Raw genomic sequence first — 55,990 nt, forward strand, 5'->3', positions numbered from 1 at the left:
ACAGAACACGCCGGCGATCATGGCCACCGAGGCCGAGTACGGCGAGATGTGGGCCCAGGACGTCGCCGCGATGTACGGCTATGCGGGCGTGTCCGCGTCGGCGGCGACGCTGACTCCTTTCACCCCACCGCCGCAGAGCATCAACACCGCCGGGTTGGGCGCCCAAGCCGCGGCGCTCGCCCGGGCCACCGCCACGTCGGTCACGGCCAACACACAGCTGCTGCTTTCGCAGTTCACCTCCGCTGTGCCCGCGGCACTGCAGGGGCTCGCCTCGCCCGTGTCCTCCACGCCGGCGGCAGGACTCGGGATCCTGCAGACCCTGGGCCTCGCAGGCCCGCTGAGCGGAATCACGGGACCCCTGCAGGCCCTCGGCATCACAACGCCAGCGAGCCTCTTGGAACCGGCCAGTACGGGTATCGCGTCCGCCGAGTTGACCACGGCGTCGGGGGCGTGGTCGTCGGCGTCCCAAGGCGACAAAGAGATCTTGGACAACGGGGACAAAATTGCCGACGACACCCAGAAGATTACCGGCCTCGAGGATCGAATAATCAGCAAGTTGAGCCAGTCGGGCTTGGGGGGCCCGGCCGCCCCGGCAGCGAGCCTGGGTCAGGCATCCTCCGTCGGGGCGCTGTCGGTGCCGTCGGGCTGGACCGCGGCGGCGCCGGAGATGAGACTTTCCGCAGTGACGCTGCCGGACACCGCCATCGAAGCCGCCCCGGAGGCCTTCGCCGCGATGCCGGGAAGCAGCATGTTCGGCCAGATGGTCCTGGCGAGCATGGCCGGCCGGGCAATGACGGGCGCATTGAGCCCGGGTGGGCGTGAGCGCATCAGGGCAACCACCGGAAAATGCCCGCCGTCCACGCCACCGCCGCCCACATCGCCGGGCGAATCCCGCCCGGGAATCGCCGTCGAGATCCGCGAATTCACCGAACTGTTGAGCAAACTCGGTGCGCTGCGCGACTCGGGGCTGCTGACCCACGAGGAGTTCGACTTGCAGAAGCAACGCCTTCTGGCCCGCTAGGACCCAAGCCACTCAACGAGGCCAACGGCGTGCGTGCTCTCGTCGAGGGTTGCCGTCCCGGGAGCCTCGGCTTCCTCTGCGCTGCAACATGTTTCGTCGACCAACCGGCGGAGCCGCTCAGCGACCCCGCACAGCTGAACACATTGCCGTTCATCTACCCCTTCGAGCTGCCTTTCTCCGAGCCGCGACCCGGAGGAGCCGGGGTCCGGCTGACCACGTACAGGGCCTGCCCCGGGATCCGCAGGATGGGTATCCGCCGCGGCGACCCGAACCCGGCCTCGCGCAGCCAGTCGTGCAACCGCGCCGGGGTGTGCACCTGGGACCCGGAGCTGAGGTAGACGAACAGCCCCAGGAAGTTCGCCTGGGCCGCCGCGCGGCGGCTCGGCTCGGCGAACGCGTCCATCACGGCCAGCAGCCCGCCGGGCGCCAGCGCCTCGCGGATCCTGCCGAAGAGGCGGACGGTCTGGTCGGCGGTCAGGTGGTGGAGGAGGTTGAAGCACAGCACCGCGTCGTACCCGCTGCCCAGGTCGTCGGTCGTCGCGTCCCCGTCGCGGTGCACCACCCGGCCGGCCATGCCGGCCCCGGCGATGATCTCGCGGCCTATCGCCGCGCTGCCCGGCAGGTCGAGCACCGTCGCGGTCAGCCCCGGATGGCGGCGGCACAGCTGCGCCGAATACCAGCCGTGGCCGCCGCCGATATCCAACAGGGATCGCGAATCCTTGGGCAGCCGAAGCTTTTTGGCCACCTCGTCGGCGCTGAGCCGGGCGAGTTCCAGCTGCCCGCAGACGTACCGCCGCCAGTACGGGTCGCCGGCGGCGGCCTCGTGGTGCTTGACGGGTTGTCCGCTGCGGGTGACCTCGTCGAGCCTCGACCACCAGTCCCAGTAGTCGGCGGTGCCGGCCACGAACTGGGCGACCGACAGCGTGGACTCGGGGTCCAGCCAGCGCCGCGACGAGCGGCTGAGCCGGTAACGCCCGGCCCGCGACGTCACATGGCCGCCCGACCGCAGGCAGTCGAGCAGGAGCCGGGTCGGCACCGGATCCAGACCGAGGTCGGCGGCGAGATCCTCGGGCGTCGACGGCTGCCGCGCCAGGCGGGCGGTGATGCCGGTACGCACCGCGGCGACGAGGATTCCCGACAGGGCCGTCCCGCCCCAGGCCTCGGCCGCTGCGGTGGGAACGAGGCCGGCCCGCAGCGCGAGCCACTCGGCGGGGTTGGCGCCCGTCAGGGAAAGCCTCATATCGAACAGCCCTCCTTTTACATTTCCGGACTCATTACGATTTCACTCGTTCACAGCTTCTGCCGCAGCGGGGGCAGACGTGACGGAAAGCCGACAACCACGGTCCACACGCGAAAGACGCTGTCGGTCCTGAGCCACGCGCGAGCGCTCATCGTCGCCGGCCATGCGGGGCCGTCGATTGCGATCGCGGCCTTGACCACACTGCTCGCGGCGCAGGCGACAGCCCAGGGCGTGTGGCTCACGGCGCTCGCGATGTTGTTCGGCCAGCTCTCAATCGGCTGGTCCAACGATGCCATGGACGGCGCCCGCGACGCCGCGGCGGGCCGGACGGACAAGCCGGTCGCCACCGGTGCCATCGGCGCGCGGGCGGTGTGGCTCGCCGCCGTTGCCGGGCTCCTGGCCGCGCTGGCGACGGCGCTGGCCATCGGCGTGCTGACGGCGGTCATCCTGGCGGTGATCGTGGGCGCGGGGTGGGCCTACAACCTCGGCCTGAAGTCGACGCCGGCGTCCGGCCTGATGTTCATCCTCGGGTTCGGCCCGATCCCCGCCTACGCGACGAGCACGTTGCCGGCTCACCCCGTGCCGACGTGGTACGCGACCGCGGCCGCGGCCCTGGTCGGCCTCGGTGGCCACTTCGCCAACGTCCTGCCGGATCTGGCCGTCGACCGCGCCACCGGCGTCAACGGGCTGCCGCAGCAGGTGGCCGCCCGCTGGGGCGCCAGGGCAGTGCGGGTAGTCGCGCTGGTGTTGCTGCTGTCGGCGTCCGTGTTGCTGTTACTCGCATCGAGCCGGGTGTGGGTCGCGGCGGCCGGGCTGGGCGCGGCCGTCGTCCTCACGGTCGTCGGAGCACTGGGCACCGGCCGGGTGCCGTTCGCGGCGGCCTTCGGCATCGCCGCCGTCGACGTCGTGGTGTTGGCCGCGGGCGGGTATGCGCAGGGAGGCTAGATGAGTGACCCGCAGTGCGGGCCCTTATTTGTATTTCTCGAACCAGGGATTGCCTAACCCTCGGTTCAATACATCTTCGATGTACGCGTCAGCCTCGTCGAATGAGCCGAAATGTTTCTCCACTTCGCCTAGGATCGCTTGTCGGTCCTCTTCTTTGGTCGCACTTGCAGATCGCACCGAGTCGAATGCGTCGAAGAAGTTGTTGACTATGACCCGCTTATCCGTGCGATAGCCAGGCGCGGCGCAAAACTGAATGTCAGCGCTCGTCTTCGCCGCGCAGAGCAACTCCCAAAGACACCAAGTCCTGTCGAACAGCGGTTCGGTAGTAACAGGGAATGCGATCGCACCGATCGATTCGATCACCGTGTACATGTCTGGGGCGACCTGAATGTCGGAGTGCTGGTTGTAGCAGCAGATGTCAAGCCAGACGAACTCTTCCTTCACACCGGCAACGCCGCTTCCAATCGCATTCAGCATTCCGAAAGGCTCCTGCCCAGACCCCTCCAGGTACAAGTAAGAACTCCACGAATGAGACACGAACCTGCCAGGAAGACCACGAGCATCGTCAGGCACCAATGCATAAAGTGGGCCGCGGACCGGAGCCGTCTTGTGCAGAATCCAATTAGCCATGAAGTCGCGCGTCGTGAAGCGAACCTCCTCGGGGACCGGCCGCCACGGTGGCACTTCATCGTCGTAAAAACTAGCTCGTTTTTGGAATTCCGATCGTTGTCGCTCATACTCGATCCCCTCGCGGTGCGCGCTGTTTGCGTCCCACAAGAGCGAGCGGACCAGTTCGATGAGCCAAGACAGGCGGACTCCCCGCTCATACAGCGGGACGGATGCCTCGTCCCACACCGTGCCATCGACAGGACGGAGCAGGCTCACGGATATGCGGGGTGCTCAGGCGCCACGCGCGCGCCTATTCATATTCACAATTAATGACCTTAATGTTCCGCAGCTCCGTGTACATGATCTGTGCCACTCGTGCGCACCTTGCTGTTCACGATGGGTGTGCCGGACAACCGTGCAGCGGACCGTGCGAACTGCCGTGGCGAAATATGGCCCTGCCACATCGACCCGGTTACTTTCCCGCAGTCTTTGACGTGGCTTGCACACCTGATGCTTTCAGGCCGCGGGACGCGCGTGAGTTCCGTCAAGAAGACATCGGCTGCCTGACCAAGCCCGTGCGTCCGAAGGACTGGATCGCCACTATCCGCAGCCGCTAAGCCTTCCTTACTCACCTCGACGCCGACGAGCAGCGCTGGGCCCAATGCAACGAGCGAGACCTTCACGAGGTGGAGACGGCACTCGCGTCTTTTACAGCGCACACCTGAGATCGCGAATCACGAAGCAGAAGAACAACTTCCGACGAAATGACCAGCCACGGACGAGTCCGAACCGGGGCGAAATATCGAGTCGCCTGTCGAACCTGCGACCTCTGGGTTATGAGCTCGCACCGAGGGTTTTCGGCGTTCGCTGAGTATCAAAAGCGCAGGTCAGCCCGAGTCAAGGGTCTCATTCGGTGCGCGCTGTCGCACTGATTCGAGCCAGTTCCGCGGTGTTTAGTTACCAAATCTGTTCCCTATCTTGCGGTCATGGGCGTTGTCCACCCTCTGCGCCCCGCCGGCCATCACCCACCCGCCAATGCTTTGCGATATGGACCCCGATTCAGCAAGACCACACGATCTGCTGAGCGCCCGAGGCTTTAGGACCGATAACTCCACTCACCGTAGGGCGATAACATCCCCGAATGGGAGTAGATCTGCCTGCCGGCTCCACGGAATTGCAGCGGGTAGAGCTGGCCCTCGCGGCTGCGCTATTCCGGTCTTTGGGTGATCCATCCCGGCTCGCCATCGTGCAGCACCTGAGCGCCGGGCCAGCGCGGGTAACCGACATGGTCGAAGCCGTCGGGCTGGCGCGATCGACTGTGTCCACACACCTTGGGTGCCTCAAAGACTGCGGTCTGGGGGATTCCGACCCGATCGGCTGTGCCTCGTTGTTTCGGCTCACCCACGTCGCCGCCGAATCCGCCCACCACCTGCTCGGCGAGCACCGAGCCCGGACCACGCTGATCGGGATCGTGCTGACCGCCCTGGCGCTGGTACTGATGCCGCTGCTGGGCTACAGCAAACACAGGCTCGCCGCCCGACTAAGCCCGGCGGCCACCGCCGGGGAGGGCACCCCAAAACTATTTGTGCGCGCCCCAGTCCGCCGCGGTCCCGATCGGCCTGGCGACCGGCGCCGGCTGGCCCGGTGGGTGGGTGGCTCGACCCGGTGACGGGTCTCGGAGTTGGCGCCGTCGCCGCGTGGGAAGGCGTCGAATCCTGGCGCGGTGAGGACTGCTGCTGACCCAGCGTCCCGACGCAGACGCGCGCAAGCCCTTAACGACGGGCGGCTACGGCGAACCGCCGGGTCGCATCATGCCGCCGCGTCCCCCCATGCACCCGGGCCCCATCGCGCCGCCCATCATGCCTCGCATCATGGCGGGCATTCCGTCTTGGACGAATCCGGTCACCTCGGCGGCATGAGCACGGATGGCGTCGGTTATCGCGGGATCAGCAGACGTTTCCTCCGCGATGACGCCTGTCGGAGTCAGGGTCAACTGGCGCCGGTAGCCGCCGGCACTGCGGAATAGCGTCGGCAGGCTTCGGCTCATACACATGACTTCGGTTCCCTGATCTAGATGCGAGTACATGCTCGACACATGCGCGTGCAGTTGCGCCGCCAAATCGGGCGAGCCTGACTGAGTGGTGGTGCGCACCCCGCCGGGGATTTCCTCAACGGTGCGTGTGATTTCGGTGTGACGGTTGAACATGTCCATGTAGAGACTCATGTCCGCCGGACTGGCCCCCATCATGCCGCCGTCTGCAAGGCGGATTCGCAGCGCGGGGAAGCCAACGAAGCGAGCTGCATATGCGGCGGCCCCCGCGGCCACGCTCGCACCGAGCGCCGCTAATACCGCCCGCCGAGTGAAGTTGCCCATGTGATGACCTCCCGAACATTTCGATTTAGTCGCAAAACCTTCACGGCAAACGTGTTTGGCGCGACTACAGCCATCGACGGTGATATTCGTCGTGATCCGTTCCCCAATAGGGGTACATCGCAAGTACATTGACAGACGACTGGCACGAACCCAGCCGTTTCCGATGTACCACCCGTCGGTCCGTCATCTTGCTAGCCACTACGTCGCATGATCCGTTACCCGTCTACCTGCTTAGCGGCCAAATCGGCGGAGCCGTAGCGAGTTTGACACCACGCTGACCGAGGAGAATCCCATCGCGGCGCCGGCCACCACCGGGTTCAGCATGCCGAGCGCGGCAAGGGGGATCGCGGCGGTGTTATAGCCGAAGGCCCAGCCGAGGTTCTGGTAGATCGTGCGCAGGGTCTGCCGCGAGAGCCCGATCGCGGACACGACACCGTCGAGCCGGTCGGACATCAGTGTGATGTCGGAGGCTTCGATGGCCACGTCGGTACCTGTGCCGATCGCGATGCCCAAATTGGCCTGCACCAGTGCCGGGGCGTCGTTGACGCCGTCGCCGACCATGGCGACCACCTTGCCCTCGTCTTGGAGCCGGCGAACCTCGGTGACCTTGTCCTCTGGCAACACCTCGGCCAGCACTCGGTCGATGCCGACCTGCTTGGCGATAGCGTTCGCCGTGCGGGCGTTGTCGCCGGTGATCATCGCGACCTGCAGCCCCATGGCATGGAGTCGTCGGACCACGTCGACGGCGTCGTCCTTGATCGTGTCGGCCACCGCGAGCACACCGACAACCTGGCCGTCTTGGCCCACGAACACCGCGGTGCGGCCCTGCTCTTCGAGCTCGGCGGCCGCCGCAGCTAGATGGTCGGGCAGCTGCAGATTCTGTTCCTCGACCAGCTTGCGCCGCCCCACGACGACCGGCTTGCCGTCGACCTCGGCCCGCACTCCGTGCCCCGCGATATTGGTGAATGCCGTGGCGTCCGGTATCTCTAGCGCGCGTTCACGCGCACCGGCGACGATCGCCGCCCCGATGGGATGTTCGGAGCCTGCCTCGACCGCGGCGGCGATCCGCAGCACCAGATCGGGCTGGCGCCGCTTACCGGGTACCACATCAGTGACGCGCATTTGGGCACGCGTGAGGGTGCCGGTCTTGTCGAACACCACCGTGTCGATCTTCTTCGACGCTTCCAGGACGTCGCCGCCTTTGACCAGGATCCCGAGGTCGGCGCCGCGGCCTGTGCCGACCATAATCGCGGTGGGAGTGGCCAGGCCCAGTGCACACGGGCAAGCGATGATCAGCACCGCGACCGCCGCGGTCATACCCGCGACCGGGTTGGCGGCCAGCAGCGTCCACCCCGCAAACGTCGCGATAGCAACGCCGATGACGGCCGGGACAAAAACCGACGAGACTCGATCGGCCAGTCGCTGCACCGGGGCCTTGCCGCCCTGCGCCTGCTCGACCAGGCGCACAATGTGTGCCAGCGCGGTGTCCGCGCCGACCGCAGTGGCGCGCACAGTCAGCAGCCCGTCAGTGTTGACCGTCGCCCCGGCAACGTGGTCACCCACTGTTTTCTCGACCGGGACGGACTCTCCGGTGAGCATGGACTCGTCGACCGCCGCGCGGCCGTCGACGACCTCGCCGTCGACCGGGATCTTCTCCCCCGGGCGCACCCGCACCAGATCTCCGACTCGGACCTGTTCGATGGGCACGAGGAGCTCCGCGCCGTCGACGAGCAACGTGGCTTCCTTGGCGCCCATCTCCAGCAGCTTGCTGATGGCCTCGCGTGCCTTGCCCTGGGCTCGGGCCTCGAAATAATGGCCCAGCACCACGAACGCGATGATCAGCGCCGAGGTGTCGAAGAACAACGGGCCCCCGGCGAACAATTGATAGGTGGAGTAGATGAACGCGGTCAGCGTGCCCAGCGCGACCAGCGTGTCCATGTTCGAACTCGACATCCGCGCCTGCTGTACCGCTCCCTTGAGGAACGGCCACCCGGCCACGAATTGCACCGGCACCGTCGCCACGAAGGCAAGCCACCCGGCCCACGGATAGGCGCCGAGAAACATTGTCGACGCCATCGCCACCAGCCCTAACGGGAAGGCCAACCACACCCGCCGCAGCCACTTGCGCCGCTCGCGCCTGCTCTGCTCGTCGGGCGACAAACCGCTCGCGGTGACCGGTCCCGACCCGCAGCCGCCGCAACTTTCCAGCTCGGGCAGACGGTCCTGCGCGCGATTGCGAAGCCCAAACAGCGCCAGCCCGAACCCGCTGACAATCCTGCGCGCCCCACCGGTCCTGGACAGATTAGCCGAGTGCGGCGCCCGCGCGGGCACCAACTCCGTCGCGATGTGCTCGGCTTCGGCCACCGCCGACAGCACAGCCGCGACATCGCGCTGTTCGGGCGAATACCAGATCACCACCGATGCCGTTCGCGGATAGGCTTGCACGGCCTGCACACCGGCAACCTTGCCGACCGCCTCCTCGATCGCGACGGCACGAACCGCATCGACACGAAACCCGGTGACGTGCACCCGCATCCGCCCCGACGCGTTGGATACAACTTTCAGCACGTCGTCGGCACGGCTCAGAACACCGGTGGTCATTTCTCGTCGCCCGACCCCGCCACCGATGCAACGTCCTCTCTGGCGCGCTCCCTCGCCTCAGCCATCACGTCGGCCACCGTCAACCGGGCCTGCTCAGCGCTCTCCCCGGCCTTACGCTCGGCCTCGCGAGCGACCCGTATGCCCCAGGCGGTGGCGATGACCGTGGCCTTGCGCCACGGAGCTTTGATCAAAGCCCCATAGGCCGCGGCCCCCACCACGCCGGTTACCACCGTTGGCATCGCCTTGGCCACAAATGCATGCAACACCATCGTCTTTGACACTCCGTTCGTATCGTTGGTTCGTATCGTTGCCCCGTGAGCGGTGACATGTCTTAGCTATCGGCCAGCATCGAGAATCTGGTGCTCGCTGGTCATCCCGGACTTCCGGCCGTCACCGGCTCCTTCTCAATAGGTTCGCCGACCGCGGCACCGGCCAGTCGTGCCTCCGGACCGGTCAGCGCCGGCGTGAACTTGACGGCATCGATCAGCTCCTCAATCGCCGCTTGCCCACGACCATCCAGCACCGCCGAGGAAAAGCACGTCTCCAAGTGGTTGTGCAACATGACCCGGTTCGACCGCTCCAGTGAGGACTGAACCGCCGAGATCTGCTTCATCACGTCCACGCAGTACGCGTCGGACTCCACCATCCGGATGATCCCGTCGAGGTGACCCCGAACCGTCTTGAGCCGATTCAGCGCCGCGCGCTTCTTCGCCGTCAATTCCTCGCTCATTACTCGCTCCAAACTCGCACCGACGCGGACCTCGGCCAGCATACCCCACCCCACCTCGGGTGGGGTAGCGTGGCGTCGTCATCGTATGTAGGGCACCGACGGAAGGAACCGCTAAGTGAACAACAGCCAGGGACATGGGCGATCGCGAACCGACGTCTGGTTGCCGGCGGCCCTGCTGGGTGTGGCAGGTCTGGGCTGGTGGTGGTCAGTGGTCAGCGCCAAGGCCATGCGAGGCGACGGAATGTCGATGGACACTCAGTCCACAATGTCGTTGGCCGCGTTCCTCATCGCGTGGGCCGCCATGATGGCGGCGATGATGCTCCCCACGGTCCTGCCCGTCGTTCGCCGGTACGCCCACGCCGCCGCCGGCAACGCCGTTCCGGCGATCATCTTCACCGCCGGATACCTGGCATTGTGGAGCGCGGTGGGCATTCCCGCCTATCTGGCGTCGAGCCGCTTCGACCCGCTAGTCCACACATGCCCTTGGGTCGGCCGGTTCGCTGGCGCAGTGGCGGTGGTCGCGGGGCTCCATCAGCTCACGCCGATAAAGGTGATGTGTCTGCGGCAGTGCCGCCGGTCGATGTCCTTGTCCCACGGGCCGGTCGACCACCCGGACGGCGCGGCACGCGCATTTCTCGCCGGAAGCCGCTATGGGATCTATTGTCTCGGTTCCTGTTGGATGCTGATGATACTGCTGATCGCCTTCGGCACAATGCAATTGGCGTGGATGCTGGCACTCTCGGTTGTGATCTGGCTGGAAAAGACAACCCCGTTCGGCGATCAGCTGAGACACCTGACGGCGGCCATTCTCGTAGTGCTTGGTGTCGCGCTACTGGTGCACCCAGCGTTCGTCATCCACCTCATCTCGTGAGGAAGGTAGCGATCGGAGGACGGTGTGTGGCTTCAGCGGCGACCCTTAGCACACCGAACTCGGCAATCTCCCAGTCCTACGTTGCCGCACTCGGAACGGCATGAAAATGGCCCGCGGAGAAGTCTCCGGGGGCCATTTCCGCTGGTAGGCGGTTCCGCTGGTAGCGGGGACAGTGTCTGATTCCAGGACATAGTTGGCAGCTGTCTCGCGACATAGTTGACACCTCTGCAAGGCTTCTTGCCCAGTTCGGCCCTGGCCACCGCGGGTGCCCACTCTCCGTGAGAAGCCTTATGCCCGTACATAATCACCGGCACGGTTGCGGAACAGCCAATCACCGCTGCAGTCCAGCTTGTCGAGCACGCTGCCGGCAACATTGATCGTGCGCACCGAATTATTCGACTTCGGCGGCCCGAGCTTCACGCCGCCGTCGACGACCTTCCAGGCACGCACGATGCGCACTGTTCCTTGATCGAGATCGACATCGCCGGGCCGCAGTGCGGTCGCCTTGCTCCAGCGGGCGCCCGAGGCCACCAGGAACTCCACGAACGGGCGCCAGTACCCCGTCACCGCGTTTAGGAGTGTCGCGAACTCCGCCTCAGTGAGGAAGACCGTTTCCCTTCGCTGCCAGCGCGGCAACCGAAGTCCACGGCACGGATTGGTGCCCAGGTGCCCTGCAGCCACCGCAGCGTTCAACGCGCCGGAAAGCAAGCGTTGTTTTGCCGTCCTTACGGGTACGCAGCCGGAGGGTCGCCATGCACAATACGCCCGATGTTGACGGGAGTGTTGACGAGAAATCTACGCAAGCCATCTGAGCTGCGGTTTCCTGGTGGAGCTAAGGGGACTCGAACCCCTGACCCCCACACTGCCAGTGTGGTGCGCTACCAGCTGCGCCATAGCCCCGCGTCGTGCTCATCGAAGTTACACCACTGCGAACACGCGTTCAAAGTCGCTGCTCAGCCCGTTCTGCGCCCGGCTACGAGGTCGACAGCGCCGCTTCCGGCCGTGTTTCGGGCGCCAGCACCCAGCCGACGGCGGCGACCAGCAGAACCACCCCGCTGATCCCGAAGCCCCAGGCGAAGCTCAGCCGCTCGGCGACCCAGCCGACCATCACCGAACCGACGATGGCGCCCAGATCGGTCACCATCTGCACCGCCGCCACCGGAATGCCGGCGCGTGCCTCACTGCCCAGGATGTCGGCGACCGCGGCCTGCAGCGGAGACATGAAGATGCCCGTCGTCGCGCCGGACACGGCCGCCACCGCCATGAACGCCGGCAGCGACGACGCCGCCCCCAGCAAGGCGGTCGCCACGCCGGAGGCCGCCAGGCCGACGATCAACAACGTGCGCCGCCCCATCCGGTCCGACAGGTATCCGCTGGGGACGACGGCCAGGGCGTTGCCGGCCGCGAACGCCGCGAGCGCCACCGCGATGACGCCGATGCTTTCGCCCATGACATCGGAGAGAAACAGCGGCACCAGCGCGATGCGCAGCCCGAACGCCGCCCAGCCGGTCGCGAAATTGGACAACAGCGCCGACCAGTACGCGCGCGACCGCAGGGCCTGCCGCATCGTCACCGTCGACCGCGTCGGCGGCGGGGGCGCGGCCAGCTCCGAATGCCGCAAGCCGTAGAACAGCACCACCGACACCCCCAGCATCGCGACGCCGTAGACGATGAACGGCGCGGTCAGCCCCCAACCCGCCGTCAGACCGCCGATCGCAGGCCCACCGACCGCGCCCACCATGAACGACGTGGTGAACAGCCCCGCGATCCGGCCGCGCGCGTCGGCCGGGCTGATGTGGATCATCAGCCCCAGCGCCGAGACGTAGAACATCGTCGACCCGATGCCGCTGACGGCGCGAAAGACCAGCAGCTGCCAGTAGGCCTGCGAATACGCGCATGCGATGGTCGACAACGCCACGATCAGCAAACCGCCGATATAAATCCGCCGCTCGCCCAGCCGCTGCACCAGCGCGCCGCTCACCGGCGCGAAACACAACCGGCTCAACGAAAAGACGGTGACCACGAAAGTCACCGCCTTGATGCTGACCCCGAACGTCCGGGCAAAAGCGGGCATCGCCGGCGAAATGACACCGTAGCCCAGCGCGACCATGACATTTGCCCAGCTGAGGATCCACACCTCGCGCGGTAACCGAACGGATCGGGATTCACGAACCCCCGGGCGGGGACGCCGCAGCGAAATGGTCACCCGATGACTTTATTGACCACCTCGCGCGCCGCTTCCTGCACCTCGCCAAGATGCTCGGGCCCGTTGAAGGATTCGGCGTAGATCTTGTACACATCCTCGGTGCCCGAGGGCCGGGCGGCAAACCACGCGTTGGCCGTCGTCACCTTGAGCCCACCCAGCGGCGCGCCGTTGCCCGGCGCCGCGGTCAGCTTCGCGGTGATCGGCTCCCCCGCCAACTCGGTCGCGGTGACCTGCTCGGCTGACAGCTTGGACAGCCGGGCCTTCTGGTCGCGGTCGGCCGGCGCGTCCACGCGGGCGTAAAACGGGGTGCCGTACTCGGCGGTCAGCTCCCGGTAGCGCTGCGACGGGCTCAGACCGGTGACGGCCAGGATCTCGGAGGCCAGCAGCGCCAGGATGATGCCGTCCTTGTCGGTGGTCCACACCGAGCCGTCGCGGCGCAGGAACGACGCCCCCGCCGACTCCTCGCCGCCGAAGCCGATGGTGCCGCCGATCAGTCCGTCGACGAACCACTTGAAACCGACCGGCACCTCGACCAGCTTGCGGCCGATGCCGGCCACCACCCGGTCGATGATCGACGAGCTGACCGCGGTCTTGCCCACGGCGATCCCGTCGGGCCACGACGGCCGGTGGGTGTAGAGGTAGTCGATGGCCGCCGCGAGGTAGTGGTTCGGATTCATCAGGCCCGCATCGGGAGTGACGATGCCGTGGCGGTCGGAGTCCGCGTCGTTGCCCGTGGCGATCTGGTAGGAGCCCGGGTTGGCGGCCACAACGGCGAGGAGCCCGGCCATCGCGTCGGGTGAGCTGCAGTCCATCCGGATCTTGCCGTCGTGGTCGAGCGTCATGAACCGCCATGTCGCGTCGACCAGCGGATTGACGACGGTCAGTTCGAGGTTGTGCCGCTCGGCGATGGCGGCCCAGTAGTCCACGCTGGCCCCGCCGAGCGGGTCGGCGCCGATCCGGATCTCGGCCTTGCGGATGACGTCGACGTCCACCACGTTGGGGAGGTCGTCGACGTAGGCGTCCAGGTAGTCGTGGCGCTGGGCGCCGCGCAGTGCGCGGGCCAGCGGAACTCGCTTGACGGCCTCGCCGCTGAGCAGAATCTCGTTGGCGCGGTTGGCGATTGCGTTGGTGGCATCGGTGTCGGCGGGGCCGCCGTTGGGCGGGTTGTACTTGAAACCGCCGTCGTAGGGCGGGTTGTGCGACGGCGTCACCACGATCCCGTCGGCCAGCGCTTCGGTGCGGCCGCGGTTGTAGCCGAGGATGGCGTGGCTGATCGCCGGCGTGGGCGTGTAGCGGTCAGCCGAGTCGATCATGGCGACGACGTCGTTGGCGGCCAGCACTTCCAGGGCCGACCCCCACGCCGGTTCCGAAAGCCCATGCGTGTCGCGGCCGATGAACAGCGGCCCCGTCGTGCCGTGGGCGGCGCGGTACTCGACGATCGCCTGGGTGATGGCCACGATGTGGGCCTCGTTGAACGCGCCGGTCAGCGCCGAGCCGCGGTGGCCCGACGTGCCGAACACCACCTGCTGGACGGGGTCGTTCGGATCAGGCTGAATCGAATAGTAGGCCGTCACCAGGTGAGGCAGGTCGACTAGATCTTCGGGCTGGGCCGGCTGACCGGCGCGCGGGTGGGCCACCATGGCTGTCAATTCTGCCTGTAGACCGAACGTCTGACGTCTCGAGCACGGTTGCGACTTCTCAGGTACTTCCTGGATTCATCCGCTGGTAAGCCTCACCCTTAGGCTGCTAGCGACCGCCCGCACATCGGAGGGAATGACGCGTGGCACTTGACTACCGCGAACTGGCGGCGATTTTCGCCGGTGGTGCGCTCGGCACCTCGTGCCGCGTCGCGCTCGACGCGGCCGTGGTCCGCGACCCGCACCACTGGCCGTTGCCGACGTTCGTGGCCAACATCGTCGGCGCGTTCCTGGTCGGGTACTTCACCACCCGGTTGCTGGAGCGGTTGCCGCTGTCGAGCTATCGGCGGCCGCTGCTCGGCACCGGATTCTGCGGCGGGCTGACCACGTTCTCGAGCATGCAGGTCGAGAACGTCAAGATGCTCGAACACGGCCACTGGCTCCTGGCGATTTCCTACACCTCGACCAGCATCGTGCTGGGCCTGCTCGCGGTGCACCTGGGCACCGTCGTGGTCCGCCGGGCGCGGGTGCGCGAATGACGGCCACGACGATCCTGGTCTGGCTCGGTGTCCCGCTTCTCGGCGGCGTGGGCTCGGTGCTCCGCTTCCTGGTCGACCGCGAGGTGATTCGTCGCGCCACCCGGCCGCTTCCGTTGGGCACACTGGCCGTGAACGTCAGCGGGGCCGCGCTGCTCGGCTTTTTCGGCGGCCTGGTCCTCAGCAAGGAGGCGGCCCTGCTTGCCGGCACCGCCTTCGTGGGCGCCTACACCACTTTCTCCACCTGGATGCTGGAAACGCAGCGACTCGGCGAGGAGCGCCAGCTGCGCGCGGCGCTCGCCAACATCGTCGTGAGCGTCGCGCTGGGCACGACCGCGGCGCTCGTCGGGCAGCGGATCGGGGCCCACATCTAGCCAGGCTTGTCGGTGGCCCTCGCTACCATCGAACCTATGTTCGAAACTTTGTCGACGGTCGATCCGCTTGCCGGTGAATCCGCACTGGTCGAGCGCATCGCCGAGCTGGAGAGGATCAAGTCCGCCGCGGCCGCCGGCCAGGCGAGGGCGACGGCCCATCTGTACGCGTCCCGCCTCCGGACAGAAGCGGCCGCGGGCGTGGGGTGGCCACCGAGGTGGCGCTCGCGCGGCGGGACGCACCCGTGCGGGGCGGTCGCCATCTCGGTTTCGCCAAGGCATTGGTGCACGAGATGCCACACACGCTCGCGGCGCTGGCGTCGGGGGCGCTGTCCGAGTGGCGCGCCACCCTGATCGTGCGCGAGAGCGCATGCCTGGACGTCGAGGACCGCCGGACGCTGGATGCCGAGCTGTGTGCCGATCCGGACCGTCTGGAGGGAATGGGTGACGCGCGGGTGGCGGCGGCGGCCAAGGCCATCGCCTACCGCCTCGACCCGCACTCTGTCGTCGAGCGCGCAGCCAAGGCGGAAGAGGAGCGCACGGTGACCATTCGGCCGGCACCCGACACCATGACCTACCTGACGGCGTTGTTGCCGATGGCACAAGGGGTTTCGGTCTATGCGGCGCTGCGCCGCGAGGCCGACACGCGGTTCGATGGCCGCTCACGCGGCCAAGTCATGGCCGACACCTTGGTGGAGCGGGTCACCGGGCGCGCCGCGGCCGTTCCCACTCCGGTCGCGGTGAACCTGGTCCTCACGGACGAGACGCTGCTCGGTGGCGACAACGCGCCTGCCGATGTCGGGGGCTACGGTCCGATCCCGGCGGCCGTCGCGCGCGGACTGGTCTTCGGCGCGGCCAGCGACAAGGAGTCGCGCGCGACGCTGCGCAGGCTCTACGCGCATCCGCGGTCCGGGGCGCTGGTGGCCATGGAGTCACGTTCCAGACTTTTCCCGCGCGGCCTGGCCGCGTTCATCGAACTGCGCGATCAACGCTGCCGCACCCCCTATTGCGACGCGCCGATCCGGCACCGCGACCATGCCCGGCCGTGGGCCGAAGGGGGCAGCACCACCGCGGCCAACGGGCACGGGTCATGCGAGGGCTGCAACTACGCCAAGGAGGCCCGCGGCTGGAGCGTCAGCACGGAAGTCGACGAAAATGGTTCGCACACAGCGCGATTCATCACACCGACCGGCAAGGGCTACCGGTCGGCCGCTCCGCCGCGTGCGCCGACGATCGACGTGCGTGAGCTCGAGGTGCGGATCGGCGTCGCGATCGCGCGACATGCCGCTTAGATCGGCGAACCACCTTGGCCCGCGAGCCTTTCCACGTCGATGACTTCGCCGCGGTTGATGCTCACCCAGTCGCGGCCGTCCAGGTAAGGGCGCAGGCTTCGGCCGATGAGCTCGGCGTCGGCCGGCGCCTTGGGCCGCTGGAGTTCATACACGTGGGGCAGCTCGGCCATGCCGCTCACCACGCTCCACAGCTTCAGCGCGTCTGGCCCGGTCGGCGGGTCGACCAGGACGGGCCCGAACAGGCACTGCCCCGACAGGAAGAGCGTCGGCACACCGAATCCCCCGGCGTCGACGACGCGCTGGTGGTCGGCGCGGACGTCGTCGTGGGTGGTCGCGTCGGCCAGCGCCGCGTCCAAAACCGCCTCGTCGACGCCGATCTCGCCCAGCAGCCGCCGCGCCACCGCGGGATCGTGCGGCTTGCCGCCCAGCGTGTGCAGTTCGCGTCCGGTGGCCGCGTACCAGGCGTCCAGCTGCGACATGCCGGTGCGGCGCAGCAGCGCACCGATGCGCATCAACGACCAGCCGTAGGACCACTCCCGCTCCCACGGGTGCTTCTTGCCCTCTCCGCGGTTGATCTCCTCGAGGCTGAAGAAGCGCCAGTTGACCGTGATGCCCAGTTGCTCGCGGACGTCGCGGATCCACAACGAGGTCTGGTATGCGAAGGGGCACATCGGATCGAAGTGGAAGTCCACGGTGACGCTCATCGCCACTCCTAGTAGTGGTAGGTGTCCGAGGGCGCGGGAGAATGCACGCGCTCTTCGTCGTCGAACTCCGACGATTCGATGCCGTAGGCGCGGGCCAGCTCGAGGATCTTGGTGGCCCGGGCGATGCGCGGCAGGTCGGAGCCGTTGCGTATCTCGCCGCCGTCGCGCTCGAACTCCACGAAAAACTCCTTCGCCCAGGAGATTTCGTCCTGCGACGGTGAAAGGCCCTCGTTGACCACCGCACACTGGTCCGGCGTGAGGCAGATCTTGCCCGTCATGCCGAATTCGACCGAGACCGCCGAAGCCTCGATCAGCTTCAGCGGATTCGAGCCGATGGTCGGTCCGTCGATCGCGCTGGGCAGGCTGGCCGCCTTGGAGGCGATGGTGAACCGCGACCGCGTGTACGCCAGGGTGGCGGGGTCCTCGCCGAATCCGGTGTCACGCCGGAAGTCACCGATGCCGAACGCGAGGCGGAAGGTGCCCTTGGTCGCGGCGATCTCGGTGATGCGCTCCAGGCCGCGGGCCGTTTCGACGAGCGCCACGATCGGCACGTCCGGCAGCCGCTTCGCGGTCTCGGTGACATGGTCCACCGACTCGACCATCGCCAGCATCACACCGCCAACCGACGTCTCGGCCAGCGCCGCCAAGTCGTCGGCCCACCACGGCGTGCCGAAACCGTTGACGCGCACCCAGTCCGTGTTACCGGCGCGCAGCCAGCTCACGACGTTGTCGCGGGCGCCGTGCTTGTCTTTGGGCGCCACGGCGTCCTCGATGTCGAGCACCACGATGTCGGCGCGAGAGTGCACCGCCGCCTGGAACCGGTCGCCGTGCGCGCCGTTGACCAGTAGCCAGCTCCGGGCGAGGACCGGGTCGATGCGAGAGCCGATCTCGTCGGGCTCCGTCACGCTGCTGTGAACCTGTTCGTACATCGCGGGTGTTCTGTCGCCTCTTGTGCTCTGTGGGTTGTCTTCCTGACCGTATCGATACGCCGAAACGGGATGGTTGAGGATGCCACACGGCGCGTTCAACCACATAACCGCTGCTGCGGCTGAGTTTAGGCGCCCCTTTGCCGGGTACTTGTTGCGCAGCGGTCGATAGCCCGCCCGCCCCACCACCACGGAGGTATCGGCAGTGGCCGACATGATCGTCCAGTCGCCCGACGAAGTCGTCGCGTATCTGAAGGCGCAGCACAACCTGATCGAGGACATGTTCGACGAGGTACTGCACGCCACGGATCCCCGGGCGCGCGAGACGCCGTTCGCAGCGCTGCGCCAGTTACTGGCCGTCCACGAGACCGCCGAGGAGATGATCGTGCACCCGCGGGTGCGCCAGGAGGCCGACGCCGGCGACGCGATCGTCGACGCCCGGTTGAAAGAGGAGCACGAAGCCAAGGAGTTGCTGTCGCGGATCGAGAAGCTCGACATCACCTCGGACGAGTTCCTCGCGGAAGTCACCGCGTTGCGCGAGGCGGTGCTCGACCACGCCCAGCAGGAGGAGGACGAGGAATTCCCCGTCCTGCAGCGCGAACTCGACACCGACGGCCTCAAGAGGATGGCGACGGCGGTGAAGGCGGCCGAGGCCATCGCCCCCACCCATCCGCATCCGGGCGTCGAATCGGCGAAGCTGAATTTCGCCCTCGGCCCGTTCGCGTCCATGCTCGACCGCGCCCGCGACCTGATCGGGCAAGCGCTCGGCTGAGCAGCATTTCCGTAGGCTCGGTGTCATGAGCGTCGCACCGGACACGACCGTCGTCCTCCAAGACCGGTTCCTGCGCGAGCTGCCGGAGATGGCGATCCCCTGGAAGGCCGAGACCGCCGCCGAGTTGCGGCTGCTGGCGCTCAACGAGGGGCTCGCCGCGGAGCTGGGGCTCGACGCGGGCTGGTTGCGCAGCCCCGACGGACTGCGGTTCCTGGTGGGCAACCTGCTGCCCGACAACGCGGCGCCCGTGGCCCAGGCGTACGCCGGGCATCAGTTCGGGGGGTTCGTCCCGCGGTTGGGCGACGGTCGGGCGCTACTGCTCGGCGAGCTGGTCACCGGCGACGGCGGGCTGCGCGACGTCGCCCTCAAGGGCTCCGGTGCCACCCCGTTCGCGCGCGGCGGCGACGGGCTGGCCGCGGTGGGCCCGATGCTGCGGGAGTACGTCATCAGTGAGGCGATGCACGCACTGGGTGTGCCCACCACGCGATCGCTGGCCGTCGTGGCCACCGGACGCACCGTCCGGCGCGACACCGTCCTACCCGGCGCGGTGCTCACCCGCGTCGCGGGAAGCCACCTGCGCGTCGGCAGCTTCCAGTACGCCGCGACGGCCGGCGACGAGGGCCTGCTGCGCCGCCTCGCCGACCACGCGATCGCCCGTCACCACCCGGGCGCGGCGCGGGCCGAGAATCCCCATCTCGCGTTGTTCGAAGCGGTGGTGGCCGTGCAGGCCTCGCTGATCGCGCGGTGGATGCTGATCGGGTTCGTGCACGGGGTGATGAACACCGACAACATGACGATCTCGGGCGAGACCATCGATTACGGGCCATGCGCCTTCATGGAGGCCTACGACCCCGACACCGTCTTCAGCTCGATCGACGCGTGGGGTCGCTACGCCTACGGCAACCAGCCCGTCGTCGCCGGCTGGAACCTCGCCCGCTTCGCCGAGACGCTCCTTCCCCTGTTCTCCGACAATCTCGAGGAGGCGGTGGCGCTGGCCGAGCAGTCCTTCGCGTCGGTGTTCACGCCAACCTACGACGCCGTATGGTCGTCGGGCATGCGCGCCAAGCTCGGGCTGCCTGCGCAGGCCGACGTCGCGGCGCTGAGCGACGAGTTGCTTCGCCTGCTCAAGGAGAGCCACGTGGACTACACCTCCTTCTTCCGCCGCCTCGGTGCGGCGGCGCGCGGCGACACCGAGCCCGCGCGCGGGTTGTTCGTCGACCTGGCCGGCTTCGACGGGTGGTTGGCACGCTGGCAGGCCATGAATCCCGACGCCGACGTGATGGACCGCGCGAACCCCGTCTACATTCCGCGCAACCACCTGGTCGAAGAGGCGCTGGCCGCGGCCACCGAGGGCGACCTCGCCCCGCTCGACAAGCTCCTCGCGGCGGTGAGCGCCCCCTACGACGAACGGCCCGGACTTCAGCGCTACGCCGATCCCGCGCCGGAGGACTTCGGCCCCTACCGCACGTTCTGCGGCACTTGAATTCAAATCGCCTTGCTACCAAATCTTTTCGTCAGTCCGATGATCGCGGGCGGCCGCCGTGAGCTCTTTCGCCGGCAGGATCGGATCAACCGGACGCCGGCTCACTCGTCGTGCCTCTCAGGGGACGACGGGTGGCGCCCCACAGGCCGACGCCGACGCCGAGGGCGGCGCCCCCGAGCCCGATGAGCCGCTGCGCCGGTTTCAGGTCGTGGTAGACGCTGATGCCGCCGACGAGGTCGGCCGCGTCGGCGCCGCCGGAAGCCAGAAACCAGCCGCGAGCGTCTTTTCCGCGCAGGCCCCTCGATGCGAGCAGCGCACCGATCAATGCGTCGCGGTATCCCATCGACCGCAAAAGCAGTCGCGCCGTCGGAGTCGGTTCGTCCGCGTCACCCCACAGTCTGTTGGCGCGAAGCGGATCGACGAGGAACGAGACCCCGGACGCGAGTCGGATGCAGCCCGCGAGCAGTGCGGGTCGGTCGATTGGCATGAATTGAGGCTAAAGCCAAGGCTTTCTCGACGTGTGTGTAATAAAAAATCAGCGGTGGTTGCGATTACAGTCTGGTGAAAGTGGACACTTGCGCGGGGCGCGCGCATTACTTTCTCACCTATGACGCAATCGGGGGATTCGCTCAGGCACCGGCAGGCGTACCTGAGCCACCCTGTCACACCACGCCGCAACAAGCTCGCACCGGACCCGAACGTACGCCAGGCGATCCTCGCTGCGGCTTCGAAATCCGTTCAGGAACAAGGGGTCCGGGGCCTCAGCGTCGCTGCGGTCCTCGAGCACGCCCAGCTCAGCACCCGCGCCTTCTACCGCCACTTCGAGTCGAAAGACCAGCTGGTCACGGCGGTCTTCCAGGAGATGACGCGCGACGAGGTGCTGCGGTTGCGGACCAAGATGGCGCAGGCGGCCACCCCGATCGCGGCCGTGGTCGCCTGGATCGACGGCCGGCTCGATCTGGCGTTCGACGAAACCATGCGGTCAGAGCTGCGCTGGGTCTCGCTGGAGGCCGAACCGCAGATGGTGAGCTCGCCGGACCTCGTCTCGTCGGCGTACACGGCCATCCTCGAACCGCTCATCGAGCAACTCGAACGGGGTCTCGAGACCGGCGACTTCCAAGACATCGTTCCGTTGACGGCGGCGAAGTCGATCCACGGTGTGGTGTGGGCGGGCACCCAGCGGCAGTGCGCGATGGGCCACCGCGACCGCGCCGAGGTCCGCGACCGGGCGCTGCGGTTCTGCCTGCGCGGCCTGGGCGTGACACCGACGACGATCGAGCAGGTCACCGCGCGCGCCTGAGGGAGCCCGGTGTCCGCAGCAAACCGTCAGACGCCCGGGCGCGCTTGCGCCTCAAGCCATGTCAGATTCCGACAAACTGTTCGTGACGTGGAAAGGCGTAAGCCCCAGGGGTTAACATATCGGGGATGCTCACCAAGCTGCGCGAGGTACTCAGCTACCAGCTGTCTATTGCCGAATTGCTCGGCATGGCAATCGTTTTCGGTGCGCCTGCGGGGCGCCGACCCGGTGGTGTCGTTTCCGGGATCGATCGTCTCGTGGCCGGTTCTGCTGTTTTCGAACGTGTGCATCACGTGAGGCAACCTTGGCATTTCCACCCGCCACCCGAGTTCGATTGCAAAGATGCTGAGGTGGCGCCATCGGTCCGCGAGCCCTCCTCGCAGGCCACCCGGGGGTAAAAGGAGACAGCGATGACTGTCGACGATAGTGGAGCGCCCGTCGTTCCGACGCACCATCCAGCGCCGGTGCGGCCCCGTTCGGCCTGGTCAAGGCCGCTCGGGGCCCTGCTGATGGCCGCGCCCGTCGCGCTGATCGCGTTGTTCGGCCTCGGCCTGCTGGCCGCCTACTCGCTGCGCGACAGGACCGCGTCGTCGCCCGCCCCCCAGACACTGACGGTCACCGCGACACCCAAGACGCCGAATCCCGCCGACGCACCGGACAACAGGTTCCTGGCCGCTCTGGCGTCGTACGGGATCGCGGACAACGGCACGGAATCGGTGCGGCAGCGGTTCATGGAGTTCGGCCACCACACCTGTTTCACCCTGCTGCCGCCGAAGCCGCAGCCGCTCGCCGCGACGGTGAGCACCATCTTGACCGAGGAGAACAACGACGTCGTGGCCGGGAATCCATGGTCCCCGAAATTCACCTACGACGACGCCGAGCACCTGGCGCAGGCCGCGATCGGCGCTTACTGCCCGGACGTGCCCAGGTAGTCCGCCGGCAACCCGCGGCGCCGGCGACGGCGGCGGCGGCGGCAAAGCCCAACATTGCCAACAGGATTCGCGTCGCTTGCCAGGCGGTTGCGGTCAAGGCGCGGCGCGGCGCGCCCGCCGCTTTCGGCACGGTGCCTGTGAGTTCAGCCGGGCGAAGCTTACTGTGGGCAGTGGCCGGCGGGAGAAGGACCAGACCCATGGACAACGACGACGAGTCCGTCACGACGCTCGAGGACCTGCGGGGCGACCTGGCGCAGCGATACAGGTGGACACCGAGCGCCGGTAGCTCGGTTGACAATGCGACCGTCGAGGCCGACATGGCGGCCCTCGACCGCGACGGCTACGTCGTCTGGGAGAACCTGCTGGGCACCGAGGAGTGCCGGCAGATCCGCGAAACCGTGCGGCCGTGGCTCGGGCACACCGGGCGCAACTCGTTCGAGGGCCGGCGCACCCAGCGCGTCTACAGCGTGCTGAGCAGGACGCGGGTGTGCGACCGGCTGGTCGACCATCCGCGGGTGCTGGCCGTACTCGACCGGTTGCTGATGCCCAACTATCTGCTTTCGGCGTTGCAGGCCATCAACATTCAGCCGAATGAGGCCGCGCAGCTGGCCCATCACGACGACGGTTTCTATCCGGTCCCGCGGCCGCGGGCACCGTTGGCGGCGGCAACGATCTGGGCGATCGACGACTTCACCGCCGATAACGGCGCAACGGTCCTGTTTCCCGGCAGCCACGTGTGGGGCAAGCGCCGGCCCGGCCCCGAGGACCGTGCGCTGCCCGTCGTCATGCCCGCCGGCTCATGCGTCTTCTTCGTCGGCACCCTCTGGCACGGCGGCGGCGCCAACAACAGCGGCCACGACCGCCTCGCCGTCACCGCGCAGTACTGCCAACCCTGGCTGCGACCGATGGAGGCCTTCACCCTGTCGGTGTCGCGCGACACCGCCCGCGCGGTCTCCGACGACATCCGCCGCATGCTCGGTTACAGCATCCACCCGCCGTTCGTCGGCGCCGTGGACGGTCTGCACCCCCTGCGGGTGCTCGACGTCGAGGGCCCGCCCGGCTAACAACGGTCGTTCGGTTGGCAAAGCCCGTCCGGCCGGATGTAGGTCCACGGCTGGTGGGGCCGATCCTTCAGGCAGCCCCGTTGCCAATCCCACTGCGGGTGCATCCGGAGGAAATCCTCGGCGATGAACTCCACGCCGTCGGCCCGCCCGAACCTCGCCCACAGGCTCATCGACTCGACGTCGGCGGCGGTGACGACCTTGCCGTCCACCGACCCGAACGGCGTGAACGGTACCAGCCCGCTGAACTGGCACGGGTCGACATCCGAGTACCCGCAGATGGTCCGCGAAGACGGGTGCACGTAGCCCAGGTAGGCGTCGTAGGTGTCCCCGAGCATGCGCTGGGCGACCCCGGTGTCGATGACGCCGTCGTACTCGGAGAGCAGCTGGTGCCAGCGGACGCGGCGCCCACCGGTGGGCAGCCGAATGTCGCTGAAGCCCGTCGCGCGGCACTCCAGATTGCGGATCCGCGGGTCCACCGGGGCATTGTCACCCGAGTAGTAGCCGTCCGACTTCCTCTCGAGGCTCTGGTAGAGCAGGCCCTGTTCGTAGCGGGCGATCTCACCGGTCTTCACGTCGGCGATCAACCACGAATCGGCGTATCCGCCGTTGTTGTCGGTGTTGAGGATCTCCACCCACTGGTCGATATCGCTCGCGTACTGAGCGGCCGTTCGCGCCCGCACGAACTCCGGGACGCGGGTCTCGTCATAACCCTTGGACCCCTCGTAGCCGGCGATCGTCGTCTCCGTGATGGCCAGCCCCGCACCGGTCAGCCAGAAATCGGTCATGCTGGCGACCCAACCCGGCGCGGTCTGCATGACCATCCGGTTGCCGTCCTCAGGTGTGAGGTCCAAGATCACGTTCTCGAATTGGCCCTGCCAGAAGTCGGTGAAACTGGTGTGTCCCATGACGACGGACCCGTCGAGCGTCGCGCTGCCCGCTGCGACGAAGGCGCTGCAGTGCGAACCCTGGCCGCCTGTCGGCGCCAGGGCGCTGTACCGACCGGCCCGTTTGGGCCACCAGTATGCGGTGAGTTCCATCCAGTCGTTGAGGCCCAGCACATCTTCGAATGTCGCCGGGACACCCGCCGCGGTCAGTCCGGCGGCGATGCCCTCCATCTCCGCGCGCAGTTCGTCCGGGACCTTGTCGGCGTGCAGCTCGCGCGCCATGTCCACGAAGAAGTCGTAGCCCATGCCGATGTGCTGGCGGGTCATCTCCCGATAAACACGGATGGACTCGGCGTACTCGTCGGCGACGAGGTACCCGTATTGGAATCCGCGGGCTGCCGGGGCCCCGTTGACGACGACGTGCAGCCACCCGTTGACTTCGCGGCGCGACGCCCGGCCGAGCCACGTCCGTTGTTGTTCGGACAGCCGGGTTCGCGCGCGAGTACTCGAGTCCTTCGTGTCGATGCTCATGGGTCTGACTTACCCACATCGGGCCCCGCGGAACGGGGCCGTGCCCGCCGCGTCGGTCGGGGTCGTCGTCGATGGGCTCAGCCGCAGCAGCGCAGCCCCAGCGCCCGGGCCGCCGCCGTGGCGACTTCGCCCCGCAGATCGGAGATCGGTGGACTGCCCCGAACGAGGATGGAGTTCGAGAGCAGGACCACGTACGTGTCGGAGCCGGGGTCGATCCACAGCGTGGTTCCGGTGAAACCCGTGGCGCCGAAGCTTCCCACGGGAAACACGGTGCCCCGCGGCCGCGAATAGGCCGTGTCGATGTCCCAGCCGAAGCCGAACAGGTCCTGTCCCTCGATCGAGGGGTAGTGCGGAGCGGCGGCGCGCCGGGCGGCGACGTTGGCGGCGCCGACCTGTTGGGGGGTGTGCCCGGGTTGCTGCGGAGTCGTCATCATCTCCACCGTCGCGCGGCGCAGCGGAAACCTGCTCGGGCGGTCCGCGAGACGGTCGAGCAGCGCCTGGGCGTAGACGCCGACGTCGTGCGCCGTGGAGAACACCCCGGCGTTGCCGGCCACTCCCCCCATGCGGCGCGCCGTCGGGTCGTGCACGGTGCCCCGGAGCAGGTACCCGAAATCGGGATTGTCGGCAGGGGTGGCGCTGCTCTGCTCGTCGATGGCCGTCGGTGCGACGCGCGGCAACACCGCGGTGCTCCACCCGTCGGCCGGACAGGCGACGGCCTGCGTCCCCGCGGGAGCCCAGGCGATCGCGGCCCCCCGGGTGGTGTGCGGACCGCACGCTTTGGCCGCAGGAAGGTATCGGGTGTCGTTCATGCCGAGCGGCCCGAACACGTTGCGCTGGACGAAGACGTCCTCGGATTCGCCGCTGACCTTTTCCAGCAGCGCGCCGAGCAGCATGTAATTGATGTCGGAGTAGCGGAAGGTCTCACCGGGACCCGACTGCAGCGGCATGCCGAGCGCCCGACGGATGCCCTCCGGTTTGTCGGGGCCGTCGAGTCCCCACGGGTCGGCGAGGCTGACGTCGATCCCTTCGCCCGAGGTGTTCGTGAGCAACATGCGGACCGTGACCATCGCCCGCTGCGGGTCGTTCGCCGTGTTGAAGTCCGGGAGATATTTCTGGACGGGATCGTCGAATCCGACCTTGCCCTGTTCGTAGAGCTGCATCACGGCGGTCGCCGTGGCGAGGCTCTTCGTCAGCGAGGCCATGTCGAAGACCGTGTCCTCGGTCATCGGTTCCGCCGGCGCGGGCGATCCGTCCAGCCCCGGGTCGCCCGCGAGCGTGCGTAAGCCGTACGCCTGGTGGAAGACCACCCTGCCGCCATGCCCGACGCCGACCACGGCCCCCGGCAGCCTGCCCGCCGCGACCGCATCGTTGACCAGCTTCGAGACCGTCGCGAAGGCGGGTGAGGCAGCCGCGGCCGGCGGCTCGGGGTCCGTCGGGGCGGGCGGCGCGGCCGCCGGAGGCGCCGGCTGCGCCGGGTGCGCGACCTGCCCCGTGTGGTGGCCGCGGACCGAAGTGGCGGCGATCGCCAGCAGCACCGCGGCGACGACGAGCGCCCTGCGCACCCACGGCTTGCCGAGCGCGGAGGTCACAAGCGGCATATCGCAAGGGTAGGACAGCGATAGCGTCGCTACTGACGTTGTCGGACGGGACGGAGGTGGGCGGTGCGGGTCCCCGGGTTCGCCGCAGCGGTGGGCGCGGTGCTGGCCGGTGTCCTGGTCGCGCAATGCGCCGCGCCGCCTCCGGTGGCCGCACCACCGGCGCCGCCGCCGGCCGCGGCATCGACGCCGTCCACGGTTCAGCCGGTCACCGCCGCGGAACTCGGCGCAAGCTGGCGGCCCGGTTGCCCGGTCGGACCGGATCGGCTCAGGCGGGTCGTCGTCGACCACCTCGGATTCGACGGCCTGACGCACCGCGGCGAGCTGATCGTGCACGAAGACCTGGTGGGCGAGGTCGTCGCGGTCTTCGAGCGGCTGTACCGACTGGGCTTTCCCATCGAGAAGGTCCGCACGGCCGACCACTACCCGGGCGCCGACGACGAGCTGTCCATGGAGGACGACAACACCTCGGCGTTCAACTGCCGGGGCATCCCGGGCAGCCGTCGGTGGTCCCAACACGCCTACGGACGGGCCATCGACCTCAATCCCCTGCTGAACCCCTGCGTCTACGCCGGCGGCGCCTTCGAACCGCGCAATGCCGGCGCCTACCTCGACCGCGGCCGCACCGACGGGGGCCTGCTGCACGACGGGGACCCCGCGGTTCACGCCTTCACCGACCACGGCTGGCAGTGGGGCGGCCGCTGGGCGACGCCCGTCGACTACCAGCACTTCGAGCGGCCGTGACGCAGCGCTTTGCAAGAATGGCCTGCTATGCCGCGCTCATTCGACGTGTTGACCGAATCGCCCGCCAGCGTCGAACAGATTCATGCCGCCTTCGGCCGCGAGGACTACTGGATGGCGCGCATCGCGGCCAGCGCCGCGCCCATCACGCTGGATTCGCTGACCGCCGACGCCGACGGCACGGTGACGGTGCGCTCCACCCAACACCTGAGCCGCGCGTTGCTGCCCGGGTTCATCGCCAACCTCGTCCCCGGCGAGGTGAAGGTCATGCACAGCGAGTCGTGGCGACCGGACGGCGACCGCCGGGTCAGCGGGCAGATCACCGTCTCGGCTTCCGGCGGACTGGGATCCGGGCGCGCCCAGAGTTGGCTGGCACCGGCGGGCAGCGGCTCGCAACTGCGCTCCGCCGTGCGTGTCGAGGTCAAGATCCCCTTGGTGGGGCGCAAGTTCGAGAAGACCATCGGCACGAGCCTGGCCGAGAGCATTCCGGCCTTACTGCGCTTCACCACCACGTGGATCGCCGATCACGCGTGACGTCGCTGGTCGTTGTCGCGGTGTTTGCGCTTGCTGACCAGGACGTCGTACCAGGAGGCCACCTCGGAGTGCTCCTTGAGCAAGGCACGCCGCCGGCGCTCGGTCATGCCACCCCAGACGCCGAACTCGACCCGGTTGTCGAGCGCCTCGGCGAGGCACTCGACGGCGACGGGACAGTGCCGGCAAATGGCGGTCGCGTCCCGTTGCGCCTTGCCGGTGACGAAGAGCCGGTCGGGATCGGTGGAGCGACAGAGCGCCCGTGACACCCATTCGGAACGGTCTACGGGCACGACGGCGATGAAGGCGGTGTTGACTCCCATCCGGGGCACTCCTGTGTGTGGTTGGCGGTGTCTGACCCCCCGGCAATGACTATCCCGGCGCGGTTCGGCGGTGTCTGTCGGGCGAGCGGACCTTCGGGGAATGAATCGCGTGTCCCCCGATCGGGGGAGCCGACAGCAAACCGCTGTGCGACACTCAACGGCATGTTCGGCGGTGCGTCGGCCGAGAAGGTGCGCGTGGTCGTGGGCGAAGACCACCCGCTGTTTCGCGACGGGCTGGTGCGCGCTCTGACGTCGAGCGGCGTCGTGGACGTGGTCGCCGAGGCGGCAGACGGGGTCGCGGCGCTGGCGTTGATCAAGACCCACGTGCCCGACGTCGCCCTGCTGGATTACCGGATGCCCGGGATGGACGGGGCCAAGGTGGCCGCCGCCGTGCGCCGCGACGAGCTGCCGACCAGGGTGCTGCTGCTGTCGGCGCACGACGAGTCGGCGATCGTCTTCCATGCGCTGGAAGAGGGGGCGGCGGGCTTCCTGCCCAAGGAGTCGACCAAAGCCGAGATCGTCGAGGGCGTGCTCGACTGCGCCAACGGCCGAGACGTCGTGTCGGCGGACCTCGCCGCCGGCCTCGCGGGCGAGATCCGCCGCCGTGGCGAAGCTCAGGCGCCGCTGCTGAGCCCCCGCGAGCGGGAGGTACTGAACTTCATCGCCCAGGGGCGCAGCGTCCCCGCGATCGCGGCCGAGCTGTACCTGGCGCCGTCCACGGTGAAGACCCACGTTCAGCGGCTGTACGAGAAACTGGGCGTCGGTGATCGGGCCGCGGCCGTCGCGGCGGCGATGCGACGCGGGCTGCTCGAATAGCATGGCCCGCCCGCTCGCCCGGCTCATCGACTTCGTTGCGGCCGAACCCGTGCGCCTGTCGGCCTTTCTGCGCTTACCGCTGATAGGGCTGATCGTGCTGCTGGTCTCGGTATGGGAGGTCGAGCACTGGCTGCCGCTGGCCTACGCGGTGATCCTCACCGCATACAGCATCGCCGCCCTGGTGTGGGTGTTCGTGGTGCTGCGGGGGCCGGTGCCCCCGTGGGCCGGGTGGGCGTCCACCGGCATCGACGTGCTCACCGTGGTGGCGCTGTGCGTGGTGTCGGGCGGCGCGACGGTCGCGTTGCTCCCGGTGTTCTTCCTGCTGCCGATCTCGGTGGCGTTCCAGGACCGTCCGGCGGTGGCGGCCGTCGTCGGAATCTGCACTGCGGTCGGCTATCTGGGGGTGTGGTTCGTCTACTCCAAGCGCGACGACAGGGTCGAGCTGCCGAAGGTGGTGTACACCCATTTCGGTTTGCTCCTCTGGTTGGCGGGCGCGACGACCGCCCTGTGTTACTTCCTGACGCGAGCCGCGGCGCGCGTCGCGGCGCTGCTCGACATGCGCCGCACGCTCGTCGCGGAGGCGATGCGCGCCGACGAGCGCCACGCCCGGGCGCTGGCCGAGCAACTGCACGACGGACCGCTGCAGGATCTGTTGGCGGCGCGTCTGGAGCTCGACGAAGTCCGCGAACGTCACAGCGATCCGGAATTGGACACCATCTACCGCGCGGTCGAGGACACGGCTACCCGGCTGCGCGGCACCGTCACCGCGCTGCATCCGCAGGTGCTCACCGAGGTGGGGCTGACCGCCGCGCTTCGAGAGCTGATCCGTGCCTATGAGCACGGCGGAAACTTCGCCATCGAGGCCGATCTCGAGGAGGTCGGCCAGCCACGGTCACAGTCCCTGCTCTACCGCGCGGCCCGCGAATTGCTCGCCAACGCCCGCAAGCACGCCCAGGCGAGCACCGTGCGGATGTGCCTCGCGCGGGCGGGTGACGCCCTCACGCTGACCGTCGTCGACGACGGAATCGGGTTCGATCCGGCCGTCCTGCGCCGGTGCGTGGCCGAAGGGCACATCGGGCTGGCGTCGCTGGCGGCCCGCATCGATGCGATGGGCGGCTCGATGAAGGTCACGTCGACGATCGGCGGGGGGACGCGGGCGACGGTGACCACGCCCGCCGGGGCCGAGTGAAACCCATTGAGGCACAGCAGGGTTGATTACCCGAGTTCGGGCGGGTGGCTCATTCCCAGCTGCACGACCCGCCCCCGGTCCGGCTGGCGCGGCTGTGGATCTCCATCGCCGCCAACACCTGGGCCGCCTGGACAGTCGGGGCGTAGGCGATGGCGTATTCACTGCCCGTGCCGATCGCGACAGCCATGCACGTCGTGGTGCTGCCCGCGATTTGACAGCCGGCAGGGAACTTCGCGCGGCAGTTCGCCATCGCGTGCTGCTCGGCGTCGGACTCCGTATAGGCGTTGGTGTAGAAGAACGCCTCGGTGGTCTTGTTGCTCGCCGAGCTGACGTTCACCGCTCCGGCCATCCATGTGGCGGCGGCCTGCGCAGGGGCGGTTAGCGCCAGCGCGTTCGTCAGGACGAGAGGACCGGCCGCAACCCACGGCACGATCCAGCGGATACCCGGTTTCTGAGAGTGCGTTGCCATGTCTTCTGGTCTTTCTGTCGTCGGGGAGTCGGCGGTGGTTGCGGACCACGTGCGCTGCTCCTGGCGGGACAGATCGACCGCAACGGCTGCCGGCGGTTGAGGCAGGGTGCCCGCGCGGCGTCCGGGCAGGCGCCGCGGCGGACAAACTGAACACCCGCCAGTTAATCATATTCCATACTTGCTGAATGATCTAGACCTTTTAGATAAGCCTTAGGTATTTCGGGAATCGGGGATAATTTCCCGATGCCGCCCAGCGATCCCCCACCGCCCCGCCGCGCCCCGGCCACGCCGCCGCGGTCGCACGTCACGCCCGAGGACGCGGAGCGCTACGGCGACGAAGAGCAGGTCCGCGAGGCGTCGGACGAACGGCGACTCCGCGACGAGCAACCGCCGCACCACCGCTAGCCCCGCGTCACATCCCGGCGCCGAGATCGGGGCCGTTGGTCCTTCGGCTTGCATCGCTTCGACCCTGACGCACACGCCGGCCTTCAGACGATGCTTCGGGTGGCCTGTAGCCGATCAGAAGCGAACGAAGATGTGGCAACCACCGCGCGGTGCGATCCTGGTAGGCGTCGACGGCTCGGCAGCGGCCCTGGGCGCCGTCCGCTGGGCGGCCCGTGACGCGGCGCTGCGCAAGGCGCCGCTCGCCCTCGTGCACGTCGTCGACGCCCCGCTGCCGGCGTGGTTCGAGGGCTTGCGGGGATCACGGAAACGGCCGGCGCGCGGCATGCTCGAATCGGCGATCGACGTGGCCCGGGACAGCACCGACGGGTGCGGTCCGGTGCGCGTCGAGAGCAAGGTCCTTCGTTCGGCCCTGATCCCGACGCTCGTCGACATGTCCTCCGGCGTGGACACGGTCGTGGTCGGCCGCCGGGGGCATGGCGGCGCGTCGGCTCGCGGCCTGCTGGGCTCGGTGAGTTCGGCGTTGGTCTACCACGCGCAGTGCCCGGTCGCCGTGATCCACCACCAGGACGCCCGCAGCGGCACCGGTGCCCGAGCGCCGGTGCTGGTGGGCATCGACGGCTCACCGGCATCGGAGGAGGCGACAGAGATCGCCTTCGAGCAAGCGTCCCGCCGAGGTGTCGGCCTGGTGGCTTTGCACGCCTGGATGGATCCCTGGGTTTCGGGCTCCAAGCGGCCGTTCCAAGACGGCAACTGGGACGCCCGGCTGTCCGAGGAGGAAGAGACGCTCGCCGAACGGCTCGCGGGGTGGCACGACCGCTACCCCGAGGTGGGTATCCATCGCCGCATCGAGATCGGCGATCCGGCGCGTCGGCTGCTCGAGGCCTCCGAACTGGCGCAACTGCTGGTGGTCGGCAGCCACGGCTGCGGCCGGCTCAGGGGCGTGACACTGGGGTCGGTCGGGGCGGCCGTCGCCGCCAAGGCCAAGATCCCGGTGATCGTGGCGCGTCGGCCCTGAGACCGCCCGGGCCGACGGGTTCGACCCTCAGCCGGCCTCGATGGCGGCGACGACGGCGGCCGCCTCCGGCCCACAGATGCGCTGCAGGTTTACCGTGTCACCGGCCAGCAGATCGTCGACCCGGCGCTGCAGGTCACCCGAGGAGACGTGAGCGTAGAGGTTCGCGCCCGGGCAAGACGTCTGGGCCAGGTCGCGGTGGCCCGCCAAGGTGCCGGTGGCGATGTGGAATGTTCGGGCGGCCCAGGCGAACGCGAGGGCGGCACCGTGAAGTTGGGCTTCCGAGACGGCTTCCTGGTCGAAGTCTCCTTCGCAGAGGACCAGGAAGTGGCCCGTCGGGTCGTAGTCCGTGGCGGTGTCACCCGCGATCTGCGGGGTTCGCAGTTCGTAGATGTTGCCGTCGCGGTCGACGCCGACGTGATAGGCGATGTCGACCCACCCCTTCGTGTCCTGGTGGTAGCGCTGGTCCTGACGCAAACGGCCCGGGGCATTGCGGTTGTCGCCCAGGACGACGGCCTCGTGGTGCAGGGTCATGCGGGTGATGGTGTGCGGCCTGCCGCCGGGTCGGGCGGGACGAGCGCCCCAGGCGTCCCGGCACAACATCGCGGCCGAAGCCGCGCTGAGCGGGACGCTGGACGCGGTAGTCGTCGGCTTGCCACACCCGCTCACGAGTGCCGCCGCCCCCGCGCCGCCGACCAGCTTCAGCAGCCGGCGACGGCTGAGCGGCTCGGGTCCGCCGTCGTGCCGGCAGGACGCGACTGGGTCCACGACGTTCACGATACGAAGCGCTGCGGCCTGCCGGGGCCCGGACGGCGGAAACCGATACGGTGCGTTGCATGAGTCGTGTCGACTCGAACGCCCGAAGCAGCCGGGGCTCATCGGGGGCGAAGCCGGCAACGGTGATCCTCGCCGTCGACCTCGGCAAGACGTCGTGCCGGGCGCTGGCAGACGGCCGCCGGGCCGGGGGCGCGGGCGCGCCGGGGCTCGCGGCGCCGGGCGGCGCGCGGGCCGCGCAGGCATCGATCCTGGCTGTCGCGCGACACTTCGGCCCGGTCGACGAGGTGATCGTGGGCGCCGCCGGGGCGCTCGCGGCGCCGGGCGCGGCGCGAGCGCTGGGGCAGGCGCTGCTGACGTCGCTGCGGGCGAAGCGCGTCACGGTGACCAGCGACGCCGTCATCGCGCACGCGGGCGCGCTGGGCGGGGAGCCGGGCGTGGTTCTGGTCGCGGGCACCGGCGTCGTGGCGCTCGCGATCGACGCGCACGGCGTGCTGCACACCGCCGACGGCTGGGGGCCGCTGGTGGGCGACGAGGGCGGCGGCGCGTGGATCGGTGCCGCCGGGCTGCGCGCCGCGCTGCGGGCGCACGACGGCCGCGGCCCGTCCACCGCGCTGCTCGACGCCGCGCGCGCCCGCTTCGGCGCGCCGGAGACCTGGCCCGCGCAGCTGACCGGCGCCCGCGACCTCGCGTCCTTCGCGCCCGATGTCCTGGACGCGAGCGGCGACGCCGCCGCGCAGGCGATCGTCGGCGCCGCCGCCGAGGCGCTGGCCGCGACCGCTCGCGCGGCCGGTGCCGGCCCGGTGGCGATGGTCGGCGGACTGGCGGGAGCCCAGGCGCTGCGCGCGCACCTCGACCTCATCCCGGCCGCCGGCGATGCGCTCGACGGTGCGCTGCGGCTGGGGGCGATCCACGAGCCGCACCTGATTCGCGTGCAGGCGGACCCGAAAGCTGTTGTGTTGCATGGTCTCGATGCGCTGGCCACTGAAGCGGTGCGGCCCGACCTTCACGACCTCGACACGCGGCCCATCGCCGAAGTCGTCGCGCTGCTGGTGGGCGCCGAGGCCGAAGCGCACGCCGCGGTGGTGGCGGCGGTCCCGCGGATCGCGGCGGCGGCCGAGGCGATCGCCGCGCGGCTCGAGCGCGGCGGCCGCCTGTTCCACGCCGGTTCCGGCACGCCCGGTCGGCTCGGGATGCTCGACGCCGCCGAGTGCGGACCGACGTTCGGCACCGACCTGGTGCGCGGCGTGATCGCCGGCGGAGCGGCGGCGCTGACCGAGGCCGTCGAGGGCGCGGAAGACGCGTTTGACCCCACCGGCCTCGCCGACCTGACCGCCGCCGACGCGCTCGTCGGGATCACGGCGTCGGGCCGCACGCCGTATGTGCTCGGGGCGCTCGAGCACGCCCGCAGGGTGGGCGCCCTGACCGTCGCGATCGTCAACAACCCCGGCAGCGAGGCATCCGCCGACGTGATGATCGAGCTGCTGACCGGCCCCGAGGTGCTCGCCGGCTCGACGCGGCTGGCCGCGGGCACCGCACAGAAGGTGGTGCTCAACGCGCTGTCGACCAGCGTGATGATCGCGCTTGGCAAGGCATACGGACCGTGGATGGTCGACGTGCTCGCGACCACCGCGAAGGTGCGCCGCCGGGCGGTGCGGATAGTCCGCGACGCGGCCGGCGTCGACGAGGAGACCGCGGCCGCCGCGCTCGCCGCCGCGGGCGGTCACGCCAAGACCGCGATCGTCGCGCTGCTCACCGGCGTCGACGCGACCGAGGCCACCGCCCGGCTCGACCGGGCGCGCGGACGTGTGCGCGACGCGCTCGGTCCGATGGGGGACGTGTAGCGCCTTGGTGAAGAGCCGTATTCGCGGAAACAGGCGTCAGCTGCCCATCCGGTTGAGCGACAATGACCGAGTGGCCGGCGTGAGGCTGATGGTGATGCGGGCGGTGGGATGCAGCTGCGCTACATAAGTGTCGCCGCGCTGATCGCCGAAGCCGGCGGCGATCCGTGGGCGATCAATCAGAGCCTGCAGGCGGGCAGTCCAGCCCAGGTATCGAACCTGGCGAATGCCTTCCATCAGGCCGGCCGGTGCACCGCCGAATCCGACGCCGCGTTCAACCAGGCCCGCAGCCGCTTCGATGCGGCCTGGAACCATCAGAACGGCGATCACCCGATCAACGACTCCGCGCAAGTCCAACGCACGGCGAAGTCCCTGGGTGCGCAGTCGCTGCAATTGCCGAAGATCGGTGCCGACCTGGAGAACATCGCCGCCTCGCTCGCCGAGGCGCAGAAGACCGCCGCCGGGCAGATCAGCACACTGGACGCCGCGCTGGAAAAGCTCGACGACCTGATCGGCCAAGCGGTGCGGATGGAGAAGGACCCCAGCTTGAGCGCGGCGGACAGGGCCGCGCTGGACACGTTCATCAGGTCGTGTGAAGAGGACGCCATCAGCGACACCCGAGCGGCGCTCGGCCAATTGAAGGCCATCCGCAGCAACTACTCCGGCACCCTGCAGCAGTCGTTGGCCACGCTGCGCAGCGATGGTTACGACCCCACCGCCATCGAGCCCGCGGACGCGGACGAGCCGGAACAGATTCGTATCCCACCCCGCGACACCAAGCCCGAGGACGCCAAGAGGTGGTGGGATTCGCTCAGTCAAGCCCAGCGAGATCAACTCCTCGCCCAACACCCGGCCGAGCTCGGCAACCTCAGGGGCATCGACACCGTTAGCCGGGACAAGGTCAACCAGCAGGTGATGGCCGACGACCTCGCCCGTGTGGAAACGGCTGCGTCGCAACATCATGTCTCGGTTGATCAGGTGACCCGGCATCCCGAACAATTCGGCCTGACGCCGGCTGCCATCACCCGCTACAACAACGCCACCCAGACCAAGAAGGGCCTGACGCACGATTCCGACGGCGGCAAGAACCCCGTGTTCCTGCAGACCTACGATCCCGAGGCCTTCGACGGCCGAGGCAGGGAAGCCATCGCCATCGGCAACCCCGACACCGCCGACAACACCACCGTCCTGGTCCCGGGAACCGGCAGCAGCGTGAACAAGGGATACCTCACCCACGACGACGGACTGCACGTCTACGACGAGGTCCGCAAAGCCGACCTCACCAAATCCAACTCGGTGGTGGTGTGGATGGGTTACCACGCACCCGACAGCGCACTGGACCCCCAGATCGGGCAGACCACCCTCGCCAGAGACGGCGGCGGCCTGCTCGCCGCCGATGTCAACGCGCTCGGCGTCACCCACCAAATACCAAGCTCCCACGTCACCGTGATCGGCCATTCTTACGGATCCACCACCGTTGCCGACGCCGCGGCCGCCTCAGGCATGCACGCCAACGACGTCGTTCTCGTCGGATGCCCGGGAACAGACCTCGCCCGCAACGCCGGCGACTTCCACCTACCCGAGGGCGGTCACGTCTACGTGGGCGCGGCCTCGTCGGACCCGATCACCCACCTCGGCGTCGGGCAGGGCCACCTACCCGGCACCGGGGTCACGGTCGGCCTAGGCACCGACCCGGCCGTGGAAGGCTACGGGTCCACCCGCTTCAAAGCCGAAGCCCCAGGCCTGACAATCCCTCTGAAAGATCACAGTTCCTACTTCACCCCCGGCAACGAATCCCTGTTCAGCATCGCCGACATCGCATCCGGGCACGGTGACGCCTTGGCTCACGACCACATGACCGCCGACCATCGGGGCAGCTATTGGCTGCCCGATACCTTCGATCCCGAGGCGATTCGGCGTCCTACCGGTGGTCACTACCATTGAGACTTGCACCGAAGACCTGCGAGAGGACCAAGGTCGCGATGAGGCGTTCGGCGATTACCTACCTCGTCGCGGCGATGCTCGCAATTGCACTTCAATCGTGCAGCGCCATAAGGAATGTCAGCGAAGGGGTGACCAACCCGATGACTCCGGACCAGTCCAAGGCCCAGGTGATCGACGCGGCCCGCGAGATCGCCACCACCTTGGCTCTGAAAAACGTGTCAGGCAACTTCAAACGCGAATCGTGTAACGACCAGGCCGTCGCGCCCTTTCGGGGCCGAGTCGTCCTCGACTACGAGCACGCACCCACCCTGGAAGCATCCCAAGCCGAGATCCAGCAGATGGTCACCACGCTCAAACAGCACGGCTGGCAAGCCCCGGGGGACTTCCACACCCACGCTCCCGCGCTCAGTAAGCGGGGCGCCACCGCCGTATTCGATCCCTACTCTCCAGTCCAGAATGCCGGCGGGTCCATCACCATCTACGGGGAATGCAAAGACATGACCACCAAGGAGAACACCAACCCCGAACCCATACCACCAGGTGAGTTGGCGTAAGCCGGCTCGCCGAGATGCCGGTGAGAGTAACTCGGCGCCGCAGACCAGCTGATCGTGCGGGCATGCAGACCCATCCCTGGGACATGGCACGCGAAATTGCCTACACATGTGCGTAGAGTGACTAACCTGACGTATAGCTCAGCTAATAGTCGAGCATCACGTGTCACTGATGAGGGAAGCGCCCATGACGACGACTGAGCCAAGGACCGACCCGTTGACGAAACCAGACTCTGGCCGCCGCGAGGGCGCAGCGGCGACGGGCCGGCCGCCCAAGCGCAGACTTCTGACGGGTCTGTTCACCCGGTTCTGGCTCGTCCTCACCATTGCAGCCGTCGTCGCGCTGTCCGGATTCGTCGTCTACCGCCTGCACAACATCTTCGGCGTTCACCGCGGTTCGTTCGGTGGCGGCACCTCGGGCGAGGTCCTCGACCAGTTCAACGCCAAGACGATCACGCTCGAGGTCTGGGGCTCACCGGGCAGCACGGCGACCATCAACTACCTCGACGAGAACTCCCATCCGCAGCAGGCCCTCAACGTGCCCTTGCCCTGGAGTAAAGTCCTGAGTTCGACGAAGCCCGGCATCCCGGCAAACCTGATGGCGCAAGGGGACGGCAGTTGGATCGCGTGCCAATTCGTCGTGAACAACCACGACGGGCACGGTGACGTCATCAAGGCTCCTAATCACTCACCCCCCAACGAAACGGTGAATGCCTTCGTCTACTGCCTGGACAAGTCCGCATGAGCGAGGCAGGCGAGGCCCCGCCGCGCGTCGACCAGCCGCTGATCCCGCCGTTCCTGCCGCGGATGATCCACCGGCTGGCGCTGCCGATCGTCCTGGTGTGGTTGGGCATCGTGTTCGTCACCAACACCATCTCGCCGCAGTTGGAGGTAGTCGCCAAAACTCACTCGGTGTCGATGAGTCCGACTGCCGCGGCGTCCTTTCAGTCGATGATGAAGGTCGGCTCGACGTTCAAAGAGTTCAACTCCGACAACTCGGCCATGATCTTGCTGGAGGGCGACAAGCCACTCGGGGCCGAAGCGCACCGCTACTACGACGAGATCGTCAGGCGCGCCGAGCAAGACAAGAAGCACGTTCAGCACGTGCAAGATTTCTGGAGTGATCCGCTGACGGCGGCGGGTTCCCAGAGCCACGATCAAAAGGCCGCGTACGTCCAAGTTTACCTCGCCGGCAACATGGGCAGCGGGGAGGCCAACGAGTCTGCCCTGGCCCTGCGCAAGATCGTGGACTCGGTGCCCGCACCACCGGGAATCAAGGCGTACGTCACCGGCCCGGGACCGCTGTTCGCCGATCAGTCCCGTGCGGGCGAGAAGGGCGTCATGGTCGTCACTCTCATCACTTTCTTGGTGATCGTGGTGATGCTGCTGTTCGTCTACCGCTCGGTCATCACCATGATGATCATGCTGGCGATGGTGTTCATCGAGTTGCTCGCGGCTCGGGGCGTTGTCGCGACGCTCGGTAACTACGGAGTCATGGGGCTTTCCACGTTCGCCAACAACATGCTGGTGCTGATGGCGATCGCCGCCGGGACCGATTACGCGATCTTCGTGGTCGGCCGTTACCACGAGGCGCGCGGCCTCGGCGAGACCCGCGAACAGGCGTTCTACACCATGTTCCACAGCACGGCCCATGTCGTGCTCGGGTCGGGATTGACCATCGCCGGCGCCATGTACTGCCTGAGCTTCTGCCGGCTGCCCTACTTCGAGTCGCTAGGGGTGCCGTGTGCGGTCGGCATGCTGGTCGCGGTGTTGGCGGCTTTGACGCTGGGCCCGGCGGTTCTGACCGTGGCGAGCTTTTTCAAACTGCTGGACCCGAAGCGAACGCTGCAAACGCGCGGCTGGCGTCGCATCGGCACCGCGGTCGTCCGCTGGCCCGCACCGGTTCTGGCGGTGACCATCGGGGTCGCATTGGTTGGTCTGCTCGCCCTGCCCGGTTACAAGACGGACTACGACAACCGCCACTTCCTGCCGGCGGACACCCCGGCCAATGTCGGTTATGCCGCCGCGGACCGGCACTTCGACCAGGCTCGGCTCAATCCTGAGCTGTTGATGATCGAGACCGATCACGACCTGCGCGATCCGGCCGATTTCCTGGTCCTGGACAAGGTGGCCAAGGCGATCTTCCGCATCCCCGGTATCGGCCGGGTGCAGACCATCACCCGGCCGTTGGGCACGCCGCTGGACCACAGCACGCTGGGTTTCCAGATGGGCGCCCAGGCCGCGGGCCGGATTCAGACTGAGCATTACCAGGAAGAGCAGGCGACCGCGCTGCTCAAGCAGGCCGACGAGTTGCGCAAGACGATGGCGACCCTGCACGAGCAGATGAAGGTGACCCAGGACCTGAGCAACACCACGCACGAAACCGTCAAGCTGACCAGAGAGACCGTGCAGATCACCGAGGCGTTGCGCGACGACATCGCCAACTTCGACGACTTCTTCCGGCCACTTCGCAGTTACTTCTACTGGGAGAAGCACTGCTACGACGTTCCGATCTGCTGGGCGCTGCGGTCCGTCTTCAACGCGCTCGACGGCATCGACCAGGTGGCGCAGAACATCGTCAACCTCAGCGCGAACCTGGACAAGCTGGACAAGATCCAGCCGCAGCTGGTGGCGCTGATACCGCCGCAGATCGAGAGCCAGCAGCACAACCTCGACACCATCATGTCGAACTACGCGACCACGAAAGGTCTCAACGACCAGGCGAAAGCGCAATCCGACAACGCCACCGCCGAAGGTGATGCGTTCGACAAGGCCAAGAACGACGACACCTTCTACCTGCCGCCGGAGGCGTTCAAGAGTCCGGATTTCGCGCGGGGTCTCAAGCAGTTCATCTCCCCGGACGGGCACTCTGTTCGGTTGATCATCTCGCACGAGGGCGACCCGGCGACTCCCGAGGGCATCAGCCACGTCGAGCCGATCAAGCAGGCCGTGCACGAGGCGATCAAGGGCACGCCCTGGGAGGGTGCCAAGGTCTACCTCGGCGGTACCGCCGCGACGTACAAGGACATGCACGACGGCTCCGCGATCGACCTGATGATCGCCGGAATTGCCGCGGCCACACTGATTTTCGTCATCATGCTGGTGATCACCCGAAGCGTCGTGGCGGCCGTCGTCATCGTCGGTACGGTGTTGCTGTCGCTGGGCGCCTCGTTCGGACTTTCCGTGCTCGTATGGCAGTACATCCTGGGCATCAAGTTGCACTGGATGGTGCTGGCGATGGCGATCATCCTGCTGCTGGCAGTCGGCTCGGACTACAACCTGCTGCTGATTTCGCGGTTCAAGGAGGAAATCCACGCGGGGCTCAGGACGGGGACGATCCGCGCGATGGCCGGTTCGGGCTCGGTGGTGACCTCCGCGGGTCTGGTGTTCGCCGCCACCATGGCTACGTTCATGTTCAGCCCGCTGCTGGTGATGGCCCAGGTGGGTACGACGATCGCGCTGGGTCTGCTGTTCGACACCTTGATCGTGCGGTCGTTCATGACGCCGTCGCTGGCCACCCTGCTCGGGCGCTGGTTCTGGTGGCCGCAGCACGTGCGTCCGCGGCCGGCGAGCACCATGCTGCGGCCGTACGGACCGCGTCCCGCCGTGCGTGAGTTGATCCTCAACGACGTCGACGAGCACCCGCCGGGCGGACTGGTCAAGAAGCGCTGATCGCGGTTGCGGCTTGCCCGAGTGCGGCGGACGGCGACAACAGGGACGTCGTGCTTAGGCCGCCACGTCCAGGCTCGTGAGCCCGCGCAGCACCGGATTCGCCCGGTACACCGGCCGGTCCTCCAGGAGCGAGAGCCCCGGGAACCGCTTCGTCAGCATGTCGAACGCGAGCCGCGCCTCGAGCCGCGCGAGCGGCGCCCCGAGGCAGAAGTGCGTGCCGAACCCGAACGCGAGGTGCGGGTTCGGTTCGCGCGCGAGGTCGAGCTGGTCGGGGTCGTCGAACATGTCGGGGTCGTGGTTCGCCGCGCCGATGCTCACCAGCACGAGAGAGCCCTCCGGGATCACATGGTCGTCGATCGCGACGTCTTCGAGCGCGACGCGTACCGTCGCCTGCACGGGCCCGTCGTAGCGGAGCAGCTCTTCGATCGCGGTCGGGAGCAGCGCGGGCTCGTTGCAGAGCCGCTTCCACTGATCGGGCTCGCGCAACAGGGCGAGCGTGCCATTGCCGATCAGGTTCGTCGTCGTCTCGTGGCCGGCAAGCAGCAGCAGGTTGCCGGTCGCGAGCAGCTCGGCGTCGGTGAGCGCATCGCGCTCCTCCTGAGCCGCGATCATCGCGCTGATCAGGTCCTCGCGCGGCGCGCGGCGGCGGGCGGCGATGATGTCGGCGAGGTAGTCGAAGATCTGGCGCGCCGCCTCGCTGCCGGTCGCGCGCGCCTCCGCGTTCGGCGACGCGAAGCCGTTGATCATCGCGCTCGACCACTGACGGAACTGACGGTGGTCCTCGACCGGGACGCCGAGCAGCTCGGCGATCACGATCGCCGGGAGCGGCTCGGCGACGTCGTGGATCAGGTCGAAGGTGCCCTTGGCCTGCGCTTCGTCGGCGAGCTCGCGGACGATCGCCTCGATGTGGTCGCGCAGCGCGGCGATGCGTTTGGGGGTGAAGGCCTTGTTGACGAGCTTGCGGACGCGCGTGTGGTCGGGCGGGTCCATGATCAGCATCGAGCGCATGCCAGTCGCGCTCTGGCGCAGGAACTCCGGCATGCGGTCGAGGTTGTCGCGCATGAGCGGCGCGCGCATGCGCTCGACCGAGAAGCGCGGGTCGCGCAACGCCGAGTGGACGTCGCGGTAGCGCGTGAGCATCCACATGCCGGGGCCGGTGTAGTTCGCCGGGACCGGCACCTCGAGCACGGGCCGCACGGTGCGGATCACGGAGTAGACCGGGTAGGGATTCTCGAGCGAGCCGGCGCTGCGCAGCGGCAGGAGCAGGTCGAAGTCGCCGGAACCGTCAGAAGAAGGAAGGGGTGACGACCGGTCAGGAGAGGGCGCGGTGCGCTGCCAGGCAGGAGACGTCATGGCGGATCCTCTGGGCGAGCACAGTGTTGAGAATGACCGACTGACCAGTCACACTAGCATCGTGCCGACGACCGCCTCAAACGCGCGCGACGCGTTCTACGAGCTATCTCTACCCCGATAGCCGGGGCGCGCTGCCGCTTCGTGATCCGGCACTTTCGAGTCGTCCGAGCCCTGCGCGTGGCGCTCGCGGTCGTGCGCGTCCTGCCCCGATATCTGCTGCTCCTGGCGCGCGATCGCACCGCTCGCCGGCCGACGACCGATGCAGACTGGCAGCGCGCGCACCGCGCGGCGGCCCGCGAAGTCAAGCGCGTCGCGCTCTCGCTGGCCGGCGGCTTCACCAAGGCCGCCCAGATGCTGGGCGCGCGGGCCGACTTCTTCCCGGCGCCCTTCGTCGAGGAGCTGAGCCAGTTCCACGACGCGGTGCCGCCGCGGCCCTTCGAGACGCTGCGGCCGCTCGTCGAGCGCGACCTCGGCCGCCCGCTCGACGAGGTCTTCGCGACGATCGATCGCCGGGCCCTCGCCGCCGCTTCGTTGGCGCAAGTGCACCGCGCGACGCTGCGCGATGGCGGCCAGGTCGTCCTGAAGATCCGCTATCCCGAGGTCTCGAGGATCATCCCGCTCGACCTCGGCCTGCTGCGCCGCGTCGTCGGGATCGTCATGCTCGTGCAGCGGCGCATCGACATGCGGGCGCTCGTCACCGAGACGACGCGTTTCATCGAGCTCGAGCTCGACTTCGCGCGCGAGGCGCGCTCGACCGAGCGGCTCGCGCAGAACCTCACCGAGCTGCCCTTCGTGGTCGTCCCGCGCGTCCATCCGGAGCTGTGCGGCGACAACGTGATCGTGCTCGAGTACCTGGAGGGCATCCAGGTCGCGCGCACGAAGGAGCTGGTCGCGGCAGGCCACAAGCTCCCGGAGATCGCGCGCAAGATCGGCGCGCTCTACGGCACGATGATCTTCGAGCAGGGCTTCTTCCACGGGGATCCACACCCCGGGAACCTACTGATCCTGCCCGACGGCCGGATCGGCCTTCTCGACTTCGGCTTGGCCAAGGAGCTGCCGCCCGGCTTCGCGCGGCTCGTCGCGACGATGATGGTCTGTTCGATGATCGGCGACTCGCGATCCGCGTTCGCCGCGGCCGAGCAGCTCGGCTTCGACGTCGCCTCGATGAAACCTGACAACCTGCGCTCGCTGATGCTGATGACGATCGGCGACAGCGACACCGAGGCTGGCTTCTTCCAGATCCTGGGCGAGACGAGCCTGCGCAAGATCCCGGAGGACTTCGCGCTCGTCGGGCGCACGCTGATCCTGCTGAACGGGCTCTCACACCGGCTCGCGCCCGGGCGCCGGTTGATCCAGGCCGAGCTACTGAAGCACCTCGCCGCGGGCGCAGCCCGGACAGACGCCGACGAGCCGGCCCCGACGGCGCCCAGGTCGATGTAGCCGGCTCCGGGGACGAGTGAGGCCCCTCCCCAGTGCCTACCCGACGGATGTCGACGAGATGTTGGTACTGGCCAGAGCTTATCGCTTTGGCCAGTAAATTTTCGGTGGAGCTGCCGGGAATCGAACCCGGGTCCTACGGCATTCCCTCAAGACTTCTCCGTGCGCAGTCCGCTATGCCTCTGCTCGGATCTCCCGGTCACGCGAACCAGCCGAGATGACGATCCCAGTCGCTGTTGGTGTCCCGATGAGTCCCGCGACCGAACTCATCGGTGGATCCCTCTAGCTGACGCCAGGGTCCGGGTCGAGGGCTCTCCCGGTCTGACGGACTAGCTGTCGCTTAGGCAGCGAGAGCGTAGTCGCGCTGAACTGAATCGGCGCTTATCTGTTTGCAACGACGCTTACGGTGGTCTCTTGCCTGCACCGGCACGCTTCCCTTGATTCGATGCGCGAAGTCGAAACCTTTCAGCCCCTTGTACTTGCGCTTCGAGCATCCCCGCCGGCTTTCGGCAGGACTATCAATGGTACGACGGTATCAACTCCCGGGGACAGTCCATTGTTCCGCGTCGTTTCCGAGTCGTTTCCGTGCCGGGCCACGGTCGGGTGACGAGTGCCCCGGCCTCGCGGGCCGGGGCACTCGTGAACTCACCGATCAGTTGATACCGACGACTTCCTGCGCGATCGCCGCGACGCGCGTTTGCGCGGCCGAGATAATCCGCTGCCGGTTCTTGTGCGCCTCCTCGTACGCGATGATCACCCGCACGTCGTGGGGAGCGGTCAGTTCCTTGATCGCGGCCACGGCGTCGCTGACGTTGAGGTCGTCGTAGTCGCGGATGGGCAGCTCCTTGGCGTCGAGAACCCCGACGGTGGCGCGGCCCGAGTGCAGCGCGTCGGCGGCCCGCACGGCCCCTTCGGAACGGGTGACCCGCTCCGCGGCCTGCAGCGCGGCGTTCTGCGAGGCGGACAACGCCTTCGCGGCAATCTCGCCGGCGTGGCCGCCACGCTTGACCAGGTCGTTCAGCGCGGGGCCGGTGGAGCGCAGAGCGTCCACGGCCCTGTCGACGCCGCGCGCGGACCAGGTGGCCGGCAGGTTGAACAGCTTGACCGCCGTACCGGCGGCCGCCTGCAGCGGCGTGCGGCGCAGCGCGGCGGGGCCGCCGAGCGCGTCTTCGGCCAGCACGGTGGTCAGCCAGTCCACGGTCGCCTGGTGGGCGGTGATCAGCTGGGTCGCCAGCTCCTCGACGTCCGGGAGCTTCGCGGCGACTGCCAGCGCCTTGGCGTAGCGCGCCCGGTCCAGCAGTTGGCTTTCGAGCGCAAGGTCGCCCAGCAGCGCCTCGTCGAACGGCTCAGCCTGCTCGGTCAGCGCCTTGACGGCGGCGGCGGCGCGACCCAGGAACGGGCCGATCACGTCGGGGAATCCGCCCAATTCCCGAATCGCCGACTCGATGGCCTCGGCCCGCTTGCGACCGTTGGCGGCGTTCTGCGACAGTTCGCGGCGCACGGCGTCGGTGCGAGCCTGAACGGTGCGGGTCTCGGCGATCTGGATTTCAGTGTTGGTCAGATCCAACAGCGTGCGTAGCTGAGCGAGCAGCCTGGTCGTATCGGGTGAAGTCATAAGTCTTCCAGCCTCCGGGAGTCGATGATTCGGCGCTGACTGCGCCTCTACAAACCGGCTACCCGGGCCCCTCCAACGTCATACGCGTGTCGGCCCGCTGTGACGAACGTCGCATTTTCGCGGTTGACGCAGCGGTCAGATCACGAAGTTCAGGTGCTCGACGACCTGCGCGGCCAGGTCTTTGTCGCCGCCGAGTTCGATGTTCTGGGGCCTGGCGCCGCACATCGGGCGCCCCCCGCACAGCCTGGTGAACTGCAGCGAGTCGAGCTTGATCGTCGCCGTGGCCTCCTGGCCGCCGAAGTCCTCGACCGTTCGGGCGCGGCCGTCGACGCTCACCCGGATGCTGCGGGCCGCCGGGCCGGTCAGCTCGAACAACACCCGCGAACCGTCGGGCGCCTTGGCCTTCTTGCCCACGACGTAACCCATCGTGGCGGCGATCTCGTCCAGGGACAACCGGGTCGCCGCCGTGTCGAGCTGCTCATCCGTGGACGGCCGCGCCAGCGCCTCACGAATGTCCTGCTCGTGCATCCAGCAGTCGAACACCCGCACCCGCATGAACCGCCCGTAGCTTTCGGGGCCCACGGGTGTCGGTGTCACCGCGTCCCAGTCGTCCTCGGACATCGCCGTCAGGGCCTCGCGGCGGTCTGCGGTCACCGACTCGAACCGTGCGAGCACGTCGGCGCCCGATTCCGCACTGAGGTGACGCACCCAGCACTCGTTCATCACCCCGACGTCGTTGCGTACATGCTCGAGCGCGGAGCAATCGGTGTCGGGCTGGGGCGCGGGCACACCGCCCAGGAACGACTCGGTGCCGATCATGTGCGACACCACCGCCTTGACGTCCCAGCCGGGCAGCGGGCTCGCCGCTGACCACTGCCCCTCGGGCAGCCCGCCCAGCAGCGCCGCGATGCCGTCCCACACCCCGAAGAGGCCGGCGAGCACCTCGGACTTGTCGACTCTGGTCACCGCGCGATCGGCCATAGCAGGATCCTACGACCGCTAGTTCGCGGCGATCATCGCCACCGATGCCATGGCCATGACCATGCCGTACGTGACGGCCGACAGCTCGGCGAAGGCGGCGCCGATCAGTTCATGCCCTTGGCTCGGCGGCCCATTTCACGGACCACTTCGCGCTGGGCGTCGCGGCGGGCCATGTCCTGGCGTTTGTCGTACGCTCGCTTGCCGCGCGCGAGCGCAAGTTCGACCTTGACCTTGCCCTCTGAGAAATACAGTGACAGTGGCATCAGCGTGAGGTTACCATCTCGTATCTTGCCGATCAGGTTGTCGATTTGGTGCCTGTGTAACAACAACTTTCGGTTGCGACGAGGTTCATGGTTGGTCCAGCTACCGTGCTGGTACTCGGGGATGTACAAGTTGCGCAGCCACACTTCGCCGTCGTCGACGGTTGCGAAAGCGTCGGCCAGAGACGCATGTCCCTCGCGCAGGCTCTTCACCTCGGTGCCGAGCAGAGACACTCCTGCCTCGAAGAGCTCGATGATCGAGTAGTTATGCCGCGCTTTGCGATTGGTGGCGATGATCTGTTTGCTGCCACGTTTGCCGCCAGCCGCCTTGCCCCCACCGGACTTGTTGGCCACAGCTAACGCCGGATGTACAGACGCAATGTCGCGTAGGCGGTCAGACCGGCCATCGACACGCCGAGCAGCAGGAGCCACGGGGAGATGTACAGGATGTCGGCGTAGTCCACTCGTGCGATCAAATTGGCTTGGTAGAACTGGTTCAACGCATTTTCCAGGAACAACGCCCGCACCAGCACCAGGCCGGCGATCGCGATCACCACACCGACGGCGGCGGCGAACATCGCCTCCACCAGGAAGGGCAGCTGGGTATACCAGCGGCTGGCCCCGACCAGGCGCATGATCCCGATCTCGGTGCGGCGCGTGTACGCCGCCACCTGGACCATGTTGGCAATCAACAGAATCGCCCCGACGGCCTGCACCAGGGCGACGGCGAACGCCACCCGACTCAGGCCGTCCAGGACCGCGAACAGCCGGTCGATCAGGTCTTTCTGGTTCAGCACGGACAGCACCCCCGGCTGGCCCTGCATCGCCATGTCAAAGTCCTTGTGCTGCTCGGGATTGTTCAGCTTGACAATGAAAGATGCCGGAAATGAATCCTTTCCGGCGACGTCCTTGTACTGCGGGAACTTGCGAATCGCGTCCTCGTAGGCGTCGTTGCGGTTCAGGAATCGCACCGACTTGACGTCCTCGCGCCCTTCGATCTTCTGCCGCAGCGCCTTACACGGGTCGGCGGTGCACGACGGGTCGTTGGCGGAGACGTCCTCGGTGAGGAAGACCTGCGTCTCGACGCGGTCGAGGTAGATGCTGCGGGAGTTCTCGGCCAGCCGGACCACCAGCAGCCCGCCGCCGAACAGGCCGATCGAGATCGCGGTGGTGAGGATCATCGCCGCCGTCATGGTGACGTTGCGGCGAAGCCCGGTCAGGACCTCGTTGAGCAGGAAGCCGAAGCGCACTTAGCGGTCCATCCCGTAGATGCCGCGCTGTTCGTCGCGCACCAGCCGGCCCAGGGACAGCTCGACGACCCGCTGCCGCATCGAGTCGACGATGTGGTGGTCGTGTGTGGCCATCAGCACGGTCGTTCCCGTGCGGTTGATGCGCTCCAACAAATCCATGATGTCCTTACTGGTGTCCGGGTCGAGGTTGCCAGTCGGCTCGTCGGCCAGCAGCACCAGGGGCCGGTTGACGAACGCCCGGGCGATCGCCACGCGCTGTTGCTCGCCACCGGACAGCTCGCTGGGCAGCCGGTTGGCCTTCCCGGACAGGCCGACGGTCTCGAGCACCTCGGGTACCACCCGGTTGATCGTGTCGGTTCGCCTGCCGATGACCTCCAGCGCGAAGGCGACGTTCTCGTACACCGTCTTCTGCTGCAGCAGGCGGAAATCCTGGAAGACACAACCGATCACCTGACGCAGCTTCGGCACGTGCCGGCCCGGCAGCTTGTTGACGTGGAACTTCGAGACCCGGACGTCACCGGCCGTCGGGTTCTCCTCCCCCAGCAGCAGCCGCATGAACGTCGATTTACCCGAACCCGACGGGCCGATCAGGAAGACGAACTCACCCTTGTCGATTTTGACGTTGACGTCCTCTAACGCCGGCCGTGCCGACGCTTTGTACTTCTTGCTGACATGGTCCAGGGTGATCATCACGGCACGCCAGTGTAGCGGCGAGCTGCTCGGGCGGGCGTAATCAACTTGCTGGCGGCTGCGAACTCGGCGCCGGTCCGGGCCCCGGTTGCGGCAGTTCCGGCGGCGGTGGCGTCGTGGGGGTGGCGCTCGGAGGGCAGAACGGCGGGGGCAGCAGGCACGGCAGCTGGGGCAGCGGGAACGGGGGCGTGGTGGTGGTCGTCGGGGGCGGCACGGTGGTGGTGGGCGAAGGCGTCGTGGTGGTCGGAGTCGGCGTCGGCGTGTAGCGCACCGTCGGTGCCGGCTCCTGCACACGGCTGCGCGGGACCCAGGTGTAGTTCGGGTCGGGCACGAAGCCCGGCGGCACCACCTGGGCCGGCGGCTTCGGCTCCGCTTCCGGGCGGTAGGTGTCGTAGACCCACCACACGGCCACGAAGACGACGATCAGGACCAGCGTCGACGTGCGCACCCGGCCGCCGAACAGACGACTCCAGCGTCGCTCCGTGCCGTCGCTGCGCTTCTCGAGGTTGCTCAGCGAGAACTTCACCGTGGTTGCACCGCACCCTTGGCGTCATCGGTGGCGCGCGCCGCCTCCGCGGCCTGGGCCACCGCGACGGACGGCCCCTCCACCAGGCCCACGGTCGCGTCGGCCGCGGTCATGATGCCGACGCGGGCCAGCGCCCGGATGACCAGGAAGCGCAGCTGCCGGCCAACCTCGAACTGCTTGCCGGGCAGCGTGCGGGCCACCATCCGCAGTGTGACCGTGTCTACCTGGATGCTCTCCACGCCCATCACGGTCGGGGCGTCCAGCAGCAGGTCGCCCAGCACCGGGTTGTCCATGGCGCGTTCGCATTCCTGGTGCAGGACCTCGTTGACCTGGTTGAGGTCCGCGCTGGTCGACACCGGGATGTCCACGACCGCGCGCGCCCAGTCCTTGGACAGGTTGACGACCTTGACGATCTGGCCGTTGGGGATGGTCAACACCTCACCATCCGGTGAGCGCAGCCGGGTCACCCGTAACGTCACGTTCTCGACGGTGCCGCTGGCCTCCGTCGCCGACACGACGGTGAGGGTGACCAGGTCGCCGAAGCCATACTGTTTCTCCGCCAGGATGAAGAAGCCGGAGAGCAGGTCCCGCACCAGCTGTTGAGCGCCGAAACCCAGCGCGGCTCCCACCACGGTGGCCGGCGCAACCAGCCCGGTCACCGAAAACTGCAGGATGTCGGCGATCTGCATGATCACCCAGACGCCGATGATGACGATCGACACCCACGAGATCACCGATGCCACGGCCTGGCGGTGCTTGGTGGCTTCCGAGCGCACCAGCGCATCGCTTTCGGCGAACCCGATGTCCAACTGCCGGGTCACCTGCTGGGCGACCCAGTTGACGAAGCGGGCCGCCAGCACCGCCGCGATCAGCACCATGACGATGCGCAGGCCGCGGGTGATCACCCACTCACCCAGCTCGCCGCGCCAGAAGTCGTGCCAGCGCTGCGTCGCAGAGGCCGTGGTTACGGCAAGAACAGTGGTATTACTCGTCATCTTTTCGGTTGCGCCACCGGATTCCCGCTTCCAGGAACCCGTCGATGTCTCCGTCCAATACGGCCGCCGGATTGCCCACCTCGTAGTCGGTGCGCAGATCCTTGACCATCTGATAGGGCTGCAGCACGTAGGAACGCATCTGGTTGCCCCAGGAGCTGCCGCCCTCACCCTTCAACGCGTCCAGCTCGGCGCGTTCTTCTAAACGCTTGCGTTCCAACAACTTAGCCTGCAGCACTCGCATCGCCGAGATCTTGTTCTGCAGTTGCGACTTCTCGTTCTGGCAAGTCACGACAATACCCGTTGGTATGTGCGTCAAACGCACCGCGGAGTCGGTGGTGTTCACCGACTGCCCGCCCGGGCCGCTCGAGCGGTAAACGTCAACCCGCACATCGCCTTCCGGGATGTCGATGTGGTCGGTGGTCTCCACCACCGGCAGCACCTCGACTTCGGCAAACGATGTCTGACGCCGGCTCTGGTTGTCAAACGGGCTGATGCGGACCAGCCGGTGGGTGCCCTGTTCGACCGACAGAGTTCCGTAGGCGAACGGCGCGTGCACCGCGAAGGTCGCGCTCTTGATGCCCGCTTCCTCGGCGTAGGAGGTGTCGAAAACCTCGACGGGATACTTGTGTTGTTCGGCCCAGCGGACATACATCCGCATCAGCATCTCGGCCCAGTCGGCGGCGTCGACCCCGCCGGCGCCGGAACGGATGGTGACCAGGGCCTCGCGCTCGTCGTACTCGCCGGAGAGCAGGGTGCGCACCTCGGTGGCCTCGATGTCGGCGCGCAGCGCCTTGAGCTCCGCGTCGGCCTCGGCCTGCGCTTCCAATCTGCCGGCCGCGTCGTCACCCTCCTCGGCGGCGAGCTCGTAGAGCACCGGCAGGTCGTCGAGGCGCTGCCGCAACTGCTCGATGCGCCGCAGCTCGCCTTGGGCGTGGGACAACTGGCTGGTGACGCGCTGGGCGTGGGCCTGGTCGTCCCACAGGTTGGGGTCGGACGCCTCCTGCTCGAGTTTCTCGATGCGGACGCGCAAACCGTCCACATCGAGCACCCGCTCCACCGTGGTCAGGGTGGCGTCGAGGGCGGCGATGTCGGCTTGACGGTCGGGTTCCACAGGCGACCACGTTACCGTCGGCCCTGATCGCGGCGAGTGCTCAGGTCGCGCGCGCGATGGCACCGTTTAGCATCGAGTGACGATCACGAACGGAAGGGCTGGACGGCATGCGCCCCTATCACGTCGCCATCGTCGGCTCGGGACCGTCGGGCTTCTTTGCCGCGGCTTCCCTGCTCAAGGCGGCCGACGCCGCGGACTTCGACGTGGCGGTCGACATGCTCGAGATGCTGCCGACGCCCTGGGGCCTGGTGCGCTCCGGGGTCGCACCCGATCACCCCAAGATCAAGTCGATCAGCAAACAGTTCGAGAAGACGGCCCAGGACCCCCGGTTCCGCTTCTTCGGCAACGTCGTGGTCGGCGAACACGTGCAGGCCGACGAACTCGCCGACCGCTACGACGCCGTCGTCTACGCCGTCGGCGCGCAATCCGACCGCGCGCTGAACATCCCCGGCGAGAACCTGCCGGGCAGCATCGCCGCCGTCGACTTCGTCGGCTGGTACAACGCCCACCCGAACTTCGAGCACGCCACGCCCGACCTGTCGGGCGCCCGCGCCGTCGTGGTCGGCAACGGCAACGTCGCCCTCGACGTCGCACGCATCCTGGTCACCGACCCCGAGGAGCTGCGGCGCACCGACATCGCCGATCACGCGCTGGAGTCGCTGGGACCCTGCGGCGTCGAGGAAGCGGTGGTCATCGGCCGGCGCGGGCCGCTGCAGACTGCCTTCACCACGCTGGAGCTGCGCGAGCTCGGCGACTTGGACAACGTCGACGTCGTCGTCGACCCCGCCCAGTTGGAGGGCATCACCGACGAGGAGGCCGCCGCGGCGGGCAAGACGGCCAAACTGAACATCGCCGTCATGCGCGACTACGCGGGACGCGCACCGCGTCCGGGCCACCGGCGCATCGTGCTGCGCTTCATGACGTCCCCGATCGAGGTCAAGGGCCGCGACAGGGTGGAGAGCATCGTGCTGGGCCGCAACGAACTGGTCAAGGACGACAGCGGACGGGTGGTGGCCAAGGACACCGGTGAGCGCGAGGAGCTGCCGGTGTCCCTGATCGTGCGGTCCGTCGGGTACCGGGGCGTGCCGACGCCCGGGCTGCCGTTCGACGAGAAGACCGCGACGATCCCCAACATCGGCGGGCGGGTGCAGGGCCGGCGCAACGACTACGTCGTCGGGTGGATCAAGCGCGGGCCCACCGGTGTGATCGGCACCAACAAGAAGGACTCGCAGGACACCATCGACACCCTGCTGGGCGACCTGCGCGGGGCCGGTCAGCTCGCCGCGTTCCCCGCAGACCATGCCGACCGGTTGGCCGACTGGCTGGCCGAGCGTCAGCCCAAGCTGATCACCACCGCCCACTGGGACGTCATCGACCGCCACGAGCGCTCGGCCGGCGAACCGCACGGACGCCCCCGCGTCAAGCTGCCGAGCCTGGAAAAGCTGCTACACATCGGGCACGGCTAGGCGCCGCTCACAGGTTCTTGGACCGTACGGCCAGAACCGAGCGTCCGGCGTTGTGCGCACCGCACACGTCGAAACATGCGAGCGAGTCGGTGACCAGCAACTGATCCGGTTCGTCGTTGGCGGCCAGATACCGGTCGACGCTCCCCCGCACATTGACGCACTCGACCCGCACGTCGGGGAAAGACCGTACCCACCGGGCCATCCGCCGGTCCAATTCCGCTTGCGCCAATCGCTTTTCGTCCGCGTCGTCCGGCACACCGGCCGGGGTCACCGAGACGACGAGCAGCGGGACGCGCCGCAGGCGGGCCTCCTCGAAAGCGTGCCGCAGCACCGCGCCGTCGGACGCCTGCACCACCACCCGGGCAACCTTGAGAGCACGCGGCCGGGCCGCGGGCCGCCCGATGACCGCCACCGGGCACAGGGCCGCGGCAGCCAGGGCGGCCGAGATCGAGCCGACGCCGCGGTGAGCGCTGTTGAGCCCGACGGCCCCCACGCAGATCAGCGCCGCCGACCTCGACTCCTCGACCAGCTTGGCGAGCGGCTTGCCCGTGACGATCTCGGTCTCGATCTTGACCGGCTTCTCGTTGAACTCGACGGCCCGGCGGGCGTCGTACAACGCCGCGCGGCCCGCAGCCACCCGGGTCTCGTGGATGCCGGCGCCGGAGTACTGCGACGGCTCTACCACGTACACGAGCCGCAGCGCGATGTCCCGGCTGATCGCCTCGTCGACCGCCCAGCGCGCCGCGTTGATGGCCGCTTTCGACCCGTCGACGCCGACGACCACCGTCGGTGCTGGATGCGACATCGCGGTCTCCTCTGCCGGTCGGAGCGGCCGGCCCGCAGCCGCCACCACGAGCCACGCTATTGAGGAAAACGCCGCCGGCCCAGGGCAATGGGTCCACAATCGGGTGCCATTGGTCCCTATCCGCGAACGCCTCAGACCGTGGGCGGCGCTTCCGGCGCGAACCTGAAGTTGTCGGGATTCTTCGGCGAGTACACCACCGGCATCAGCTGGCCCATGGTCGGCCACTGCGCCCCGGGCTGGTCGAGGTTGACGGCCATGCGTTGATAGACCGCGTATTCGCTGACGGTGGGCCCGTTGATGACGCCGGAGATGGTGACGAACTGCTCACCGGTGGCGTCGGGTCGCGGGCTGACGCCGGTCACCAGCAGCGTGCCGCTGCACTGCTCGCCGCGCGGGCCGCGAGGAAAGAAGCGCTGGGCCAGGGCCACGGCGAAGACGCCGGCCAGCAGGAGCAACACACCGTATTCCCACATTCGGCCATGGTAGGACTGCTGGCATGAATCGGGACGACCTGGCGCTGGCGCTGACGCTGGCCGACCGCGCGGACGCGGTGACATCCGCCCGGTTCGGCGCGCTCGACCTGCGCGTCGACACCAAGCCGGACCTGACCCCGGTGACCGACGCCGACCGCGCGGTCGAGGCCGGCCTGCGCGAAGTGCTCGCGCGCGAGCGCCCGGGCGACAGCGTCCTCGGCGAGGAGTTCGGCGGCACCGCCGCCTTCACCGGGCGGCAGTGGATCATCGATCCGATCGACGGCACCAAGAACTTTGTGCGCGGCGTGCCGGTGTGGGCCAGCCTGATCGCGCTGCTCGAGGACGGCGTCCCGGTCGTGGGCGTGGTCAGCGCGCCTTGCCTGCAGCGGCGATGGTGGGCCGCGAGCGGCCAGGGCGCGTTTGTCGCGGTCGGCGGCGGCCCGCCGCGTCGGCTGGCCGTTTCGTCTGTGGCAGAGCTCAATTCGGCGAGCCTGAGTTTCTCCAGCCTGTCCGGGTGGGCGCAGCGCGGCCTGCGCGAGCGGTTCGTCGCGTTGACCGACGCCACGTGGCGGGTGCGCGCCTTCGGCGATTTCTTCTCCTACTGCCTGCTCGCGGAGGGCGCCGTCGACATCGCCGCCGAACCCGAGGTGTCGGTCTGGGACCTGGCCGCGCTGGACATCGTGGTGCGCGAGGCGGGCGGCATTCTCACCGCGCTCGACGGCACCCCGGGACCGCACGGCGGCAGCGCCGTCGCCACCAACGGGCTCCTGCACGCGCAGGTGCTCGCACGCCTTGACCCCGGTGTTGTGAATTAGCTAACAGGCGGAGGCTTCTATCTTACTCAGCAGTAAGATAGCCTTATCCGCATTGCCCCAACGACCGAGGCTGCTGACATGACCGACACCGTTTCCGGTTCACAGAAGACTTCCGAGCGACCCCGCACCAAACGGCGCGCCCGCAAGACCGGCCCCGAGAACGGCGTGGGGCTGCGGCCCCACAAGCGGACCGCTATCGACATCGCCATCGCGCTGATCACGCCGCTGGTCGGCCAGGAATTCCTGGACCGCTACCACCTGCGGGACCCGCTGAACGACGGCCTGCGCTACGGCACCAAGGCCATCTTCTCCACGACGGCCGCAACGGCCCGCCAGTTCAAGCGCGTCCAGAACCTGCGCGGCGGGCCGACCCGCCTGAAGTCCAGCGGCAAGGACTACTTCGACCTGACGCCCGACGACGACCAGAAGCTGATCGTCGAGACCGTCGACGAGTTCGCCGCGGAGATCCTGCGACCCGCCGCCCCCGACGCCGACGAGGCCGCCACCTACCCGCCCGACCTGATCGCCAAGGCCGCCGAGCTCGGCATCACCGCGCTCAACATCCCCGAGGACTTCGACGGCATCGCCGAACACCGCACCAGCGTGACCAACGTGCTGGTGGCCGAGGCGCTGGCATACGGGGACATGGGGCTGGCACTGCCGATCCTCGCCCCGGGCGGGGTGGCATCGGCGCTGACCCATTGGGGCAGCGCCGACCAGCAGGCCACCTACCTGCCGGAGTTCGCCGGTGAGAACGTGCCGCAGGCGTGCGTGGCGATCGCCGAGCCCCAGCCGCTGTTCGACCCGACCCGGCTGAAGACCACCGCGGTGCGCACGCCCAGCGGATACCGGCTCGACGGGGTCAAATCGCTGGTCCCCGCCGCGGCCGACGCCGAGCTCTTCGTCGTCGGCGCGCAACTGAACGGCAAGCCGGCGCTGTTCATCGTCGAGTCGTCGGCGAAAGGCCTTACGGTCAAACCGGATCCGAGCATGGGTCTGCGCGCGGCCGCCCTGGGCCACGTCGAGCTCTCGGGTGTGTCGGTGCCGCTGAGCGCGCGGCTCGGAGAGGACGGGGCGTCGGACCACGATTATTCCGAAGCGGTCGCACTGTCCCGGCTCGGCTGGGCGGCGCTGGCGGTCGGCACGTCGCACGCGGTGCTCGACTACGTCGTCCCGTACGTGAAGGAACGCGAGGCCTTCGGCGAGCCCATCGCCCGCCGCCAGGCGGTCGCCTTCATGTGCGCCAACATCGCCATCGAACTCGACGGGCTGCGGCTCATCACCTGGCGCGGAGCGGCGCGGGCCGAACAGGGCCTGACCTTCG

55 protein-coding genes, 1 tRNA gene, 1 other RNA gene and 2 pseudogenes (2 of these 59 only partly in view) are annotated in these 55,990 nt (G+C 68.1%); 29 read left to right on the forward strand and 30 right to left on the reverse strand.

The features are described 5' to 3' along the window. Window positions 1-1,021 carry the 3' portion of a PPE family protein, SVP subgroup gene (locus G6N48_RS28655; RefSeq protein ID WP_085267874.1) on the forward strand. 380 nt of this gene lie to the left of the window's left edge, so 1,021 of the gene's 1,401 nt are visible here — the last part of the coding sequence; the start codon falls outside the window, past its left edge; its stop codon occupies window positions 1,019-1,021. 154 nt (window positions 1,022-1,175) lie between these two features. Here the strand turns inward: G6N48_RS28655 and G6N48_RS12475 are convergent, their stop codons facing one another. Continuing rightward, window positions 1,176-2,261 (reverse strand): SAM-dependent methyltransferase, encoded by a 1,086-nt coding sequence (locus G6N48_RS12475; protein WP_085267873.1) that lies wholly within the window; start codon window positions 2,259-2,261, stop codon window positions 1,176-1,178. Window positions 2,262-2,453: 192 nt separating this feature from the next. On the opposite strand from G6N48_RS12475, the gene G6N48_RS12480 reads away from it, so the two are divergent. After that, a complete protein-coding gene (locus G6N48_RS12480) occupies window positions 2,454-3,206 on the forward strand; it encodes a UbiA family prenyltransferase (RefSeq protein ID WP_232066608.1) in 753 nt (250 codons plus the stop codon). A gap of 24 nt (window positions 3,207-3,230) precedes the next feature. Here G6N48_RS12480 and G6N48_RS12485 read toward each other — a convergent pair whose 3' ends face one another. Then, the gene (locus tag G6N48_RS12485; RefSeq protein ID WP_139825639.1) at window positions 3,231-4,091 is read right to left on the reverse strand and encodes a hypothetical protein; all 861 of its coding nucleotides are present in this window, start codon (window positions 4,089-4,091) and stop codon (window positions 3,231-3,233) included. A gap of 865 nt (window positions 4,092-4,956) precedes the next feature. On the opposite strand from G6N48_RS12485, the gene G6N48_RS12490 reads away from it, so the two are divergent. After that, window positions 4,957-5,484, forward strand: a complete 528-nt coding sequence (locus tag G6N48_RS12490) for an ArsR/SmtB family transcription factor (RefSeq protein WP_085267871.1) — start codon at window positions 4,957-4,959, stop codon at window positions 5,482-5,484. A 117-nt stretch (window positions 5,485-5,601) separates the two neighbouring features. Here G6N48_RS12490 and G6N48_RS12495 read toward each other — a convergent pair whose 3' ends face one another. The 4 genes from G6N48_RS12495 to csoR all read right to left on the reverse strand — a co-directional run bounded on the left by G6N48_RS12495 (window position 5,602) and on the right by csoR (window position 9,520). Continuing rightward, window positions 5,602-6,189: a hypothetical protein gene (locus tag G6N48_RS12495; RefSeq protein ID WP_085267870.1), complete on the reverse strand. Its 588-nt coding sequence runs from the start codon at window positions 6,187-6,189 to the stop codon at window positions 5,602-5,604. 231 nt (window positions 6,190-6,420) lie between these two features. Then, entirely contained in the window at window positions 6,421-8,724 is a 2,304-nt protein-coding gene (locus tag G6N48_RS12500; protein WP_139825664.1) for a heavy metal translocating P-type ATPase, read from the reverse strand. 62 nt (window positions 8,725-8,786) lie between these two features. After that, window positions 8,787-9,059, reverse strand: a complete 273-nt coding sequence (locus G6N48_RS12505; protein ID WP_085268060.1) for a DUF1490 family protein — start codon at window positions 9,057-9,059, stop codon at window positions 8,787-8,789. Window positions 9,060-9,160: 101 nt separating this feature from the next. Then, window positions 9,161-9,520 (reverse strand): copper-sensing transcriptional repressor CsoR, encoded by a 360-nt coding sequence (gene csoR, locus G6N48_RS12510; RefSeq protein WP_085267868.1) that lies wholly within the window; start codon window positions 9,518-9,520, stop codon window positions 9,161-9,163. 160 nt (window positions 9,521-9,680) lie between these two features. On the opposite strand from csoR, the gene G6N48_RS12515 reads away from it, so the two are divergent. Then, window positions 9,681-10,391 carry a DUF2182 domain-containing protein gene (locus G6N48_RS12515; RefSeq protein WP_232066609.1) on the forward strand — a complete coding sequence of 237 codons (711 nt, stop codon included), beginning with the start codon at window positions 9,681-9,683 and terminating at the stop codon, window positions 10,389-10,391. Window positions 10,392-10,679: 288 nt separating this feature from the next. Here the strand turns inward: G6N48_RS12515 and G6N48_RS28240 are convergent, their stop codons facing one another. From G6N48_RS28240 to pgm, 4 genes are all read right to left on the reverse strand, one after another. Then, the gene (locus G6N48_RS28240) at window positions 10,680-10,934 is read right to left on the reverse strand and encodes a site-specific integrase (protein ID WP_232066610.1); all 255 of its coding nucleotides are present in this window, start codon (window positions 10,932-10,934) and stop codon (window positions 10,680-10,682) included. Window positions 10,935-11,215: 281 nt separating this feature from the next. Further along, window positions 11,216-11,291, reverse strand: a tRNA-Ala gene (locus tag G6N48_RS12525). Window positions 11,292-11,364: 73 nt separating this feature from the next. Beyond that, the gene (locus G6N48_RS12530) at window positions 11,365-12,528 is read right to left on the reverse strand and encodes an MFS transporter (protein WP_372511314.1); all 1,164 of its coding nucleotides are present in this window, start codon (window positions 12,526-12,528) and stop codon (window positions 11,365-11,367) included. Window positions 12,529-12,593: 65 nt separating this feature from the next. After that, the gene (gene pgm, locus G6N48_RS12535) at window positions 12,594-14,237 is read right to left on the reverse strand and encodes a phosphoglucomutase (alpha-D-glucose-1,6-bisphosphate-dependent) (RefSeq protein WP_085267865.1); all 1,644 of its coding nucleotides are present in this window, start codon (window positions 14,235-14,237) and stop codon (window positions 12,594-12,596) included. Window positions 14,238-14,377: 140 nt separating this feature from the next. Between pgm and crcB (G6N48_RS12540) the strand changes: the two genes are divergently transcribed. The 3 genes and pseudogenes from crcB (G6N48_RS12540) (at window position 14,378) to G6N48_RS12550 (ending at window position 16,433) form a co-directional block, all read left to right on the forward strand. Next, complete coding sequence (crcB, locus tag G6N48_RS12540; RefSeq protein WP_085267864.1) at window positions 14,378-14,773, forward strand: fluoride efflux transporter CrcB; 396 nt, start codon at window positions 14,378-14,380, stop codon at window positions 14,771-14,773. Next, the gene (crcB, locus tag G6N48_RS12545; RefSeq protein WP_085267863.1) at window positions 14,770-15,144 is read left to right on the forward strand and encodes a fluoride efflux transporter CrcB; all 375 of its coding nucleotides are present in this window, start codon (window positions 14,770-14,772) and stop codon (window positions 15,142-15,144) included. Before crcB (G6N48_RS12540) ends, crcB (G6N48_RS12545) begins: the two co-directional genes overlap by 4 nt. Before the next feature lie 36 nt (window positions 15,145-15,180). After that, a pseudogene (locus tag G6N48_RS12550) lies at window positions 15,181-16,433 on the forward strand (HNH endonuclease). On the opposite strand, the gene G6N48_RS12555 reads toward G6N48_RS12550, so the two are convergent. Then, on the reverse strand, window positions 16,430-17,137 hold the full coding sequence (locus G6N48_RS12555; protein ID WP_085268058.1) for a mycothiol-dependent nitroreductase Rv2466c family protein: 708 nt from the start codon (window positions 17,135-17,137) through the stop codon (window positions 16,430-16,432). The pseudogene G6N48_RS12550 and the gene G6N48_RS12555 sit on opposite strands and share 4 nt — an antisense overlap. An 8-nt stretch (window positions 17,138-17,145) precedes the next feature. Then, on the reverse strand, window positions 17,146-18,066 hold the full coding sequence (locus G6N48_RS12560) for an HpcH/HpaI aldolase/citrate lyase family protein (RefSeq protein WP_085267861.1): 921 nt from the start codon (window positions 18,064-18,066) through the stop codon (window positions 17,146-17,148). Window positions 18,067-18,268: 202 nt separating this feature from the next. On the opposite strand from G6N48_RS12560, the gene G6N48_RS12565 reads away from it, so the two are divergent. Both G6N48_RS12565 and G6N48_RS12570 read left to right on the forward strand, forming a co-directional pair. Beyond that, entirely contained in the window at window positions 18,269-18,835 is a 567-nt protein-coding gene (locus G6N48_RS12565) for a hemerythrin domain-containing protein (RefSeq protein ID WP_085267860.1), read from the forward strand. 25 nt (window positions 18,836-18,860) lie between these two features. Continuing rightward, window positions 18,861-20,318 (forward strand): protein adenylyltransferase SelO, encoded by a 1,458-nt coding sequence (locus tag G6N48_RS12570; RefSeq protein WP_085267859.1) that lies wholly within the window; start codon window positions 18,861-18,863, stop codon window positions 20,316-20,318. Window positions 20,319-20,403: 85 nt separating this feature from the next. On the opposite strand, the gene G6N48_RS12575 is transcribed toward G6N48_RS12570, so the two are convergent. Next, window positions 20,404-20,805, reverse strand: coding sequence for a DUF4267 domain-containing protein (locus G6N48_RS12575; RefSeq protein ID WP_085267858.1), 402 nt, complete (start codon window positions 20,803-20,805; stop codon window positions 20,404-20,406). Between the two features lie 120 nt (window positions 20,806-20,925). Here G6N48_RS12575 and G6N48_RS12580 point away from each other — a divergent pair, with 120 nt between their 5' ends. From G6N48_RS12580 to G6N48_RS12595, 4 genes are all read left to right on the forward strand, one after another. Next, window positions 20,926-21,618 carry a TetR/AcrR family transcriptional regulator gene (locus tag G6N48_RS12580; protein WP_085267857.1) on the forward strand — a complete coding sequence of 231 codons (693 nt, stop codon included), beginning with the start codon at window positions 20,926-20,928 and terminating at the stop codon, window positions 21,616-21,618. A gap of 125 nt (window positions 21,619-21,743) precedes the next feature. Further along, a complete protein-coding gene (locus G6N48_RS12585; RefSeq protein ID WP_163670747.1) occupies window positions 21,744-22,013 on the forward strand; it encodes a hypothetical protein in 270 nt (89 codons plus the stop codon). A gap of 12 nt (window positions 22,014-22,025) precedes the next feature. Continuing rightward, a complete protein-coding gene (locus G6N48_RS12590) occupies window positions 22,026-22,547 on the forward strand; it encodes a DUF732 domain-containing protein (RefSeq protein ID WP_085267856.1) in 522 nt (173 codons plus the stop codon). Between the two features lie 197 nt (window positions 22,548-22,744). After that, entirely contained in the window at window positions 22,745-23,611 is an 867-nt protein-coding gene (locus G6N48_RS12595; RefSeq protein ID WP_085267855.1) for a phytanoyl-CoA dioxygenase family protein, read from the forward strand. On the opposite strand, the gene G6N48_RS12600 is transcribed toward G6N48_RS12595, so the two are convergent. Both G6N48_RS12600 and G6N48_RS12605 read right to left on the reverse strand, forming a co-directional pair. Then, window positions 23,608-25,026: a C45 family autoproteolytic acyltransferase/hydolase gene (locus tag G6N48_RS12600; RefSeq protein WP_085267854.1), complete on the reverse strand. Its 1,419-nt coding sequence runs from the start codon at window positions 25,024-25,026 to the stop codon at window positions 23,608-23,610. The two genes, G6N48_RS12595 and G6N48_RS12600, sit on opposite strands and share 4 nt — an antisense overlap. A gap of 77 nt (window positions 25,027-25,103) precedes the next feature. Beyond that, window positions 25,104-26,624 (reverse strand): serine hydrolase domain-containing protein, encoded by a 1,521-nt coding sequence (locus G6N48_RS12605; protein ID WP_085267853.1) that lies wholly within the window; start codon window positions 26,622-26,624, stop codon window positions 25,104-25,106. Window positions 26,625-26,687: 63 nt separating this feature from the next. On the opposite strand from G6N48_RS12605, the gene G6N48_RS12610 reads away from it, so the two are divergent. Continuing rightward, entirely contained in the window at window positions 26,688-27,365 is a 678-nt protein-coding gene (locus G6N48_RS12610) for a M15 family metallopeptidase (protein WP_085267852.1), read from the forward strand. A 27-nt stretch (window positions 27,366-27,392) separates the two neighbouring features. After that, a complete protein-coding gene (locus G6N48_RS12615) occupies window positions 27,393-27,896 on the forward strand; it encodes a DUF2505 domain-containing protein (RefSeq protein ID WP_085267851.1) in 504 nt (167 codons plus the stop codon). On the opposite strand, the gene G6N48_RS12620 is transcribed toward G6N48_RS12615, so the two are convergent. Continuing rightward, window positions 27,887-28,216, reverse strand: a complete 330-nt coding sequence (locus G6N48_RS12620) for a WhiB family transcriptional regulator (protein ID WP_085267850.1) — start codon at window positions 28,214-28,216, stop codon at window positions 27,887-27,889. The two genes, G6N48_RS12615 and G6N48_RS12620, sit on opposite strands and share 10 nt — an antisense overlap. Window positions 28,217-28,378: 162 nt before the next feature. On the opposite strand from G6N48_RS12620, the gene G6N48_RS12625 reads away from it, so the two are divergent. Both G6N48_RS12625 and G6N48_RS12630 read left to right on the forward strand, forming a co-directional pair. Beyond that, window positions 28,379-29,032, forward strand: a complete 654-nt coding sequence (locus G6N48_RS12625; protein WP_085267849.1) for a response regulator — start codon at window positions 28,379-28,381, stop codon at window positions 29,030-29,032. A 1-nt stretch (window position 29,033) separates the two neighbouring features. Next, a complete protein-coding gene (locus tag G6N48_RS12630; RefSeq protein WP_085267848.1) occupies window positions 29,034-30,221 on the forward strand; it encodes a sensor histidine kinase in 1,188 nt (395 codons plus the stop codon). 49 nt (window positions 30,222-30,270) lie between these two features. Here the strand turns inward: G6N48_RS12630 and G6N48_RS12635 are convergent, their stop codons facing one another. Continuing rightward, a complete protein-coding gene (locus tag G6N48_RS12635; RefSeq protein WP_085267847.1) occupies window positions 30,271-30,690 on the reverse strand; it encodes a DUF4189 domain-containing protein in 420 nt (139 codons plus the stop codon). 243 nt (window positions 30,691-30,933) lie between these two features. On the opposite strand from G6N48_RS12635, the gene G6N48_RS27700 reads away from it, so the two are divergent. Together G6N48_RS27700 and G6N48_RS12640 are read left to right on the forward strand one after the other, a co-directional pair. After that, window positions 30,934-31,095: a hypothetical protein gene (locus tag G6N48_RS27700; protein WP_169718424.1), complete on the forward strand. Its 162-nt coding sequence runs from the start codon at window positions 30,934-30,936 to the stop codon at window positions 31,093-31,095. A gap of 130 nt (window positions 31,096-31,225) precedes the next feature. Continuing rightward, a complete protein-coding gene (locus tag G6N48_RS12640; RefSeq protein WP_085267846.1) occupies window positions 31,226-32,110 on the forward strand; it encodes a universal stress protein in 885 nt (294 codons plus the stop codon). A gap of 27 nt (window positions 32,111-32,137) precedes the next feature. Here the strand turns inward: G6N48_RS12640 and G6N48_RS12645 are convergent, their stop codons facing one another. Beyond that, entirely contained in the window at window positions 32,138-32,875 is a 738-nt protein-coding gene (locus tag G6N48_RS12645) for an N-acetylmuramoyl-L-alanine amidase (RefSeq protein WP_232066611.1), read from the reverse strand. A gap of 68 nt (window positions 32,876-32,943) precedes the next feature. On the opposite strand from G6N48_RS12645, the pseudogene G6N48_RS28910 reads away from it, so the two are divergent. The 6 genes and pseudogenes from G6N48_RS28910 to G6N48_RS12670 all read left to right on the forward strand — a co-directional run. After that, window positions 32,944-33,723 (forward strand): annotated as a pseudogene (locus G6N48_RS28910) (BadF/BadG/BcrA/BcrD ATPase family protein); the annotation flags it as partial. Between the two features lie 117 nt (window positions 33,724-33,840). After that, window positions 33,841-34,725, forward strand: a complete 885-nt coding sequence (locus G6N48_RS28915) for an N-acetylmuramic acid 6-phosphate etherase (RefSeq protein WP_372511313.1) — start codon at window positions 33,841-33,843, stop codon at window positions 34,723-34,725. A 108-nt stretch (window positions 34,726-34,833) separates the two neighbouring features. Then, window positions 34,834-36,666 (forward strand): putative alpha/beta hydrolase, encoded by a 1,833-nt coding sequence (locus G6N48_RS12655; protein ID WP_085267844.1) that lies wholly within the window; start codon window positions 34,834-34,836, stop codon window positions 36,664-36,666. Between the two features lie 140 nt (window positions 36,667-36,806). Further along, window positions 36,807-37,220: a hypothetical protein gene (locus G6N48_RS12660; RefSeq protein ID WP_232066613.1), complete on the forward strand. Its 414-nt coding sequence runs from the start codon at window positions 36,807-36,809 to the stop codon at window positions 37,218-37,220. A gap of 184 nt (window positions 37,221-37,404) precedes the next feature. Next, entirely contained in the window at window positions 37,405-37,962 is a 558-nt protein-coding gene (locus G6N48_RS12665) for an MmpS family transport accessory protein (protein WP_085267842.1), read from the forward strand. Beyond that, window positions 37,959-40,889 carry an MMPL/RND family transporter gene (locus tag G6N48_RS12670; protein WP_085267841.1) on the forward strand — a complete coding sequence of 977 codons (2,931 nt, stop codon included), beginning with the start codon at window positions 37,959-37,961 and terminating at the stop codon, window positions 40,887-40,889. Before G6N48_RS12665 ends, G6N48_RS12670 begins: the two co-directional genes overlap by 4 nt. Before the next feature lie 54 nt (window positions 40,890-40,943). Here the strand turns inward: G6N48_RS12670 and G6N48_RS12675 are convergent, their stop codons facing one another. Further along, window positions 40,944-42,242: a cytochrome P450 gene (locus G6N48_RS12675; RefSeq protein ID WP_085267840.1), complete on the reverse strand. Its 1,299-nt coding sequence runs from the start codon at window positions 42,240-42,242 to the stop codon at window positions 40,944-40,946. A gap of 177 nt (window positions 42,243-42,419) precedes the next feature. Between G6N48_RS12675 and G6N48_RS12680 the strand changes: the two genes are divergently transcribed. Then, complete coding sequence (locus tag G6N48_RS12680) at window positions 42,420-43,682, forward strand: ABC1 kinase family protein (RefSeq protein WP_085267839.1); 1,263 nt, start codon at window positions 42,420-42,422, stop codon at window positions 43,680-43,682. A 102-nt stretch (window positions 43,683-43,784) separates the two neighbouring features. Here the strand turns inward: G6N48_RS12680 and ssrA are convergent. From ssrA to prfB, 9 genes are all read right to left on the reverse strand, one after another. Further along, window positions 43,785-44,152, reverse strand: a transfer-messenger RNA (tmRNA) gene (ssrA, locus tag G6N48_RS12685). A gap of 179 nt (window positions 44,153-44,331) precedes the next feature. Continuing rightward, window positions 44,332-45,294 carry a hypothetical protein gene (locus G6N48_RS12690; RefSeq protein WP_085267838.1) on the reverse strand — a complete coding sequence of 321 codons (963 nt, stop codon included), beginning with the start codon at window positions 45,292-45,294 and terminating at the stop codon, window positions 44,332-44,334. A gap of 135 nt (window positions 45,295-45,429) precedes the next feature. Continuing rightward, window positions 45,430-46,275, reverse strand: coding sequence for a maleylpyruvate isomerase family mycothiol-dependent enzyme (locus G6N48_RS12695; RefSeq protein ID WP_085267837.1), 846 nt, complete (start codon window positions 46,273-46,275; stop codon window positions 45,430-45,432). 104 nt (window positions 46,276-46,379) lie between these two features. Next, complete coding sequence (gene smpB / locus G6N48_RS12700; protein ID WP_085267836.1) at window positions 46,380-46,889, reverse strand: SsrA-binding protein SmpB; 510 nt, start codon at window positions 46,887-46,889, stop codon at window positions 46,380-46,382. A gap of 2 nt (window positions 46,890-46,891) precedes the next feature. Then, complete coding sequence (ftsX, locus tag G6N48_RS12705) at window positions 46,892-47,785, reverse strand: permease-like cell division protein FtsX (RefSeq protein WP_085267835.1); 894 nt, start codon at window positions 47,783-47,785, stop codon at window positions 46,892-46,894. Further along, window positions 47,786-48,475, reverse strand: coding sequence for a cell division ATP-binding protein FtsE (ftsE, locus tag G6N48_RS12710; protein WP_085267834.1), 690 nt, complete (start codon window positions 48,473-48,475; stop codon window positions 47,786-47,788). A 43-nt stretch (window positions 48,476-48,518) separates the two neighbouring features. Next, window positions 48,519-49,001, reverse strand: coding sequence for a hypothetical protein (locus tag G6N48_RS12715; RefSeq protein ID WP_085267833.1), 483 nt, complete (start codon window positions 48,999-49,001; stop codon window positions 48,519-48,521). Next, the gene (locus G6N48_RS12720; protein ID WP_085267832.1) at window positions 48,998-49,996 is read right to left on the reverse strand and encodes a mechanosensitive ion channel family protein; all 999 of its coding nucleotides are present in this window, start codon (window positions 49,994-49,996) and stop codon (window positions 48,998-49,000) included. The genes G6N48_RS12715 and G6N48_RS12720 overlap by 4 nt, the downstream gene beginning before the upstream one ends. Next, window positions 49,986-51,107, reverse strand: a complete 1,122-nt coding sequence (prfB, locus tag G6N48_RS12725) for a peptide chain release factor 2 (RefSeq protein WP_085267831.1) — start codon at window positions 51,105-51,107, stop codon at window positions 49,986-49,988. Before prfB ends, G6N48_RS12720 begins: the two co-directional genes overlap by 11 nt. A 107-nt stretch (window positions 51,108-51,214) precedes the next feature. Here prfB and G6N48_RS12730 point away from each other — a divergent pair, with 107 nt between their 5' ends. Continuing rightward, a complete protein-coding gene (locus tag G6N48_RS12730) occupies window positions 51,215-52,573 on the forward strand; it encodes an FAD-dependent oxidoreductase (RefSeq protein ID WP_085267830.1) in 1,359 nt (452 codons plus the stop codon). A gap of 7 nt (window positions 52,574-52,580) precedes the next feature. Here the strand turns inward: G6N48_RS12730 and G6N48_RS12735 are convergent, their stop codons facing one another. Together G6N48_RS12735 and G6N48_RS12740 are read right to left on the reverse strand one after the other, a co-directional pair. After that, a complete protein-coding gene (locus G6N48_RS12735) occupies window positions 52,581-53,378 on the reverse strand; it encodes a universal stress protein (RefSeq protein ID WP_085267829.1) in 798 nt (265 codons plus the stop codon). A gap of 131 nt (window positions 53,379-53,509) precedes the next feature. Beyond that, entirely contained in the window at window positions 53,510-53,851 is a 342-nt protein-coding gene (locus tag G6N48_RS12740; protein WP_085267828.1) for a hypothetical protein, read from the reverse strand. Window positions 53,852-53,874: 23 nt separating this feature from the next. Between G6N48_RS12740 and hisN the strand changes: the two genes are divergently transcribed. Beyond that, the gene (gene hisN / locus G6N48_RS12745) at window positions 53,875-54,666 is read left to right on the forward strand and encodes a histidinol-phosphatase (protein ID WP_085267827.1); all 792 of its coding nucleotides are present in this window, start codon (window positions 53,875-53,877) and stop codon (window positions 54,664-54,666) included. Between the two features lie 78 nt (window positions 54,667-54,744). After that, window positions 54,745-55,990: the 5' portion of an acyl-CoA dehydrogenase family protein gene (locus G6N48_RS12750; RefSeq protein ID WP_085267826.1), read on the forward strand. The gene runs 170 nt beyond the window's last position; the window shows 1,246 of its 1,416 coding nt (coding positions 1-1,246); its start codon is at window positions 54,745-54,747; its stop codon lies beyond the right edge, outside the window.

This window comes from Mycobacterium parmense (assembly GCF_010730575.1).
GTDB lineage: Bacteria > Actinomycetota > Actinomycetes > Mycobacteriales > Mycobacteriaceae > Mycobacterium > Mycobacterium parmense.

Excerpts from the sequence above, each read along its gene's own strand:
- G6N48_RS12475 (WP_085267873.1), bottom strand. The coding sequence starts at position 2,261 with ATGAGGCTTTCCCTGACGGGCGCCAACCCCGCCGAGTGGCTCGCGCTG.
- G6N48_RS12490 (WP_085267871.1), top strand. The coding sequence starts at position 4,957 with ATGGGAGTAGATCTGCCTGCCGGCTCCACGGAATTGCAGCGGGTAGAG.
- G6N48_RS12495 (WP_085267870.1), bottom strand. The coding sequence starts at position 6,189 with ATGGGCAACTTCACTCGGCGGGCGGTATTAGCGGCGCTCGGTGCGAGC.
- G6N48_RS12500 (WP_139825664.1), bottom strand. The coding sequence starts at position 8,724 with ATGCGGGTGCACGTCACCGGGTTTCGTGTCGATGCGGTTCGTGCCGTC.
- G6N48_RS12505 (WP_085268060.1), bottom strand. The coding sequence starts at position 9,059 with ATGGTGTTGCATGCATTTGTGGCCAAGGCGATGCCAACGGTGGTAACC.
- csoR (WP_085267868.1), bottom strand. The coding sequence starts at position 9,520 with ATGAGCGAGGAATTGACGGCGAAGAAGCGCGCGGCGCTGAATCGGCTC.
- pgm (WP_085267865.1), bottom strand. The coding sequence starts at position 14,237 with ATGGTGGCCCACCCGCGCGCCGGTCAGCCGGCCCAGCCCGAAGATCTA.
- crcB (WP_085267863.1), top strand. The coding sequence starts at position 14,770 with ATGACGGCCACGACGATCCTGGTCTGGCTCGGTGTCCCGCTTCTCGGC.
- G6N48_RS12555 (WP_085268058.1), bottom strand. The coding sequence starts at position 17,137 with ATGAGCGTCACCGTGGACTTCCACTTCGATCCGATGTGCCCCTTCGCA.
- G6N48_RS12560 (WP_085267861.1), bottom strand. The coding sequence starts at position 18,066 with ATGTACGAACAGGTTCACAGCAGCGTGACGGAGCCCGACGAGATCGGC.
- G6N48_RS12570 (WP_085267859.1), top strand. The coding sequence starts at position 18,861 with ATGAGCGTCGCACCGGACACGACCGTCGTCCTCCAAGACCGGTTCCTG.
- G6N48_RS12575 (WP_085267858.1), bottom strand. The coding sequence starts at position 20,805 with ATGCCAATCGACCGACCCGCACTGCTCGCGGGCTGCATCCGACTCGCG.
- G6N48_RS12580 (WP_085267857.1), top strand. The coding sequence starts at position 20,926 with ATGACGCAATCGGGGGATTCGCTCAGGCACCGGCAGGCGTACCTGAGC.
- G6N48_RS12585 (WP_163670747.1), top strand. The coding sequence starts at position 21,744 with ATGCTCACCAAGCTGCGCGAGGTACTCAGCTACCAGCTGTCTATTGCC.
- G6N48_RS12590 (WP_085267856.1), top strand. The coding sequence starts at position 22,026 with ATGACTGTCGACGATAGTGGAGCGCCCGTCGTTCCGACGCACCATCCA.
- G6N48_RS12595 (WP_085267855.1), top strand. The coding sequence starts at position 22,745 with ATGGACAACGACGACGAGTCCGTCACGACGCTCGAGGACCTGCGGGGC.
- G6N48_RS12600 (WP_085267854.1), bottom strand. The coding sequence starts at position 25,026 with ATGAGCATCGACACGAAGGACTCGAGTACTCGCGCGCGAACCCGGCTG.
- G6N48_RS12605 (WP_085267853.1), bottom strand. The coding sequence starts at position 26,624 with ATGCCGCTTGTGACCTCCGCGCTCGGCAAGCCGTGGGTGCGCAGGGCG.
- G6N48_RS12615 (WP_085267851.1), top strand. The coding sequence starts at position 27,393 with ATGCCGCGCTCATTCGACGTGTTGACCGAATCGCCCGCCAGCGTCGAA.
- G6N48_RS12620 (WP_085267850.1), bottom strand. The coding sequence starts at position 28,216 with ATGGGAGTCAACACCGCCTTCATCGCCGTCGTGCCCGTAGACCGTTCC.
- G6N48_RS12625 (WP_085267849.1), top strand. The coding sequence starts at position 28,379 with ATGTTCGGCGGTGCGTCGGCCGAGAAGGTGCGCGTGGTCGTGGGCGAA.
- G6N48_RS12630 (WP_085267848.1), top strand. The coding sequence starts at position 29,034 with ATGGCCCGCCCGCTCGCCCGGCTCATCGACTTCGTTGCGGCCGAACCC.
- G6N48_RS12635 (WP_085267847.1), bottom strand. The coding sequence starts at position 30,690 with ATGGCAACGCACTCTCAGAAACCGGGTATCCGCTGGATCGTGCCGTGG.
- G6N48_RS27700 (WP_169718424.1), top strand. The coding sequence starts at position 30,934 with ATGCCGCCCAGCGATCCCCCACCGCCCCGCCGCGCCCCGGCCACGCCG.
- G6N48_RS12640 (WP_085267846.1), top strand. The coding sequence starts at position 31,226 with ATGTGGCAACCACCGCGCGGTGCGATCCTGGTAGGCGTCGACGGCTCG.
- G6N48_RS12655 (WP_085267844.1), top strand. The coding sequence starts at position 34,834 with ATGCAGCTGCGCTACATAAGTGTCGCCGCGCTGATCGCCGAAGCCGGC.
- G6N48_RS12660 (WP_232066613.1), top strand. The coding sequence starts at position 36,807 with ATGACTCCGGACCAGTCCAAGGCCCAGGTGATCGACGCGGCCCGCGAG.
- G6N48_RS12665 (WP_085267842.1), top strand. The coding sequence starts at position 37,405 with ATGACGACGACTGAGCCAAGGACCGACCCGTTGACGAAACCAGACTCT.
- G6N48_RS12670 (WP_085267841.1), top strand. The coding sequence starts at position 37,959 with ATGAGCGAGGCAGGCGAGGCCCCGCCGCGCGTCGACCAGCCGCTGATC.
- G6N48_RS12675 (WP_085267840.1), bottom strand. The coding sequence starts at position 42,242 with ATGACGTCTCCTGCCTGGCAGCGCACCGCGCCCTCTCCTGACCGGTCG.
- G6N48_RS12690 (WP_085267838.1), bottom strand. The coding sequence starts at position 45,294 with ATGACTTCACCCGATACGACCAGGCTGCTCGCTCAGCTACGCACGCTG.
- G6N48_RS12695 (WP_085267837.1), bottom strand. The coding sequence starts at position 46,275 with ATGGCCGATCGCGCGGTGACCAGAGTCGACAAGTCCGAGGTGCTCGCC.
- ftsE (WP_085267834.1), bottom strand. The coding sequence starts at position 48,475 with ATGATCACCCTGGACCATGTCAGCAAGAAGTACAAAGCGTCGGCACGG.
- G6N48_RS12720 (WP_085267832.1), bottom strand. The coding sequence starts at position 49,996 with ATGACGAGTAATACCACTGTTCTTGCCGTAACCACGGCCTCTGCGACG.
- G6N48_RS12730 (WP_085267830.1), top strand. The coding sequence starts at position 51,215 with ATGCGCCCCTATCACGTCGCCATCGTCGGCTCGGGACCGTCGGGCTTC.
- G6N48_RS12735 (WP_085267829.1), bottom strand. The coding sequence starts at position 53,378 with ATGTCGCATCCAGCACCGACGGTGGTCGTCGGCGTCGACGGGTCGAAA.
- G6N48_RS12740 (WP_085267828.1), bottom strand. The coding sequence starts at position 53,851 with ATGTGGGAATACGGTGTGTTGCTCCTGCTGGCCGGCGTCTTCGCCGTG.
- hisN (WP_085267827.1), top strand. The coding sequence starts at position 53,875 with ATGAATCGGGACGACCTGGCGCTGGCGCTGACGCTGGCCGACCGCGCG.